The sequence below is a fragment of the Kitasatospora sp. NPDC059160 genome (assembly GCF_042755465.1).
GTDB lineage: Bacteria > Actinomycetota > Actinomycetes > Streptomycetales > Streptomycetaceae > Kitasatospora.
In genome coordinates, this window is the sequence record NZ_JBHZCN010000006.1 from 1 (window position 1) to 57,193 (window position 57,193).

Annotated in this window: 51 protein-coding genes and 1 pseudogene (1 of these 52 cut by a window edge); 38 read left to right on the forward strand and 14 right to left on the reverse strand. The window is 74.9% G+C overall.

Translation table 11 applies throughout. The features are described 5' to 3' along the window. The 3 genes and pseudogenes from ACFXOZ_RS03710 to ACFXOZ_RS03720 form a co-directional block, all read left to right on the forward strand. A pseudogene (locus ACFXOZ_RS03710) lies at nt 1–295 on the forward strand (hypothetical protein); the annotation flags it as partial. Between the two features lie 247 nt (nt 296–542). Further along, nucleotides 543–1,430 carry a hypothetical protein gene (locus ACFXOZ_RS03715; protein WP_380587107.1) on the forward strand — a complete coding sequence of 296 codons (888 nt, stop codon included), beginning with the start codon at nt 543–545 and terminating at the stop codon, nt 1,428–1,430. Next, nucleotides 1,427–1,864 carry a hypothetical protein gene (locus ACFXOZ_RS03720; protein ID WP_380587109.1) on the forward strand — a complete coding sequence of 146 codons (438 nt, stop codon included), beginning with the start codon at nt 1,427–1,429 and terminating at the stop codon, nt 1,862–1,864. The genes ACFXOZ_RS03715 and ACFXOZ_RS03720 overlap by 4 nt, the downstream gene beginning before the upstream one ends. Nucleotides 1,865–2,032: 168 nt before the next feature. On the opposite strand, the gene ACFXOZ_RS03725 is transcribed toward ACFXOZ_RS03720, so the two are convergent. From ACFXOZ_RS03725 to ACFXOZ_RS03735, 3 genes are all read right to left on the reverse strand, one after another. Beyond that, nucleotides 2,033–3,202 (reverse strand): hypothetical protein, encoded by a 1,170-nt coding sequence (locus ACFXOZ_RS03725; protein WP_380587112.1) that lies wholly within the window; start codon nt 3,200–3,202, stop codon nt 2,033–2,035. A 60-nt stretch (nt 3,203–3,262) separates the two neighbouring features. Then, nucleotides 3,263–3,490, reverse strand: a complete 228-nt coding sequence (locus ACFXOZ_RS03730; RefSeq protein WP_380587115.1) for a hypothetical protein — start codon at nt 3,488–3,490, stop codon at nt 3,263–3,265. A 208-nt stretch (nt 3,491–3,698) separates the two neighbouring features. Then, complete coding sequence (locus tag ACFXOZ_RS03735) at nt 3,699–3,833, reverse strand: hypothetical protein (protein WP_380587118.1); 135 nt, start codon at nt 3,831–3,833, stop codon at nt 3,699–3,701. 367 nt (nt 3,834–4,200) lie between these two features. Between ACFXOZ_RS03735 and ACFXOZ_RS03740 the strand changes: the two genes are divergently transcribed. From ACFXOZ_RS03740 to ACFXOZ_RS03780, 9 genes are all read left to right on the forward strand, one after another. Continuing rightward, nucleotides 4,201–5,772, forward strand: coding sequence for an alpha/beta hydrolase (locus ACFXOZ_RS03740; protein WP_380587121.1), 1,572 nt, complete (start codon nt 4,201–4,203; stop codon nt 5,770–5,772). Between the two features lie 68 nt (nt 5,773–5,840). Then, entirely contained in the window at nt 5,841–6,479 is a 639-nt protein-coding gene (locus tag ACFXOZ_RS03745; RefSeq protein ID WP_375886101.1) for a DsbA family protein, read from the forward strand. Between the two features lie 92 nt (nt 6,480–6,571). Further along, nucleotides 6,572–7,234, forward strand: a complete 663-nt coding sequence (locus tag ACFXOZ_RS03750; protein WP_380587124.1) for an NUDIX hydrolase — start codon at nt 6,572–6,574, stop codon at nt 7,232–7,234. Between the two features lie 48 nt (nt 7,235–7,282). After that, nucleotides 7,283–9,292 carry an ATP-dependent zinc metalloprotease FtsH gene (gene ftsH, locus ACFXOZ_RS03755; RefSeq protein ID WP_375886104.1) on the forward strand — a complete coding sequence of 670 codons (2,010 nt, stop codon included), beginning with the start codon at nt 7,283–7,285 and terminating at the stop codon, nt 9,290–9,292. Between the two features lie 61 nt (nt 9,293–9,353). Beyond that, complete coding sequence (gene nadE / locus ACFXOZ_RS03760; protein ID WP_375886107.1) at nt 9,354–10,193, forward strand: ammonia-dependent NAD(+) synthetase; 840 nt, start codon at nt 9,354–9,356, stop codon at nt 10,191–10,193. After that, nucleotides 10,190–11,125 carry an ADP-ribosylglycohydrolase family protein gene (locus ACFXOZ_RS03765; RefSeq protein ID WP_380587127.1) on the forward strand — a complete coding sequence of 312 codons (936 nt, stop codon included), beginning with the start codon at nt 10,190–10,192 and terminating at the stop codon, nt 11,123–11,125. The genes nadE and ACFXOZ_RS03765 overlap by 4 nt, the downstream gene beginning before the upstream one ends. 144 nt (nt 11,126–11,269) lie before the next feature. Next, nucleotides 11,270–11,737 carry an SAM-dependent methyltransferase gene (locus ACFXOZ_RS03770; protein ID WP_380587289.1) on the forward strand — a complete coding sequence of 156 codons (468 nt, stop codon included), beginning with the start codon at nt 11,270–11,272 and terminating at the stop codon, nt 11,735–11,737. A gap of 3 nt (nt 11,738–11,740) precedes the next feature. Next, entirely contained in the window at nt 11,741–12,508 is a 768-nt protein-coding gene (locus ACFXOZ_RS03775; RefSeq protein WP_380587130.1) for an SDR family NAD(P)-dependent oxidoreductase, read from the forward strand. 55 nt (nt 12,509–12,563) lie between these two features. Continuing rightward, nucleotides 12,564–13,904 carry a glycosyltransferase gene (locus tag ACFXOZ_RS03780; protein WP_380587132.1) on the forward strand — a complete coding sequence of 447 codons (1,341 nt, stop codon included), beginning with the start codon at nt 12,564–12,566 and terminating at the stop codon, nt 13,902–13,904. 33 nt (nt 13,905–13,937) lie between these two features. Here the strand turns inward: ACFXOZ_RS03780 and ACFXOZ_RS03785 are convergent, their stop codons facing one another. The 3 genes from ACFXOZ_RS03785 to ACFXOZ_RS03795 form a co-directional block, all read right to left on the reverse strand. Next, nucleotides 13,938–14,696 (reverse strand): hypothetical protein, encoded by a 759-nt coding sequence (locus ACFXOZ_RS03785; RefSeq protein ID WP_375886118.1) that lies wholly within the window; start codon nt 14,694–14,696, stop codon nt 13,938–13,940. Nucleotides 14,697–14,923: 227 nt separating this feature from the next. Next, nucleotides 14,924–16,636 carry a DUF885 domain-containing protein gene (locus ACFXOZ_RS03790; RefSeq protein ID WP_380524753.1) on the reverse strand — a complete coding sequence of 571 codons (1,713 nt, stop codon included), beginning with the start codon at nt 16,634–16,636 and terminating at the stop codon, nt 14,924–14,926. A gap of 302 nt (nt 16,637–16,938) precedes the next feature. After that, complete coding sequence (locus ACFXOZ_RS03795; protein ID WP_375886123.1) at nt 16,939–17,358, reverse strand: DUF5997 family protein; 420 nt, start codon at nt 17,356–17,358, stop codon at nt 16,939–16,941. Between the two features lie 57 nt (nt 17,359–17,415). On the opposite strand from ACFXOZ_RS03795, the gene ACFXOZ_RS03800 reads away from it, so the two are divergent. Then, entirely contained in the window at nt 17,416–18,225 is an 810-nt protein-coding gene (locus tag ACFXOZ_RS03800; RefSeq protein ID WP_380396092.1) for a LysR substrate-binding domain-containing protein, read from the forward strand. A 73-nt stretch (nt 18,226–18,298) separates the two neighbouring features. Continuing rightward, the gene (locus ACFXOZ_RS03805) at nt 18,299–18,880 is read left to right on the forward strand and encodes a DUF421 domain-containing protein (protein WP_380587135.1); all 582 of its coding nucleotides are present in this window, start codon (nt 18,299–18,301) and stop codon (nt 18,878–18,880) included. An 83-nt stretch (nt 18,881–18,963) separates the two neighbouring features. On the opposite strand, the gene ACFXOZ_RS03810 is transcribed toward ACFXOZ_RS03805, so the two are convergent. Beyond that, complete coding sequence (locus ACFXOZ_RS03810) at nt 18,964–19,683, reverse strand: rhomboid-like protein (RefSeq protein ID WP_380524751.1); 720 nt, start codon at nt 19,681–19,683, stop codon at nt 18,964–18,966. A gap of 103 nt (nt 19,684–19,786) precedes the next feature. Beyond that, nucleotides 19,787–21,136 carry a cytochrome P450 gene (locus ACFXOZ_RS03815; RefSeq protein ID WP_380587137.1) on the reverse strand — a complete coding sequence of 450 codons (1,350 nt, stop codon included), beginning with the start codon at nt 21,134–21,136 and terminating at the stop codon, nt 19,787–19,789. A gap of 366 nt (nt 21,137–21,502) precedes the next feature. On the opposite strand from ACFXOZ_RS03815, the gene ACFXOZ_RS03820 reads away from it, so the two are divergent. After that, the gene (locus tag ACFXOZ_RS03820) at nt 21,503–22,906 is read left to right on the forward strand and encodes an amidase (protein WP_380587140.1); all 1,404 of its coding nucleotides are present in this window, start codon (nt 21,503–21,505) and stop codon (nt 22,904–22,906) included. A 34-nt stretch (nt 22,907–22,940) separates the two neighbouring features. Here ACFXOZ_RS03820 and ACFXOZ_RS03825 read toward each other — a convergent pair whose 3' ends face one another. Beyond that, on the reverse strand, nt 22,941–24,872 hold the full coding sequence (locus ACFXOZ_RS03825) for an FUSC family protein (protein ID WP_380587292.1): 1,932 nt from the start codon (nt 24,870–24,872) through the stop codon (nt 22,941–22,943). Between the two features lie 523 nt (nt 24,873–25,395). Here ACFXOZ_RS03825 and ACFXOZ_RS03830 point away from each other — a divergent pair. The 6 genes from ACFXOZ_RS03830 to ACFXOZ_RS03855 all read left to right on the forward strand — a co-directional run bounded on the left by ACFXOZ_RS03830 (nt 25,396) and on the right by ACFXOZ_RS03855 (nt 32,211). Further along, nucleotides 25,396–26,487, forward strand: a complete 1,092-nt coding sequence (locus ACFXOZ_RS03830; RefSeq protein WP_375886136.1) for a phytanoyl-CoA dioxygenase family protein — start codon at nt 25,396–25,398, stop codon at nt 26,485–26,487. Beyond that, entirely contained in the window at nt 26,469–27,821 is a 1,353-nt protein-coding gene (locus ACFXOZ_RS03835; protein ID WP_380524748.1) for a DUF6271 family protein, read from the forward strand. Before ACFXOZ_RS03830 ends, ACFXOZ_RS03835 begins: the two co-directional genes overlap by 19 nt. Before the next feature lie 366 nt (nt 27,822–28,187). Then, entirely contained in the window at nt 28,188–29,408 is a 1,221-nt protein-coding gene (locus ACFXOZ_RS03840; RefSeq protein WP_380524780.1) for a type III PLP-dependent enzyme, read from the forward strand. Next, on the forward strand, nt 29,405–29,965 hold the full coding sequence (locus ACFXOZ_RS03845) for a GNAT family N-acetyltransferase (protein WP_380587143.1): 561 nt from the start codon (nt 29,405–29,407) through the stop codon (nt 29,963–29,965). Before ACFXOZ_RS03840 ends, ACFXOZ_RS03845 begins: the two co-directional genes overlap by 4 nt. Next, nucleotides 29,965–31,218: an MFS transporter gene (locus ACFXOZ_RS03850; protein ID WP_380587146.1), complete on the forward strand. Its 1,254-nt coding sequence runs from the start codon at nt 29,965–29,967 to the stop codon at nt 31,216–31,218. Before ACFXOZ_RS03845 ends, ACFXOZ_RS03850 begins: the two co-directional genes overlap by 1 nt. A gap of 252 nt (nt 31,219–31,470) precedes the next feature. After that, on the forward strand, nt 31,471–32,211 hold the full coding sequence (locus ACFXOZ_RS03855) for a PIG-L deacetylase family protein (protein ID WP_380396101.1): 741 nt from the start codon (nt 31,471–31,473) through the stop codon (nt 32,209–32,211). On the opposite strand, the gene ACFXOZ_RS03860 is transcribed toward ACFXOZ_RS03855, so the two are convergent. The 3 genes from ACFXOZ_RS03860 to ACFXOZ_RS03870 all read right to left on the reverse strand — a co-directional run bounded on the left by ACFXOZ_RS03860 (nt 32,208) and on the right by ACFXOZ_RS03870 (nt 33,913). Then, nucleotides 32,208–32,861 carry a DedA family protein gene (locus tag ACFXOZ_RS03860; RefSeq protein ID WP_380587149.1) on the reverse strand — a complete coding sequence of 218 codons (654 nt, stop codon included), beginning with the start codon at nt 32,859–32,861 and terminating at the stop codon, nt 32,208–32,210. The genes ACFXOZ_RS03855 and ACFXOZ_RS03860 overlap by 4 nt on opposite strands. Before the next feature lie 77 nt (nt 32,862–32,938). Then, nucleotides 32,939–33,133, reverse strand: a complete 195-nt coding sequence (locus ACFXOZ_RS03865; protein ID WP_375886149.1) for a DUF1918 domain-containing protein — start codon at nt 33,131–33,133, stop codon at nt 32,939–32,941. 108 nt (nt 33,134–33,241) lie between these two features. Continuing rightward, a complete protein-coding gene (locus ACFXOZ_RS03870) occupies nt 33,242–33,913 on the reverse strand; it encodes a TetR/AcrR family transcriptional regulator (protein WP_380396104.1) in 672 nt (223 codons plus the stop codon). Between the two features lie 355 nt (nt 33,914–34,268). On the opposite strand from ACFXOZ_RS03870, the gene ACFXOZ_RS03875 reads away from it, so the two are divergent. The 16 genes from ACFXOZ_RS03875 (at nt 34,269) to ACFXOZ_RS03950 (ending at nt 52,563) form a co-directional block, all read left to right on the forward strand. Continuing rightward, nucleotides 34,269–35,069: a phytanoyl-CoA dioxygenase family protein gene (locus ACFXOZ_RS03875; protein WP_380587152.1), complete on the forward strand. Its 801-nt coding sequence runs from the start codon at nt 34,269–34,271 to the stop codon at nt 35,067–35,069. 20 nt (nt 35,070–35,089) lie between these two features. Then, the gene (locus ACFXOZ_RS03880) at nt 35,090–35,740 is read left to right on the forward strand and encodes a DUF6309 family protein (RefSeq protein WP_380587155.1); all 651 of its coding nucleotides are present in this window, start codon (nt 35,090–35,092) and stop codon (nt 35,738–35,740) included. Further along, nucleotides 35,737–39,975: an AMP-binding protein gene (locus ACFXOZ_RS03885; protein WP_380587158.1), complete on the forward strand. Its 4,239-nt coding sequence runs from the start codon at nt 35,737–35,739 to the stop codon at nt 39,973–39,975. Before ACFXOZ_RS03880 ends, ACFXOZ_RS03885 begins: the two co-directional genes overlap by 4 nt. A gap of 130 nt (nt 39,976–40,105) precedes the next feature. Next, nucleotides 40,106–41,395 carry an aspartate aminotransferase family protein gene (locus ACFXOZ_RS03890; RefSeq protein ID WP_380587161.1) on the forward strand — a complete coding sequence of 430 codons (1,290 nt, stop codon included), beginning with the start codon at nt 40,106–40,108 and terminating at the stop codon, nt 41,393–41,395. Beyond that, nucleotides 41,392–42,261 carry a TauD/TfdA family dioxygenase gene (locus ACFXOZ_RS03895; protein WP_380524740.1) on the forward strand — a complete coding sequence of 290 codons (870 nt, stop codon included), beginning with the start codon at nt 41,392–41,394 and terminating at the stop codon, nt 42,259–42,261. Before ACFXOZ_RS03890 ends, ACFXOZ_RS03895 begins: the two co-directional genes overlap by 4 nt. Beyond that, nucleotides 42,249–43,028 carry an SDR family oxidoreductase gene (locus ACFXOZ_RS03900; RefSeq protein ID WP_380524739.1) on the forward strand — a complete coding sequence of 260 codons (780 nt, stop codon included), beginning with the start codon at nt 42,249–42,251 and terminating at the stop codon, nt 43,026–43,028. The genes ACFXOZ_RS03895 and ACFXOZ_RS03900 overlap by 13 nt, the downstream gene beginning before the upstream one ends. Before the next feature lie 3 nt (nt 43,029–43,031). Then, nucleotides 43,032–43,790 carry a methyltransferase domain-containing protein gene (locus ACFXOZ_RS03905; RefSeq protein WP_375886168.1) on the forward strand — a complete coding sequence of 253 codons (759 nt, stop codon included), beginning with the start codon at nt 43,032–43,034 and terminating at the stop codon, nt 43,788–43,790. A gap of 127 nt (nt 43,791–43,917) precedes the next feature. Then, complete coding sequence (locus tag ACFXOZ_RS03910) at nt 43,918–45,012, forward strand: methyltransferase (protein ID WP_380587164.1); 1,095 nt, start codon at nt 43,918–43,920, stop codon at nt 45,010–45,012. A gap of 64 nt (nt 45,013–45,076) precedes the next feature. After that, on the forward strand, nt 45,077–45,916 hold the full coding sequence (locus tag ACFXOZ_RS03915; RefSeq protein WP_380587167.1) for a hypothetical protein: 840 nt from the start codon (nt 45,077–45,079) through the stop codon (nt 45,914–45,916). Nucleotides 45,917–45,995: 79 nt separating this feature from the next. Beyond that, nucleotides 45,996–46,388, forward strand: coding sequence for a RidA family protein (locus tag ACFXOZ_RS03920; RefSeq protein WP_380524735.1), 393 nt, complete (start codon nt 45,996–45,998; stop codon nt 46,386–46,388). Nucleotides 46,389–46,455: 67 nt separating this feature from the next. Continuing rightward, the gene (locus tag ACFXOZ_RS03925) at nt 46,456–47,163 is read left to right on the forward strand and encodes an alpha/beta fold hydrolase (RefSeq protein WP_380587170.1); all 708 of its coding nucleotides are present in this window, start codon (nt 46,456–46,458) and stop codon (nt 47,161–47,163) included. 52 nt (nt 47,164–47,215) lie between these two features. Next, a complete protein-coding gene (locus tag ACFXOZ_RS03930; RefSeq protein WP_380587173.1) occupies nt 47,216–47,845 on the forward strand; it encodes an SMI1/KNR4 family protein in 630 nt (209 codons plus the stop codon). Between the two features lie 394 nt (nt 47,846–48,239). Beyond that, the gene (locus ACFXOZ_RS03935) at nt 48,240–49,250 is read left to right on the forward strand and encodes a D-alanyl-D-alanine carboxypeptidase family protein (protein WP_380524730.1); all 1,011 of its coding nucleotides are present in this window, start codon (nt 48,240–48,242) and stop codon (nt 49,248–49,250) included. Nucleotides 49,251–49,363: 113 nt separating this feature from the next. Then, a complete protein-coding gene (locus tag ACFXOZ_RS03940) occupies nt 49,364–50,260 on the forward strand; it encodes an endonuclease/exonuclease/phosphatase family protein (RefSeq protein ID WP_380587295.1) in 897 nt (298 codons plus the stop codon). A gap of 148 nt (nt 50,261–50,408) precedes the next feature. Beyond that, a complete protein-coding gene (gene cseB / locus ACFXOZ_RS03945; RefSeq protein ID WP_380587176.1) occupies nt 50,409–51,155 on the forward strand; it encodes a two-component system response regulator CseB in 747 nt (248 codons plus the stop codon). A 4-nt stretch (nt 51,156–51,159) separates the two neighbouring features. Next, on the forward strand, nt 51,160–52,563 hold the full coding sequence (locus tag ACFXOZ_RS03950) for a sensor histidine kinase (RefSeq protein ID WP_380587179.1): 1,404 nt from the start codon (nt 51,160–51,162) through the stop codon (nt 52,561–52,563). Between the two features lie 5 nt (nt 52,564–52,568). Here the strand turns inward: ACFXOZ_RS03950 and ACFXOZ_RS03955 are convergent, their stop codons facing one another. Then, on the reverse strand, nt 52,569–53,339 hold the full coding sequence (locus tag ACFXOZ_RS03955) for a LuxR C-terminal-related transcriptional regulator (RefSeq protein ID WP_380587182.1): 771 nt from the start codon (nt 53,337–53,339) through the stop codon (nt 52,569–52,571). 42 nt (nt 53,340–53,381) lie between these two features. Next, nucleotides 53,382–53,837, reverse strand: coding sequence for a hypothetical protein (locus ACFXOZ_RS03960; RefSeq protein ID WP_380587185.1), 456 nt, complete (start codon nt 53,835–53,837; stop codon nt 53,382–53,384). A 453-nt stretch (nt 53,838–54,290) separates the two neighbouring features. Here ACFXOZ_RS03960 and ACFXOZ_RS03965 point away from each other — a divergent pair, with 453 nt between their 5' ends. After that, nucleotides 54,291–57,193, forward strand: partial view of a molybdopterin-dependent oxidoreductase gene (locus ACFXOZ_RS03965; RefSeq protein ID WP_380587188.1) — the 5' portion only. 1,330 nt of this gene lie beyond the right edge of the window; only the first 2,903 of its 4,233 coding nucleotides appear in the window; it begins with the start codon at nt 54,291–54,293; its stop codon lies off the right edge, out of view.

Sequence of the window (57,193 nt, forward strand, 5' to 3'; positions counted from 1 at the left end):
GGCGCCGGGGCACCTGAGCAACTGGAAGTCCGCAGTGAGCGTCCATGAGCGGCACCGCGCGGCCGGGGTGCCGGCGTCCTGGTTCTTCCTGACAGGCGGCGGCTGCACGATGAGCTGGCACGTCTCGCTGCTTGCCGTCGATAACCCAGTGCTGCTCTACGACTGCGACGGCTGGGTCCCCGAGTGGGGCGAGAGCCCGCACGACGGCCTGTCCTACGCGACCTCGTCGTTGCGGAAGTGGCTCTGGACCTGGGCCGAAGGCGGCGATGTCTGGCGCGAGGTTCTGGACCGCTGACTGCTCGCCTCCGTTCCAGTGAGGTACCGAGGTCCTCGTCTCGGCCGCACCGAACCCGAGATCGATCGAAGGAATAGTGCATGGTCGGAATAACCCCCTCCCGCCAGTAGTACTCAACCTGCGCCGCGGCTGCCGCACCCACGATGAGGAGACAGGTGAACTGCAGGTCAACGGCTACCGCGGCAAGGGCTTCGACCGTGCACCGGACAGCCCGGACCTCACGGAGCCCCTGAGACCGTGGGTCGTGGTGGACGTCGTTCACGCGGCCATCGCACTTGCCGAGAGCCTGCACGAGCTCCCCCTGCTCTTCCCGTCCAGCCTCGTCTCCGCCCACCACGAGCGTCCGTCCAGCGCCAACGCCCGCAAGGGCACGACCATGAACGACGACATCCAGGACCTGATCTCCTGGATCAATTCCGGCTTCCGGCGAGCGGACGGTGCCGACGCCATCCCGGCCGACCCCGCCGGCCGCATCTACGCAACCCGCTTCCGCCGGACCCTGGCCCGGTTCATCGTCCGCAGACCACGAGGGCTGATCGCGGCCGCGCTGCAGTACGGACACGTGGATACGAAAGTAACGCTCAGCTATGCCGGCAACGAGGACCCCGCGTGGCTCCAGGACATCGCTGTGGAGAAACTCGAATTGATCATCGACCAGATCGAGGAGGACTCACGCCGCCTTGAGTCCGGTGAGCACGTCAGTGGGCCCTCCGCCCAGGAATACCGTGACCGCGTCGCACAATCCGCTCCCTTCGCCGGACGTGCCGTGGCGGGGGTACGCAACGCCGAGCGGCTCCTCGAACAAGCCGACCCGGCTGTTCACCACGGCCAGGGCATGACGTGTGTGTGGCGGGCCGCGACGGCTGCCTGCCGCAAGGCGAAGCTCGCCCTGGGGCTGCCCGGCGCTGACGCCCCAGATGAAGCCGACTGCCGATCAACGTGCGTGAATCTCGCGTACACCGACCGCGACATCACCGAGCTGCAACAGGAACTCGTCCAGCTGCAAGCAGACGCCGCGGACCCACTGGCGCCCCAGCCGCGTCGGGACCGGGCGGCCGCCCAGGCCGCTCAGCATCTGACCATCATCGAGCGCCACCGCGACAGTGCGACGGAAGACGGAAGGGGCATCGCATGACGAATCGACGCGTTCGAGACCGGGAAGCCGAGCGGGCAGCGTTGCGGAGTGCCGCAAACCGTCTCCTTGCCGGCACCCCACTGCGGTCGGAAACCGGGAGGCTCACGGCCACCGAGCTGCTGCGCGAGTCCAACCTGAGACGAGACGTCGCCTACGGCGACCACAGAGACCTCATCGAGGAGTTCCAAGCCCGCGTCAAAGCTCAGAACGCCACCCCGGCCGCCATGCAAGAACTCGCCGACCGGTACGGCGAGGTGAAAGAGAAGCTGGCTGCCGTCACGAAAAAGCTCGCAAACGAGCACGCCGTCAGCGCCGCGTTGCGCCGGATCGTCGCCGAGCTCGACTTGGAGCTCGCGCACGCCCGGGAGCAACTTGAACAGTCAGGGACCATCACCCGCCTTCCCGCCGCACGTCGGCGGAACCGGTCCGGATGAGGCCCGCCCCGGGAGGGCTGGCACGTGTTCCGGCCTCGGGGAACATCGGTACAGCGGGGTCGCCGCAGCCAAGGTGGTATGACCGGCCAACGCCCTCCACCACAAGCCCATGGTGGCTTCGCCGTAGCGGTGCGTCGGGTCCGGAAGGCGGCGCGCGGCGGGGCTGTCCTACTCGGCCGGCAGACGGAGCATCGGTTCGAAGGCCGCGTCCTCCTCGCCCTCGACCGAAGGGAGGAAGTCGTCCGGGACGGTGCGGGCGGCCGTGGTGAGGAGGCGGGCCAGGACCTCGGCCTCGGTGGCCGGGGGGAGGCGGAGGGCGGCGAGGAGGCGGTCGCGGACCTCGGGGTGGTCCGGGTTGTCCTCAAGGTAGTCGGCGTTGAGCGCGGGGGGACGGAAGCCGGCCAGGGCGTCGTGCCAGGAGGGGAGGACGATGGCCAGGGTCAGGGCCTCGGCGAGGGACTCCGCGATGAGGGAAGCCTGGCCCTCGGAGTCGGTGTAGAGGACGGGGCGGACGCGGTCGGAGCCAACCGGGCCGCAGAGGTAGTGGGTGCCTCCCGCGTTGCAGCCGGCCACGGGCTCCACCGGGAGACCGGCCGGCAGGGCGATCGACTCGATGGGGTCGGTCCGCGTGAGGTCGAACTCGCCGTCGCCAGCGAGGTACGCCTCGATTTCGGGCTCGGCGGCGATCCGGCGGAGCAGGGCCTCGTCGGAGAGGGCGGCCGGGTTGAGGCCGCGGGCGGCTTCAGGGGTCAGGGGGTGGCCTGCGAGGACGTGGCGGACGGTGTCGAGGGGGACGGGCCGCCCGTAGTCCTCCTCGAAGTGCGCCTGGACGGCCTCGGGGGAGCGATCGGTGAGGAGGCGGAAGAGGTGCCCGGAGCCGTCCGGGTCCGGGTTGCCCGAGGGGAACTCGATGCCCGAGCCGGTGCGCCAGGCGCTGCCGCCGGTCTCCCACCACAGGCAGGCGGTGACCCGCGGGGCGCCGAGGCCCTCGTCGACGAAAGCCGGGTCGTCCAAGAGCGGGCGCAGCGCGGCGGGCACCTCGTCGATGACACCGGGCCAGACCTCTTCGTCATCCGTGCCGTACGGGCTCATCTCCGACTCGTGGTCGAAGCCCCGGACGAGCACACCGGCCGGGGTGAAGAGGACGGAGAAGTCGTCACCCGAGCCGTTGTCCATCACGGCCGCCTCCGTCCCAGGCCCCCAGGTGCTGGAGAAGGAGTAGCGGGAGAACCGCGGGTCGCGGCAGATCGCCTGGTCCAGCACGGCCAGCGCGCGCAGGTGCGCGCGGAGCTCGGCGGGGTCCGGGAGGAGGGCGGCGGTCGTGTGCACGGTGTCCATGGGCTCATGTAAGCAGCCGGCACTGACATCCAGGGCGGCGGTTCGGTCACACCCGCTCTCTCACTCAGGGAACGAAAAGCCCAGCTCACGCAGGCGGGGCAAGCACCCTGCGAGGCATTGCTCCACAGACGCGGCATCGGTTCGCACAAGGACGTTCTCGCGCAACGGCGCTCCACTGGCGACGAAGGTCCAAGGCTTGCCCCTCTCTGTCATCCGCTCGGCGTCGGCCTTGAACAGCACCGTTACGCCCTGTTCAGCCAGTGCTTCCATAATCGCGACGACGTCCACCGGCACTCTCCTCTCCCGAGGCGCTTCGAACGCGCCATCGGACGAACATACTCACTCCAGGCCGGACCCTGGACGCCGCCCGCATGACCCAAAGTGACCGATCGGGGCGCTCTGAGCTGGAATACACGACACCTCAACATGCGAGCTCACCAGTCCCGAGGCCGTGTTCCAAGCAAGCCGACACCTCGTTGCCCGACAAGGCACTTGCCTAATGAACGCCGGGGACCACCCAGTGGGCGGGCCACGGGATGTCCGGCCGGTCGTCGCGCAGTTGGAGCAGGACCTCCTGCCGGCCGGTGGTGATGTAGACGTCCACGCTGACGAAATCGTTGTCGGTGCTCAAAGCGCCCTCCGTGTCGACGGTGCCCCGCGGTCCGCGCCGTGCCGTGCCGTGCCGTGCCGCGGCGCCGGACTCCCGGGCTGCTTGCGGCGTACCCGCGGTGTGCCCGCACCGCACCCGGGCAGCGCACCCGCCGCCCCTCACCCGGTCGGCCGATGGCAGCCCGTCCGGCGCACGCCCCCCGTCCGGAGACTCCGACGGGCGTCGCCGTACGCGGGCCCCTAGGGTCTGTGGTGCGCCGACGGTGCCGGGCACCGGGGCGCACGCCTCCCCGATGCACGCTTCCCCGACGCACCAGGCGTACGCCGTCCTGCCACGCGCCGGTGCACCCGGCAGTACCGCCCGGCCAACCCGAGAGGTGGACCGCCCCATGCACTCCGTCGTCCGCGGCGCCGGCGCGCTCGGCCTGGCCGCGCTGCTGCTCGCGCCCGTCTCCGGTTGCCAGGGCGGCGGCCCGTCCGCCGCCGAGCCCGCGCCCACCTCCCCGGTCGCCGGCGCGAGCAGCGGCGGCCCGGCCGCCCAGCGGCTGGACTGGCGGGCCTGCCCGGCCCCGAGTGCCGCGCAGGGCGGCGGCACCGCGCCCGCGAGCGACTGGGAGTGCGCCACCCTCAAGGCCCCGCTGGACCACGCCAAACCCGACGGCGGCACCATCGACCTGGCGCTGATCCGCACCAAGGCCAAGGACGAGCAGCACCGGCTCGGCTCGCTGCTGTTCAACTTCGGCGGCCCCGGCGCCTCCGGGGTGGCCACCCTGCCCGCCCTGGCCGCCGCCTACGCCTCCCTCAACACCCGCTACGACCTGGTGAGTTTCGACCCGCGCGGGGTCGGCGACAGCGCCGGGGTGAAGTGCCTGGACGACCGGGCGGCGGACGTCAACGCCGCGGTCGACAGCACCCCGGAGACCCCCGCCGAGGTCAAGGCCCTGGACGACAGCAACGCCCAGTTCGCCGCCGCCTGCGAGCACAACTCCGGCCCGGTGCTGCCCTACGTGGACACCGAGAGCGCGGCCCGGGACCTCGACCTGATGCGCCAGGTGCTCGGCGACCAGAAGCTCTCCTACTTCGGCATCAGCTACGGCACCCAGCTCGGCGGCGTCTACGCCCACCTGTTCCCCCAGGAGGTCGGCCGGGTCGTGCTGGACTCGGTGGTCGACCCGACGAAGGACCCGGAGCAGAGCGCGCTCGGCCAGGCCCAGGGCTTCCAACTCGCCCTCGACGACTTCATGAAGGCCTGCGCCACCCAGGACGCGGCCGCCTGCCCGACCGGTGGCGGCGGCGCCGAGGGCACCGCGCGGATCACCGACCTGCTGCAGAAGCTCGCCGGGTCGCCGCTGCCCACCAGCAGCGGACGGAAGCTGACCGAGGGCCTGGCCGTCACCGGCATCGCCGGCGCGCTGTACAGCCGGCAGACCTGGCCCGCGCTGGCCTCCGGGCTCACCGAGGCGATGCAGGCGGGCACCGGCGACACCCTGCTCCAGCTCGCCGACTCGCTGAACGGACGCGACCCGCAGGGCCACTACAACAACCTCAACGCGGCCAACCGGGCGATCAGTTGCGTCGACGCCCGGCAGCGCTACTCCGACCAGGACGTGGAGCAGCAACTGCCGCAGTTCCGCGCTGCCTCCCCGGTCTTCGGCGCCTTCACCGCCTGGGGCCTGACCGGCTGCACCGGCTGGCCCGTCCCGGGCAAGGCCGACCACCCGGAGGTCGCCGCCCCCGGCGCCGCCCCGATCCTGGTGGTCGGCACCACCGGGGACCCGGCCACCCCGGTCGAGGGCGCCCGGACCATGGCCCAGCAGCTGGGCGCGGGCGTCGGCGTCACCGTCACGCTCAACGGCGAGGGCCACGGCGGCTACAACACCGGAAACCCGTGCTTGAAGAAGACTGTCGACGCCTACCTGCTGGACGGTACGGTGCCTGCGGACGGGACGACCTGCAGCTGAAGTGGCCCACTGCGGCAGTATTCGATTGGCCCTGCGGAATGGTCCAATCGGCCCCTAAGATCATCCGTGTGAACACGCAAGCGAACGAGAACGCCGCCACCGCCGTCCCCAAGGTCGACTTCTACTTCGACCCCGTCTGCCCCTTCGCCTGGATCACCTCGCGCTGGATCCTGGAGGTCGCCCGCCAGCGTGAACTCGACCTCACCTTCCGGGTGATGAGCCTGTCCGTGCTCAACGAGGGCCGCACCGACCTGCCGGAGCGCTACCAGCGCCTGATGACCACCGGCTGGGGCCCGGTCCGGGTCTGCATCGCCGCCGCCGAACAGCACGGCGAGCACGTGCTGCGCGACCTGTACACCGAGCTCGGCACCCGCTTCCACGACCAGGACCGGGAGGCCGACGACACCGTCATCCGCGAGGCCCTGGTCGCCGCCGGACTGCCCGAGGAGCTCGCCGAGGCGGCCAACAGCACCGCGTACGACATCGCGCTGCGCAAGAGCCACCACGAGGGCATGGACCCGGTCGGCGAGGAGGTCGGCACCCCGACCATCCACGTGGACGGCACGGCCTTCTTCGGCCCGGTGCTGAGCGCGATCCCGCGCGGCGAGGACGCGCTGCGGGTCTTCGAGGGCGTCCGGCTGCTGGCCGGCTACCCGAAGTTCTTCGAGCTCAAGCGGACCCGGACCGGGTCGCTCGACTTCTCCTGACCGGCGCTCTCTCCTGACCGGCGCCTTCCGATGACCGGCGATCGCCGCCCCGCCACCGCCACGGGGCACGCTTCGGGACGGGGGTGGGCGGCGTGACCACGGATCCGCGCGGGCCGTTCGAGTCGGGTCGGCCGAGCAGGCAGGTCGAACAGGTCGAACAGGTCGGGCCGGTTGAGCCGGGCGAATTGGTCGAGCCGGGTGAACTGGTCGGGCCGGGCGAACTGGTCGAGCGGGTCGACGAGCACGACCGGGTGCTCGGCGTGGTCGAACGCGGCGAGGCGATCCGCCGCGGCTGGCTGCACCGGGTCGCCACCACCGTCTGCCGCGATCCGTCCGGCCGGGTGCTGGTGCACCGCCGCCCGGACGGCGCCAGCCGCTTCGGCGGGTGCCACGACGTGATGCTGGGCGGCGCACTGCGGGTGGGGGAGTCGTACGCCGCCGGGGCGCGGCGGGAGCTGGCGGAGGAGCTCGGGGTGAGCGTGCCGGTGCGCCACCGGTTCACCTTCCTCTGCCGGGGCGCGATCGCCCCGTACTGGCTGGGCGTGCACGAGGCCGTGCTGCCGCCGGACCTGATCGACCCCGACGCGGTCGATCCGGCCGCGGTCGCCCGGTACGGCTGGCTGACCCTGCCCGAGCTGGCCGGCGCCGTACGGCGGTGGCCGTTCGTGCCGGACGGGCAGGTGGCGTTCCGCCGGTACCTGCTCGGGCTCCCGTCCGGGGCCGGAGGGGTCGACCATGGAGGGGTGGGCGCCTAGCCGGGGCCCGGCTGAGGCCCGGCGGCGCCCGAGAGGCGGTGAGCGTGGATGATCGTCCGAACGCGCCCGGGTGCCGCCCGCCACGCCGCGACCCCGCCCGGCGGCGGCAAGGGCCCGGGCCCCGGCGGCTGGGGCGGCCCGGGCCGAGGCCCCGGCCCCGGCCGCGGACCGGGGCAGGGCCCCGGCGGCACCCCGCCCAAGCCGCCCCCGCCCGCGCTGCGGCGCTGGCTGCTGCCGGTCGCCGTGCTGCTGACCCTGCTGCTCCTGGTGCTGCTGGCCAAGCCCGCCCCGACCGGCCCCCGCTACGGCTACACCGACCTGCTCAACCGGGTCGACGCCGGCCAGGTGCAGACCGTGGACGTCAGCGACACCGGCGGCGTGTCCGGCACCCTCAAGGACGGCACCCGGTTCACCAGCCAGATCCCGACCGCCCTGGACACCTCCCAGCTCGGCAAGGCGCTCTCCGACCAGCACGTGAACGTCACCGGCAGCCGGTCGGGCGGCAGCTCGATCTGGTCGACCCTGCTGCTGTTCCTGCCGCTGCTGCTCTTCGGCGGGCTGTTCCTCTGGTCCGGCCGGCTGGCCGCGCGGTCGCTCGGCGGCGGGCTCAGCGCCATCGGCCGCTCCCGGGCGAAGATCATCGAGGCCGAGCGGCCCGCCACCGGCTTCGCCGACGTCGCCGGGTACGAGGGGGTGAAGCAGGAGGTCAGCGAGGTGGTCGACTACCTGCGCAGCCCGGAGCGCTACGCCGCCGCCGGGGCCAAGGGGCCGCGCGGAGTGATCATGGTCGGCCCGCCGGGCACCGGCAAGACGCTGCTCGCCCGGGCGGTCGCCGGCGAGGCCTCGGTGCCCTTCCTGTCCGTCACCGGCTCCGGTTTCGTCGAGATGTTCGTCGGCGTCGGCGCCTCCCGGGTCCGCGACCTGTTCGACGAGGCCCGCAAGCGCGCACCGTCCATCGTCTTCATCGACGAGATCGACGCCGTCGGCGGGCGCCGCGCGGGCGGCACCCGGATCGGCGGCAACGACGAACGCGAGCAGACCCTCAACCAGCTGCTCTCCGAGATGGACGGCTTCGACCAGAGCACCGGCATCGTCGTCATCGCCGCCACCAACCGGCCGGACGCCCTCGACCCCGCCCTGCTGCGCCCCGGCCGCTTCGACCGGCAGGTCGTCGTGCCGCTGCCCAACCAGGCCGAGCGGGCGGCCATCCTCGCCGTGCACACCCGCGGCAAGACCCTCGCCCCGGACACCGACCTGGACCGGATCGCCCGTGGCACCCCCGGCTTCTCCGGAGCCGACCTCGCCAACCTGGTCAACGAGGCCGCCATCAACGCCGTGCGCGCCGACCGGTCCACCCTCACCGCCGCGGACCTCGACGACGCCCGCGACCGGGTGCTGCTGGGCCGCCGGGAGTCCTCCAACGCGCTGCTGCCCGAGGAGCGGCACTCCGTCGCCGTCCACGAGTCCGGGCACGCGCTGATGGCCGCGCTGTGCGAGCACGCCGACCCGGTCGCCAAGGTGACCATCCTCCCGGCCGGGGTCGCCCTCGGCGCCACCGAGCAACTCCCCGAGGCGGAACGGCACCTGTACAGCGAGAGCTACCTGAACGACCTGCTCGCCGTGCAGCTCGGCGGGCGCGCCGCCGAACTGGTGGTCTTCGGCGAGGGCTCCACCGGCGCCGCCAACGACCTCGCCAACGCCACCTCGGTGGCCACCCGGATGGTCCGCGAGTTCGGCCTCTCCCCGGACCTCGGCCCGGTCGGCTACTCCAGCGGCTCCCCGCAGTACCTCGGCGAGCACCCCGACGACCTGCTGCGCCGCCCGTACTCCGAGCAGACCCAGCGCGCGGTGGACGAGGCGGTGGCCGGGCTGCTGCGCGGCGCCGAGCGGCGGGCCCTCGGGCTGCTGCGCGAACACCGGCACCACCTGGACGAGTTGGCGGCGCTGCTGGTCGCCCAGGAGACGGTGGACGGCACCCTGGTGCTCGACATCCTGCGGCACCCGGCGCCGGGGACGCCCGGGGCGGACGGGAGCGGGGGCGCAGGGACGGCACCCTGAGGCGGGGGGCGGTGCGGCCGGGGTGGATGATGGCGTGGTACCGATCCGAAGGAGCCCGACCATGACCGAAACCCTGCCCGCGGACGTCCAGCGCGAGATCGCCCTGGCCCTCGGAGTGGTGCCCGTCACCGACCCCGCGAAGGAGGCCGAGCGCCGGATCGCCTTCCTCGCCGACCAGCTGCGGGCCTCGGGCGCCCGCACCCTGGTGCTGGGGATCAGCGGCGGCGTGGACTCCACCACCACCGGGCGGCTCTGCCAGCTCGCCGTCGAGCGGCTGCGCGCCGAGGGGCACCAGGTGGCCTTCACGGCCATGCGACTGCCGTACGGCGTCCAGGCGGACGAGGCGGACGCCCAGCGGGCCCTCGACTTCATCCGGGCCGACGAGGTGCTGACGGTCGACGTCAAGCCCGCGACCGACGCCGCCTTCGACGCCCTGCTGACGGCGGGCGTCACCTTCCGCGACCACGCCCACGAGGACTTCGTGCGCGGCAACGTCAAGGCCCGCCAGCGGATGGTCGTCCAGTACGCGGCCGCGGGGGCGAGCGGCGGCCTGGTGGTCGGCACCGACCACGCGGCCGAGGCGGCCGTCGGCTTCTTCACCAAGTTCGGCGACGGCGCGGCCGACGTGATGCCGCTCTCCGGTCTGACGAAGCGTCAGGTCCGCGCGGTGGCGGCCCACTTGGGCGCGCCCGAGGAGCTGGTCGGCAAGGTCCCCACCGCAGACCTGGAGGACCTCGCCCCCGGCAAGGCCGACGAGGACGCCCTCGGCGTCGAGTACGGCGACCTGGACGACTTCCTGGAGGGCCGCCCGGTCAGCGAGCAGGTCTTCGACACCGTCCTCGGCCACTACCGCCGCACCGAGCACAAGCGCGCCCTGCCGATCACCCCGGGCCAGGCGTGACCGACCCGGACGCCCGCGCGGGGCGCGCGGCCGGGGCGGTCCTCGGCGCGGCCGTGGGCGACGCCCTCGGCGCACCGTACGAGTTCGGCCCGGCCGGCGCGCTGAGCGCCCGCTTCCCGCTCGGTGGTGCGGAGCTGGTCGCGGGCGGCGGCTGGGACCTCGGCGAGGCCACCGACGACACCCAGATGGCTGTCCTGGTCGCCGAATCCCTGCTCGAACGGGGTGGGTTGGACCTCCCGGACATCTTCGACCGGTTCCGCCGCTGGGCCGCCGCCGAGCCCAAGGACATCGGCATCCAGACCGAGTCCGTCCTCACCAACGGCTACGCCTGGGACCTCGCGGCCGCCGTCCACTTCAACACCACCCTGCGCGCCGCGGGCAACGGTTCGCTGATGCGGGCGGCCACCTCCGCCGTCGCCTTCGCCGGCGCCGGGCGGGAGGCCACCATGGCCGCCGCCCGGCGGATCGCCGCGCTCACCCACGGCGACCGGGCCGCCTGGGAGGGCACCGCGGTCTTCCACGAGCTGGTCCGGCTCGCCCTCGACGGCACCGACCCGCTCGCCGAACTCCCCACCGTGCTGGCCGCCGTGGACCCGGACGACCGTGAGCGCTACGCCACCGTCCTGGCCCCGGACTGGCACCCCGACCGGGCCGCCGAGCCCAACGGCGCGGTCTGGCCCTGCCTCGGCTCGGCCGTCTGGGCCCTGCGCACCACCGACGGCTTCGAGGCGGCCGTCCACGCCGCCGTCGACCTCGGCGGCGACACCGACACCGTCGCGGCCGTCACCGGCGGCCTGGCCGGGGCCCGCTACGGGCTCGCGGCCATCCCGACCCGCTGGACCGAGCCGCTGCACGTGCCCCTGCCGGGCTCCGGCGGCCGGGTGCTGCGGGCGCCCGATCTGATCGCGATGGCGGCGCGGCTGGCGGGCTGAGCCTCGGGGTGCGGGGCGGCTGCGGTGGTCGGCCGGGGTGGCGAACAGGGCTGCCTCCGGCCCCCCTTGATCGTTCCGGCGTGCGGCTCGCTACCGTACGTCGTGGAACGGTTCGACGTCGAAGGGGGAGACGGCATGGCTGACATGACGGTGCGTCCGGTGGCCCGGGTGGTGGGTGGCCGGGAGGACGTGCGGGACGACGGGTGGGGCGGTGTCGCGGCGGTGATCCGGCTGGACGCCGGGCAGTTCACCGAGGAGGCGCTGTACGGGCTGGCGGACTTCTCGCACCTGGAGGTGGTCTACCGCTTCGACCGGGTCCCGGAGGGAGAGGTCGAGACCGGCGCCCGGCACCCGCGCGGCAACACCGACTGGCCGTTGGTGGGGATCTTCGCCCAGCGCGGGAAGAACCGGCCCAACCGGCTCGGGGTCTCGCGCTGCGAGCTGGTCCGGGTGGACGGACTGGACCTGCACGTCACCGGCCTGGACGCGGTGGCGGGCACGCCGGTGCTCGACATCAAGCCGTACCTGGCCGAGTTCGGCCCGCGCGGTGGGCTCCGGCAGCCCGCGTGGTCGACCGAGCTGATGCGCGCCTACTACGACGGCGAGGTCTGAGCGGTGACGGAGCAGCGGCTCGCGGTGGTGTCCGGCGGCGGGACGGGGATCGGGCGGGCGATCGCCGCCCGGCTGGCCGGGGACGGGTGCCGGGTGGTGGTCCTGGGGCGTCGGGCGGCCGTGCTGGAGGAGGCCCGGGCGGAGATCGAGCGCACCGCCGGGCCGGGGGCCGTGGTGCCGCTGGCGGGTGACCTGGCGGATCCGGCGGCGGTCGAGCGGGTGGCCGCCCGGATCGCCGAACTCGGTCCGGTGGACGTGCTGGTGAACAACGCGGGTGCGATCATCACTCCGCCCGAGGACGACGGCCTGGCCGCGCTGGCCGCCTCCTGGCGGCGGGACCTGGACACCAATCTGCTGACCTCCGTGCTGCTGACCACCGCGCTCCAGGGGGTGCTGCGCCGGCCCGGCGGCCGCCTGGTGGTGATCAGTTCGGCGGCCGCCCAGCGCGGTGGGGCGGGCCCGCACTCGGCGGGCTCGTACGCGGCCGCGAAGGCGGCGCTGCACGGCTGGGCGTTCGGCCTGGCCCGGCAGTTGGGGCCGGACGGGATCACGGTGAACGTGCTGGCCCCGGGCTACGTGGCGGACACCGAGATCTTCGGCGTGGACCGGGACGAGGAGTTCCACGCCCGGAAGGTCGCCGACACCCTGGTCGGCCGGGCCGGCACGCCCGAGGACGTGGCCGAGGCGGTGGCCTACATCGCCTCGCCGGCGGCCGGTTACCTCACCGGGCAGGTGATCGGGCTGAACGGGGGCGCGGTGCTGGGTCGATGAGCGGCTCCGCCGGGCGGACGAGCCGTTCATCGGACGTCTACCGCCGCTGCCTACGGTGAGTGCTCGTACGAACCGGGCCCGACCACAGGAGTCTCCGCTGTCCAGGATCATCACCACCGCCCTGCCCGCGCACGGGCACGTCAGCCCGCTGCTGGCCATCTCCGCCGACCTCGCCGCGCGCGGCCACGAGGTGGTCTTCCTGGGCGGCTCGCGCTTCGCGGAGGCGGCCGGGCGGGCCGGGGTGCGCTTCGCCGCGCTGCCCGCCGAGGCCGACTGGGACGACCGCGACCTCGACGGCTCCTTCCCGGGTCGGGCGGAGCTGGCGCCCGGCCCGGAGCGGATCGCCTTCGACGTGCGGCACGTCTTCCTGGACCCGGTGCCCCACCAGTACCGGGCCCTGCTCGCGCTGTTGGCGCAGTTCCCGGCCGACGCCGTCGTCGCGGACGCCTTCGTCCAGGGCGTGCTGCCGCTGGCGCTCGCCCGTCCGAGGGCGCAGCGCCCGGCGCTGATCGGGGTCGGGACCACCCCGGCGATGCTGCCGAGCGCGGACACCGCGCCGTTCGGGCTGGCGCTGCCGCCGCTGCCGGGGGAGGAGGGCCGGATCCGCAACCGCTCCCTGCGGGAGGAGGTGGACCGGCGCGGCGAGCCCTTGCAGCGGTACGCGGAGAAGGTGTTCGCGGAGGCGGGCGTCCAGCTGCCGGAGGGGCCGCGCGGGCTGGCCCAGGTGACGGTGCCGGACGCGTACCTCCAGCTGACCGTGCCGGGCTTCGAGTACCCGCGCTCCGACGCGCCCGCCTCGTACCGGCTGATCGGCGCGCTGCCGGGCAACGTCGGCGAGGAGCAGCCGCTGCCCGGGTGGTGGGCGGAGCTGACCGGTGAGCGGCCGGTCGTGGTGGTGACCCAGGGGACGCTGGCCAACGACGACCTGGGCGAGCTGGTCGTCCCGACGGTCCGCGCGCTGGCGGACCGGGACGTGCTGGTGGTGGCCGCCACCGTCCGCCCGGACGGGCCGGCGGAGCTGGCCGAACTGCTGGGCGGCCGGCTGCCGGAGAACGTCCGGGCCGCCGGGTACGTGCCGTTCGACCGGCTGCTGCCGCACACCGACGTGCTGGTGAGCAACGGCGGCTACGGCGGGGTGCAGACCGCGCTGCGGTACGGGGTGCCGGTGGTGGTGGCCGGGGCGAGCGAGGACAAGCCGGAGGTCGCGGCCCGGGTGCAGTGGGCCGGTGTGGGGCTGGACCTGCGCACCGGCCGCCCGGCCCCGGAGGCGGTCGGCCGGGCGGTGGAGCAGGTGCTCGCCGAGGGCCGGTTCCGCGAACGGGCCCGCGCGCTGGGCGCGGAGTTCGCGGAGTACCGGCCGTTCGACACCATCGCCGAGCTGGTCGACTCGCTCTGAGCCGGTCGGCTCGCGCCGGGCCGGCCGGGCCGGTCAGTCCCCGTCGGCGTCCGGCTCCGTGGTGGGCGTGGCGGCGGCCCCGCCCTTGCTGATGCCGAGCTTGGCCTCGGCCGTCGTCCAGTCGGTGGCGATCGCCTGCTGGGCGGCGGCCAGGGTGACCTGGCCCTTGCAGATCGCGGTGTGGAGGTGGGTCTCCACCGAGTCCTTGGGGTTGTTCGGACCCTTGCCCGGGACGTGGCCGGGGGAGGGCGGCTGGACCCACAGGTTGCGCGGGTCGTTGGGGTCGCCGCCGAGCTGGAGGCTGATCAGGTGGTCGTACTCGGCGTCGCCCATCGGGCCGGTGTAGCCGTAGGACTTGGCGTTCTCGGCCTTCTCCTTGCCGGTGACGTTCACCGGCGGGCGGATGGTCGAGGTGTAGCCGCCCGGCTTGCAGATGGTGTCGTTGATGGTGCCCTGGTTGACCGCGGGGCTGATCGCGCCCGGGGTGCAGTTCGGGTCGGGCAGCGGCTGCTTGTCCGCCGTGTAGCGGTAGTGGCAGCTGCCCGCCGCGGGCTGCGGCTGGGCGTCGTAGGAGCTCTTCGGTCCGGGGCCGGTCACGATCGCGGCCGGGACGGGCTGGGCGGCGTCCCCGGCGGCCGCCGGGGCGGAGCCGTGGGCGCTGCTGCTGTGGGCGGAGGCCTTGCCGCCGGAGCCGTCCTTGGCGGTGTGGCCGCCGCCGGACGAGCAGCCTGCGGCGGCGGCGAGCAGGACGGCCGCGGCTATGGCGAGGGCGCCTCGGGCGGGTGCCGGCACGGAGTTCCTCCAGGTCGTTGCGGTGGCACGGGCGGCCGGCCGACGAAGGTGCCGGGGGCCGCGCCAGCGGACACTACCGTGTGGAGGGGGCCGAAGGGGTGACGCCACGTCCGGCGCGGGAGGACGGCGGCGGGCGCGCGGAATCGTTTTCGCACTCCTGACGCGTCGACGGGCCTGCCACCGCCCGGCCCCGGTCCCGGCGACGGCACCCGGGGCCGGCGGGACCGTCAGACCGACCGCAGCGCCGTGATCCAGTCGCTGATCAGGTCCTCCAGCACGCCCAGCGGCAGGCTGCCGTGCCCGATCACCTCGTGGTGGAACTCCCGCACGTCGAAGAGCCCGCCGAGCTCGGCCCGGGCCCGCTCGCGGTGCCGGACGATCTCCCGACGCCCGATCAGGTACGCGGTGGCCTGGCCCGGCCAGGCGATGTAGCGGTCGATCTCGTTGCGGACGTTGGCCTCCGGGGTGGCCGTGTTGTCCCGCAGGTAGGCCATCGCCCGCTCCCGGGACCAGCCGTAGTGGTGCAGCCCGGTGTCCACCACCAGGCGCACCGCGCGCAGCGCGTCCATCGACAGCATGCCGAAGCGGGACAGCTCCGAGCCGTACAGGCCCATCTCGTCGGCCAGCCGCTCGGTGTACAGGCCCCAGCCCTCGACGTGCGCGGTCAGCTGGCCGTTCGGCCGCTGCCGGAACTCCGGCAGGTGGTGCAGGGTGCGGGCGAGCGCGAGCTGCAGGTGGTGGCCGGGCACGCTCTCGTGGAAGGCGATCGCCTCGTACTCGTAGCTGAACCGGCTCCCGGGGTTCAGCGTGTTGATCCAGTGGGTGCCGGGCAGTCCGCCCGGGCCCGGCGGCTGGTAGTAGGCCAGCGGCGCGGTCTCCGCCTCCAGCGGGTCGATCTCCCGGGTCACGCAGTCGGCGATCGGGTACGGGCGGAACCAGTCGGTGGAGGCGCGCCGGGCCCGGTCCAGGGCGCCGTCCACCAGGGCGACCATCTCGGCCGCGCTGGTGAAGCGCAGCGAGCGGTCCTCGCGCAGTGCGGTCAGCACCTCGTCGGTGCCGCTGATGCCGAGCACCCGGGCGCCCAGCTCGCCGAACTCCTCGCGCAGCGCCGCCACCGTCTCCAGGCCGATCCGGTGCACCTCCTCCGGGCCCAGCCCCGGCCGGGTGAAGCGGCCGACGGCGTCCGCGTAGCCCTCGTCGCCGCCGGGCACGTAGCAGACCCCGGCCTCGGCGTCCGGGCGGGCGGCCGGTGCCAGCCGCTGGGCCAGCCCGGCCCGGTAGCGGGCCACGGCCGGGCGCACGCCCTCGCGGACGATGGCCCGGGCCCGCTCGAACTCCCGGCGGCCCTGGAGCGGGCGCAGCAGCTGGTCGGCGGTCGGGTCGGCGGCCAGGTAGCCGTCCAGCTGGGTGATGGCGGCGTCCACGCCGCTGCGCAGCGGGTGGCGGCCCTCGGCGGCGGCGTCCAGGCTGCGGCGCAGGACGGCGTCGAAGTAGCCGGGCAGGCCGGCCAGCCGCTCCAGGTAGGCGTCGGTGCCCTCGTGGTCGACGGCGGTCATGGCGAGCGAGGTGAAGACCGTGTTGTGCGGGGCGACTATGGTCGCGGAGACGCTGACCTCGGCGAGTCCGTGGGTGATCCGGCCGTCGTTGTCGTCGATCAGCCGGGCGAGCACCCGGTGGGTGGTGCGGTCCTCGCCGGCCAGTCCGTCCAGCGGGACGGCGGCCAGCCGGGCGGCCAGGCCGCGGAGCACCTCGCGGTGGCGCAGGGCGGCCGCGCGGGACGGGTCGGGCACCTCGTGGGCGTAGCCCTCGGTGCCGGAGAGGGTGGCCTCGAAGGGGTCGTGGCCGTTCTCGGCGGCGAAGAACTCGTCCGCGAGGGCGGCCAGTTCGGTGTGGTGGGCGGGGACGGCTCGGTGGGACGTGTCGTTCGGCTGCTCGGTCATGGTCGCTCCCGGGTCCGGTGGGGGCAGTGCGACACGGGTTCCCTGAGGGCCCGATCGGGCCGATTATTCGGAGTCGGCCACGGCGCGGTCAATACGCACCGGGGGAGAGCAGTTCGGGCCGCCGACGGCGAACGCGCCCACCGGGGACGGCGTCTTCGGCAGGCCCGCAGGTACCGGGCGGGCAGCGGGCACAGGGCGCCAGGTGCCGGACACCGGGCATGACGGTGCCGGCGTCCGTCCTCCCTGGACGAACGCCGGCACCGGTGGAGCGAGGGGGTCCGGTGGCCGGCCCCCGGAGGGGCTCAGCTGCCCTGGGCCTCCTTGGCGGCCTTCTCGGCGGCCTCCTTCTCGTGCTTCGCCTTGATCCGGGCGGTCTCCTTGCGGACGTCCACCTGGTTGGCGCGCTCGTGCTGGAGCCACAGCGGGTTCTCGGCCTTGAGGGCGTCGACCTCGGCGGTGGTCAGCGCCTCGGTCACGCCGCCGCGGGCCAGGCCCGCGATGGAGATGCCGAGCTTGCCGGCGATCACCGGGCGCGGGTGCGGGCCGTTCTTGCGCAGCTCCTGGAGCCACTGCGGCGGCTCGGCCTGCAGCGCGCTGAGCTCCTCGCGGGAGACCACGCCCTCCTGGAAGTCGGTCGGCGCGGCCGCGAGGTAGATCCCCAGCTTCTTGGCCGCCGTGGCCGGCTTCATGGTCTGGCTGGTCTTCTGCTTGAGCGATGTCATGGAACAAGGGTAAGGGAGTGCGCGGGCGCTTCCGGTCACGGTCGGTAGCCTTGCCCTGTGACAGACATGCAGGTGAACCAGCCCTTCCGGCTCGCGTACGTCCCGGGCGTGACCCCCGGCAAATGGGCCCGGGTGTGGATCGAACGGCTTCCGGACGTCCGGCTCGACCTCGTCGCGGTGCCCTCCACCGACGGTGAGCGGATCCTGCGCGAGGGCGCGGTGGACGCCGGACTGGTCCGGCTGCCGGTCGACAAGGACGTGCTGAGCGCGATCCCGCTGTACACGGAGACCACCGTGGTGGTCTTCCCCAAGGACCACTGGCTGGCCGCCGCGGAGGAGGTCGCCCTCGACGAGCTCGCCGACGAGGTGGTGTTCCACCCGCTGGACGACACCCTCGGCTTCACGGCCGGGACCCTGCCCGGGCGCCCGGCGATCGCCCGCCCGGACACCACGGCGGACGCGGTCGAGCTGGTGGCGGCCAACGTCGGCGTGCTGCTGGTGCCCCAGTCGCTGGCCCGGCTGCACCACCGGCGGGACCTCACCTACCGGACGGTGCCGGAGGCGCCGCAGTCGCAGGTCGCGCTGTCCTGGCCGCAGGAGCGGACCACGGACCTGGTGGAGGAGTTCATCGGGATCGTCCGGGGGCGCACCGTCAACAGCTCGCGCGGCCGCGGGGCCGGACAGCCGGCCGACGCCCCGGCGGAGAGCCGGCCGAAGAAGGCGGCGGCGCCGCGGAAGCCGCAGCAGCAGAAGGCCGGCGGCCAGAAGGCGGGTGCGCAGAAGGCGGGCGGCCAGCGGACCGGCGCGCAGAAGGGCCGGGGCGGTCCGGCCGCGGCCCGGCGCGGTAAGCCGAAGCGGCGCTCCTGACCGCCGCGCGGGAGTAGCGTCGGCCCCGTTCCGGACGGCCGTTCCGGAGCGTCCTGGTGGGAGGAGCGGGGCCGTGTGGCATGACCTGGTGGTCGTCCAGATTCCGATCGTGGAGAAGGTCCTCCGGACGATCGCCGTCTACGTGCTGATCCTGGTGCTGTTCCGGCTGGCCGGGAAGCGCGGGCTGGCGGGGCTGAACACCTTCGACATGGTGGTCGTGTTCCTGCTCTCCAACGTGGTGCAGAACGCGATCATCGGCAACGACAACAGCCTGCTGGGCGGCGCGATCGGCGCCGTCACCCTGATCGCGGTGAACGCCGGGGTGACCCGCTGGCTGGCCCGCGATCCGCGGGCCGCGCGGATCCTGGAGGGGGCGCCCACCACGGTGGTCCGCGACGGCGCGCTGGTGCCCGGCGCGCTGCGCGAGCTGGCGCTGCGCCCGTCCGAGCTGGAGCACGCGATCCGGGTGCAGAACGGCGACGACGTGAGCGACGTGGCGCGGGCCCGGCTGGAGCCGGACGGGCAGTTGCTGGTCACCCTGCGGGAGGCCGAGCGGAGCGCGACCAAGGGCGACGTCGACGAGCTGCGGGAGCGGCTGGCGACGATCGAGCGGCTGCTGGCCACGCTCGCCGAGGAGCGCCGCCCGCCGCGCTGACCGCCTGCCTGCTGCCTGCCGCCTGCGGGCCGCAGGCTTCGGGCCGACGGACCCGGGCCGCCCCCGGCCCCGCCCAGGGGTGGTCAGCCGCCGGTGCGGGCGGCGGCCGGGGCGGTGGCACGGCGTCGGCCGCGGGCGGTGGCGGCGGCCAGGGCGAAGCCGAGCGCGGCGGCGAGGAGGTGGCCGACGGTGGTGAACTCGGGCAGGGGGCCCGGCCACTCCTCGTCGCCGGTGAGCGGCCAGGCGAGCACGAAGGCGGCCCAGGGCAGTCGGGCCCAGCGGGGCAGGGCGAGGGTGGCGAAGGCGAGGGCGCCCTGGGCGCCGTAGCTGATGCCGTAGTCGGAGGCCGCCCGGACGCTCTCCGGGTACCAGCCCTGGTGCAGGGCGAAGAGGATCACCAGGGCGGTGACCAGGGTCGCCCCGACGTGCCCGGCGAGGAAGACGGCGGCGGCGCGGGGCGTGCCGAAGCGGCGTTCGGCCCAGGCCAGGCCGACGACGATGCCGAGGCCCAGGGTGATCAGGGTGCCGCCGAAGCCGGTGGAGGTGATGTCGGTGAGCGTGCCGTCGTACAGCAGGGCGCTGCCGGCCAGGGCGCGGACGGGGTGGTCGTGCAGGTTGTCCAGGTTGGTGCTGATGTAGGCCCGGAGGTCGTCGGCCTGCTCCTCGGTCAGCCCGTACTCGACCCAGGCGTGCCCGAGGAGCAGCAGCGCGACGTAGACGAAGGTCAGCGGTGAGCGCCGCGGGTACGTGCGGACGGCGCGCAGCAGCGTGCTGAGGAGCCCCAACGGGGGTCGAGCGTTCATGTTCTGATGGTGTCCCGGTCGAGCGGCTGGTCCCGGCCGGCCCGGATGCGGCCGGCCTCCTCGGGACAGTACCGAACCGCGCTGCCGGATGCTCGCGGGGCCCTCAGCGGATCCGGCGGGCGAGCGTGGCGGTGAACGGGCGGGGGGAGAGCGAGGCGCTGCGCTGGGGGCGGACGGACCTGCCGGGGGTGGGGGTGACGGTCCAGTGGGCGGCGATGCCGGCCAGCGCGAGGGCGGCCTCGGTGCTGCCGAAGGCCTCGCCGATGCAGCGGCGGGCGCCGAGGCCGAAGGGGGTGTAGATGCCGGGGGCCGGGCGGGCGGTGGTGAGCCAGCGGTCGGGGTCGAAGCGGTCGGGGCAGGGGAAGAGGTCGGCCCGGCGGTGCAGCAGGTACGGGCTGTACAGGACGGTGGCGCCGGCCGGGAGGGGGTGGCCGCCGAGCTCGGTGGCGGTGGTGGTGGTGCGGCTGAGGATCCAGGCCGGCGGGTGGAGCCGCAGGGTCTCGCTGACGATCCGGGCGGTGAGCGGCAGGGCGGGCAGGTCCTGGTGGCGGGCGGGGCGGCCGTCGAGGACGGTGTCGAGCTCGGTGTGCAGGCGCTCGCGGACGGCGGGGTTGGCGGCGAGCAGGGTCCAGGCCCAGGAGAGGGTGGCGGCGGTGGTCTCCATGCCGGCTAGCAGGAAGGTGACCACCTGGTCGTGGACCTCGTCGTCGGACAGGCCCCGCCCGTCCTCGTCGCGGGCGCCGAGCAGCATCGAGAGCAGGTCGTGGTGGTCGGTGCCGGCGGCGCGGTAGTCGGCGATCAGGCGGTCGGTGATCTCCCGGAGGTCCCGCCGGGCGCGGGCGAAGCGGCGGTTGCCGGGGGTGGGGACGCGGTCGGCGCCGGGCAGCGGCAGCACCATCCGCCGGGCGACCCCGCGGGCGACCTGGTCCATGGCGGCGTGGACGGGCAGCGAGCCGGCCCGTTCGTGGGCGGCGAACAGGCAGCGGGCGGTGACGGCGGTGGAGAGGCGGTACATCGCGGCGGGCACGTCGACCACGTCGCCGTCGCGCCAGCCGCCGGTGGTGGCGGCGATCTCCTCGGCCATCAGGGCGGCGTAGCCGGGCAGCCGGTCGCGGTGGAACGCGGGCTGGAGCATCCGGCGCTGGCGCCGGTGGTCGGCGGCGGGGCAGGTGGCGAGGCCGTTGCCGAAGGCCTCGCGGGCCTTCTCGACGACGATGCCGCCCTTGTCGTAGGTGCGGTCCTCGGTGAGCAGGCGGCGCACCAGGTCGGGGTGGCAGACGACGTACGCGGTGAGCGGGCCGAGCCGGATCCGGACGAGGTCGCCGTGGGCGGCCAGGCCGGCCACGAAGTCGGGCGGGTTGCGGAGCAGGGCGGGGGCGTGGCCGAGCAGGGGGAGCGCGCCGGGGGCGGTGGCCGAGGTGTAGCGGGCGGTGGGACGGTACTGGGTGGGCACGGGCGTCACCTAGGGGAGGGCGGGTCGGTCGGGCGTCGGTGATCTTTCCCGGCGGCCGCCGGTGAAACGGTCCGCGAACGGCGGGTGGGGTGAACGCGGGGGCGCAGGCCGAACGCCCGTGCGCCGGGGCGGCCTTGACACCCCGGCACCGAACCCGGACCGGAGCCCGGTGCGGAGCCTGGCACGGCCGGTCGGCGCTCGGGGCGGGGCGGGAGCGCCGGAGGCCCGGACGGCGGTTCCGGGGGCGGGCGCAGGGGGTTTCCGCGCGTGGTGCCGCGCGCCTACACTGCGAGCTCCGCACTATTACCGGCTGGTACTACCGGCTGGTACCGCCAGTCAGTTCGGTACTACCGGTAGGGAGTTGGGATGGCCGACGAGCGGGCCCACGCGTTCACCGACGACGCCCTCGGCGCACACGACGCCGTGGCACTGGCCGCCCTGGTCCGGGCCGGTGCGACCCACCCCCGGGAGCTGGTCGCGGCCGCCGTCGCCCGCGCCGGGCGGATCGACGCCGCGCTGCTGCCCGTCGCCCACTCCGCCCACGACCGGCCCCGGATCAGCCGGGCGGGCATCGACGGCCCGCTCTGGGGCGTGCCGACCTACCTCAAGGACAACGTCGACCTGCGCGGCCTGCCGACCGGCATGGGCAGCGAGGCCTTCCGCGCCCGCCCGGCCCGCCGCAACGCGCCCTTCGCCGACCAGCTGCTGTCCACCGGCCTGGCCGTGCTCGGCAAGACCCGGCTGCCCGAGTTCGGCCTGAACGCCTCCACCGAGTTCGCCACCGCCCAGCCGGTGCGCAACCCCTGGAAGACCTCCCACTCGCCCGGCGCCTCCTCCGGCGGCGCGGCCGCGCTGGTCGCCGCCGGAGTGGTGCCGATCGCCCACGCCAACGACGGCGGCGGCTCGATCCGCATCCCGGCGGCCTGCTGCGGCCTGGTCGGCCTCAAGCCCACCCGCGGCCGGCTGGTCACCAACGCCCAGGGCGGCAAACTGCCGATCGACCTGGTCACCGACGGGGTGCTGACCCGTACGGTGCGCGACACCGCCGCCTTCTTCGCCGCCGCCGAACGCCACCACCGCAACCCCCGGCTGCCCCCGCTCGGCCTGGTCGAGGGCCCCGGCGGGCGCCGGCTGCGGATCGGGCTGGTGGTCGACTCGCCCACCGCCAAGACCGACGAGGCGACCCGCCGGGTGGTCGAGGAGACCGCCGCCCGACTGGAGGCGATGGGGCACCGGGTGGTGCCCACCACCCTGCCCTTCGGCGAGGAGTTCTCCCGCGACTTCCTGGCGTACTGGGGCTACATCGCCTGGGTGATCGCGCTCACCGGCCGGGTGCTGCTCGACCCGAGCTTCCGGGCCGGGAAGCTGGACGGGCTCACCACCGGGCTGCGCAACGGCTTCCGGGCGGAGTTCCGGCGCACCCCGGGCGTACTGCGCCGACTGCGCCGGGCCGAGGCCGTGTACGCGGGGATCTTCCGCGAGCACGACGCGATCCTCTCCCCGGTGCTCGCCCACACCGCCCCGCCGATCGGCCACCTCAGCCCCAACGTGGCCTTCGACGAGCTGGTCGACCGGCTGCTGCGCTACGTCGCCTTCACCCCGGTCAACAACGTGACCGGCGGCCCGGGCATCGCGCTGCCCGCCGGGGCGGCGCCGGGCGGCCTGCCGATCGGGGTGCACCTGTCGGCCGCGCACGGGCAGGAGCGGCTGCTGCTGGAGCTGGCCTACGAGCTGGAGGCGGACCGGCCCTGGCGGCGGATCCAGGACTGACCGGCGCGGGCCCCGGCCCGCCGCGGCGGGCCGGTCAGGAGGCCGCGACCGCCCGGGCCGCGTGCACCTCGTGGTGCAGCCGGGCCAGCGCGCAGTCCGGCGCCGGCGGGTCCGGGTCGCCCGGGGGCAGCGGCGCGCCGGTGCGCAGCGCCTCGGCGAGGTCGGTCAGCTCCCGGGCGACGGCGCCCACCTCGGCCGGGGTCGGCGCCGGGGCCCCGTGCTCGACCCGCACCCGGGTGGCGGTGGTGGTGTCCACGATCCGCTCCACCGCGATCACCAGCGGCCACCAGGCCTCCGCCCGGGCGCCGACCGGCGGCGGCTCGGTCAGCGCCCGCTGGAACTCGCTGCGCACCGCGGAGAGGTCCCGGTAGAGCCGGCGCCGGTAGCGGGCCCGGGCCGGCTCGTCGTGGCCCGGCGCGGTGGTGAAGGCCAGCGAGACGTACGAGGCGGTGTCCTGGACGGCGTCGGCCAGCCGGTCGCCGATCCGGGTGTGCCAGGACTCCGGCCAGAGCAGGTAGCCGGCCAGCAGGGCGATGCCGCAGCCGATCAGCGAGTCGTAGAGCCGGGGCAGCACCAGGTGGAAGCCCTGGTGGTTGAGCAGGTCGGAGAGCATCAGGATGACCGGGGTGATCGCGGCGGTCTGGAACGCGTACCCCTTCGCGGACAGCACCGGGATCAGCGTGGCGAGCGCCGCCATCACCGGGACGTCCCACCAGCCGTGCGGCACCTCGGCGAGCACCGGCACGGCGACCAGCAGCCCGGCGGCCGTCCCGAGCGCGCGCAGCACCGCGCGGGAGAACACCGAGCCGAAGTCCGGTTTCAGCACGAAGGTCACCGTCAGCGAGACCCAGTACGAACGTGGCACGGCGATCACCGACACCAGCACCTGGGCGAGCCCGATGCACAGGGCCAGCCGCAGCCCGTACCGCCAGGACGCGCCGGAGAGCAGCAGTGCCCGGGCCGTCCGGCGGGCCCGTACCCGCAGCCCGGCGGGCCGGCCGAGCCGGTCGTCGGCGGCGTACGGGTCGGGGTCGGCCTCGTGCACGACGGTGGCGGCGTGCCCGATGGCCTCGGCCAGTGCCCGGGTGGACGGGCCGCGCGGCTCGGGCAGTTCGGGCAGCCCGAGGACTCCGGGTGGCCCGGGCGGCGGGGACGGGCCGCCGGGGCGCCGCTCGACGGCGGCGGCCAGCGCGCGCACCGCCGCCGGGTAGGCGGGCGGCAGCGGACCCTCGGCGGGCGGGCGCAGCTGGGCCGCGGACGCGCCCTCGACCACCGGGATCAGCGCGTTGAGCTGGGCGAGCAGGCGCACCAGGGTGGGCGAGCGGCCGTGCCGGCGGGCGCGGCGGGCCAGCAGCAGGTCGTAGGAGTGGTCGAGCGCCCGGGTGAGCTCCCGGCGCCGGTCCTCGTAGCCGGGTGAGCCGGCCGCCTCCAGCAGTCCGGCGACCGCCCGGTAGGTGTCGGCCACCGTCGCGCGCTCGGGCGTGCCGCCGCGGAAGGGCCAGGCGAGCAGGGTCAGCGCGAGCACCAGCAGGCCGCCGAGCAGCAGCAGGGCGGGCGGGAGCCACCACGGGGAGGGCATCGGCAGGCCGGCCCCGACCACGGCGTTCAGCAGCAGGAGCAGGCCGGAGACGGAGGCGACCGCGCCGATCGAGGAGATCATGCCGGACACCAGCGCGACCACCGTCAGCACCACCACGGCCGTCCAGCCGGTGCCGAACACCTGGGTGCCGACCAGCACCCCGAGGGCGCCGAACAGCTGCGGCACGGCGATGTTGAACACCCGCATCCGGTAGGCGTCGGCGGTGTCCCCGATCACCCCGGACAGCGCGCCCATCGACACCAGCGCGCCGTAGCCGGTCCGGCCGGTGGCGGTGCCGACGGCGAGCGGGGCGGCGAGCGCCACCGAGGCGCGGGCCGCCGCGGCCCAGGGGACCGGCGCGGCCCGGGGCCGCAGGCTCGCGGTCAGCCAGCCGGGCGGGGCCGGCCGGGGCCGTGCCGGTCGGCGACGGGTCCGTCGGGGAGGTGCCGGCCGGGTGCGTGCCACAGACCCAACGTACGTGCGCAACGGATGTGGGGCGCGTGGGGTTCACCTCCGCGCGATTATGTCAATTCTCGAAACATACCCGGCCTTATGTCAGTCTCCGAAACATAAAGCGAACCTCCAGAACCGCCGTGAACTGCGCTGATTCCCAATCGGTAACCTGCGGGAAAGGGTTGACACCATTAGTTGGTCTAGTCCAACGTATGGGGAAGCGCGGTCCGGCGCAGGCTGATGTGGGGTGAGTGCCCTTGCCGGACGGGTGAGTTGGCCCCCTGACGTGGCGTTGTGCGCCGCTCGGGGGCCGAGGCGAGAAGGAGCGCATGCGGACGGGGAACCGGTCCGCGCACCGAATTCCCCTTCCGGCCGACGACCGGCCACCGGCTCGCCGCGCCCGCACCGGGCGCCCGGGAACGCGCTGCATCGACCACGAACCACGGAGTGACCGCCCATGCCGAGCCCTGACGAACACCCCGAGGAATATCTGTACCGGGCCGCCTCCGCGCGCCCCTACTTCAGTGCCGACACCGAGAGCTACCTCGCCTCCGACGCCCTGCGCGAACTGCGCAAGAAGCACCCGCTGCGGGTGCTCTCCGAGGAGGACTTCGCGCACTGGCAGACCTACGGCCACGTCGTGGTCCGGCAGGCGATCCCGGCCGCGGCCGCGCAGCGACTGCTCGACTTCGCCTGGGAGTTCCAGGGCCTGTCGCCCGACCGCCCCGAGGACTGGTACCGCGAGCGCGACCACCGCGACGAACTCGACCGGCACCTGCACATCTACGGCTTCGTCGAGGCCTACCACCACCAACTCATCTGGGACAGCCGCCAGTCGCAGCGCGTCTACGACGCCTTCGTGGACGTCTGGGACTGCGAGGAGCTCTGGGTCACCCTCGACCGGCTCAACCTCAACCCGCCGAACGTCCGCAACCGCGACCGCGCCCTGATCGAACCCACCGACAAGGGCTTCGACATCGAACTGCACTGGGACGTCGACACCACCCGCGCCATGCTGCCCCAGCGCGTCCAGGGCATCATCGCGCTCAACGACACCGCCCCCGACCACGGCGGCTTCCAGTGCGACCCGGAACTGTTCCGCCGCCACAACGAGTGGCAGGCCGCCCAGCCCGCCGACCGCGACCCGATCCGCCCCGACATCGACCGCGCCGAGTTCCCGGTCGTCCGGCCCGAGTTGAAGGCCGGCGACCTGCTGATCTGGAACGGCCTGCTCGCCCACGGCGTCGCCCCCAACACCTCCGCGAACGGCGTGCGCTCGGTGCAGTACCTGTCCATGATGCCCGCCCTGGAGGAGGCCGAGCCGCTGCGCCGCTCCCGGGTCGAGTCCTGGCGCACCCTCGCCACCCCGGACTGGAACCGCACCCTGGTCGGGGACGCCGAGCGGCCCGAGGCCCTGCGCTACGGACCGGCCGAACTCACCGAACTGGGGGAGAAGTTGCTCGGCCTGCGGTCCTGGACCGGCCGGACCTTCGAGGACTCGGCCGCCGAGCAGCCCACGGGGGAGCGGGAATGCACGCCGTCTGCCTGACCCTGCCCACCAACCGCGCCTGCGCGGACACCATCACCACCGTCGGCGCCGAAGCCGCGCACGCCGCCCGGACCTTCGGCGTCCGGGTGCACCTCCTGGTGCTCGACTCCGCCGACCCGGCGGACCGCGCCCGGCACGCCGCCGCCGTCGCCGCACTGCCGCCCACCGAAGGCGTGGTCACCCACCACCTCGACGAGGACGCCCAACGCGCCTTCCTGCGCGAGGTGATCGAGCGCACCGCCCACCCCGACCCGGACCGGCTGCTCGACCTGATGCTGCCCGACGCCGTCTCCTACGGCGCCTGCACCAACCGGGCCTTCCTGCTGGCCGCGGCCCTCGGCTGCGCCTCCGTGCACCGCCGCGACTCCGACAGCCGCTACCAGTGGCACGACGGCGCCCCCGTCTTCCCGATCGACCACGAACTCTCCACCATCGGCCTCAAGGCCGCCGACGCGGCCGCCGCCGTCACCGAGCACACCCTCGACCCGGCCGACGCCGACAAGCCCGTCGCCCTGGTCGGCGCCTCCTTCATCGGCGAACTCTCCGTCGACCTCGGCGAGATCCGCGCCCTCGACCCGGACGTCTACCACGACCTGGTCGCGCTCTGGGCGCCCACCGGAGCCACCGAGCAGGAGCGGCGCGAACTCGTCGCCGACTCCTTCACCGGCGCCGGAACCGACCCGTTCACCGTCGACCGCGCCGTGCTCGGCCGGCCCGACATCTGGCGGATCGACATGTGCAACATCGCCCTCGACCACGAGGTCTACGAACGCGTCCCGCTGCCGCCCGCCACCGACACCATCGGCAGCGACTACTTCCTGCACCACCTGGTGCACGACGCCACCCTGCCCGGGGTGACCCACAACCGGCACATCGTCAACTACTACACCCCGGAACGGCGCACCGACTCCGGCTTCACCGCCTACCAGGAGCGCTACGCCAAGTTCCTGCTCTCCATGCTCTACCTCCACCCCGTCTACTCCGAGATGGAACGGGCCGGCGACGCCCTGCTGGACGAGCACCACCACGTCCGCCCCGGGGTGATCGCCGACTCCGCCCGCCGCAGCGCCACGACCGACCGCGCCGAGAACCACCGGCGGCTCGCCGAGCTCGACCGCTGCTACCGGCAACTCGGCGGAAAGTACGCCGAGTTCGCCGACCACCTGGCGCCCCGACGGGCGCAGCTGCTCGACCGGGCGCAGGCCGACATCGAGGACTTCGCCCTGCTGATCGACGCGTGGGGCCCGCTCGTGCGAGCGAGCCGGACCGCCCCCGCCGACCGGCTGCAGGGTCAGGGCCTGTCCGGCGGATCCGGCCGGGCCCGCGACGCCTGAGCACGCACCTCGCTGCGTTGTCGTCAGTCGCCGGTGCTCCGCATGGACTCCATCCTCCGCCTTGCGATGCACGCACTCAGACGCCGCGGTCTGGTCCGACCAGATCCGCCGGACAGGCCCAGCCGCACCGGGAGTTCACACGTGATATCTCAGACCACCGAACCGCGCCCTGCCACCGAGCCGCACCGCTCCGCCGGGCCGCACCGCTCCACCGAACCGCACCGCTCCGCCGAGCCCCGGCGCTCGGCCGAGCCGCGCCACATCCCCGAGCAGCGTCACGCCGCCGGGGCGCAGCACGCCGCCGAACCGCGCGAGCGGGCCGACCGGGGGAGGGCCAACCACCGCGCCCCGACCGCCTCCGCCGCCGTGCACGCCGACCGGGCGCCCCGGCCCGACCAGCACGACCACACCGCCCTCCGGGCCGCGCTCGCCGCCGCCACCGAGGACACCGTCATCTACGACCTCGACGGCATCGGCCGCCAGTACGCCGCCCTGGGCACCGAACTGCCCGGCGTCGCCGTCCGGTTCGCGATGAAGGCCTGCCCCGTCGACGAGGTGCTCGGCCACCTCGCCCGGCTCGGCTCCGGCTTCGACGCCGCCAGTCCGCAGGAGATCGCCCAGGCGCTGCGCACCGGGGTGGCCCCCGGGCTGATCCACTACGGCAACACCATCAAGTCCGACCGCAACATCGCCGAGGCCTACCGGCTGGGCGTGCGCGAGTTCGCCACCGACAGCCTGGAGGACGTCGCCGCGATCGCCGAACACGCCCCCGGGTCACGGGTGTTCTGCCGGATCGCGACCACCGGCGAGGGCGCCCTGTGGGGCCTCAGTCACAAGTTCGGCTGCTCGCCCGAGGACGCCCTGCGGGTGCTCGGCGCCGCCCGTACGGCCGGGCTGGTGCCCTCCGGGCTGTCCGTGCACGTCGGCTCCCAGCAGATGACCGCCGAGGCCTGGACCGCGGCGATCGACTCGCTGGCCGCCGTCCTGGAGGCGCTCAACTGGCGCGGCATCACCCCGGACCGGATCAACCTCGGCGGCGGACTGCCCGCCCTCGGCGTCCTCGACCGGGGCGGCCGCCCGCTCGAACCGCCGCTGGACAAGATGTTCACGGTGATCCGCGAGGGCATGGACCGGCTGCGCGCCGTCAACGCCGCCCCGCTGGACTTCGTCCTGGAACCCGGCCGCCACCTGGTCGCCGACCACGGCGCGATCCGCGCCCACGTCGCCCGGCTCTCCTCCCGCCACCGGCTCGACGGCACCCGCGAGGACTGGCTCTACCTGAGCTGCGGGAAGTTCAACGGCCTGTACGAGATGGACCAGTTGCAGTACCGGCTGGAGTTCCCCACCCACCCCGGCGGGCAGTTCGTCAACGCCGTGGTGGCCGGCCCGACCTGCGACAGCGACGACGCGTACGCCCAGGAGGACGGCGCGGTGCGCGTCCCGCACGCGCTCGCCTCCGGCGATCCGGTCTGGATCCACTCCTGCGGCGCCTACGCCACCGCCTACGCCACCCGCGGCTTCAACGGCTTCCCGCCGCTGCCGTACACCTGCGTCGGCGGCGACCACCCCGAGGAGGGGCGCGGATGAGCGACACCCGGATCCGGCTGCTCCGCGAGGAGGACTGGCCGGACGTGATCGCCGCCGAGGAGCGCGCCTACGCCGCCAGCGGCCTCTCCGAGGGCGGTGCGGCGCTGCGCTCCCGGCACCGCGCCTCGCCGTCGACCTGCTTCGTGCTGGAGGACGCGGACGGCTTCGCCGGCTACCTGCTCGCCCTGCCGTACCCGCTGTTCCGCTGCCCGGACCTCAGCCTGGCGTCCGCGGGCGCCGTGGTGCGGACCACGGAGAGCAACCTGCACGCCCACGACCTGGTGATCGCCGCGCGGGCGCGCGGCCGGGGCCTGGCCCCGCGGCTGCTGCGGCACCTGGAGGAGTGCGGCCGGGCGGCCGGCCACCGCACCCTCTCGCTGGTCGCCGTGCGCGGCTCCGAGGTGCTGTGGACCGGCCTGGGCTACCGCGCCCGGCCGGAGATCGGGCTGCCCGCGAGCTACGGCGCCGCGGCCGTCTACATGGCCAAGCCGCTGGACCGCGCCCCGAACCCCGCGGACCCGACCCCCGGATCCGCACCCAGAGCCGAAGTGGGCTGATGCACATGACCTCCCCCGCGCGCGACGAGTTCCGCCGCTCCCAACTGGCCATCGGCGCACTGTTCTTCGCGCTCGGCTTCCAGTACGCGACCTGGGTGTCCCGGGTGCCCGCGCTCAAGGCGCGGCTCGACCTGGGCGAGGCCCAGATCGGCCTGCTGCTGATGACCTGCGGGATCGGCGCGGCGGTGTCGTTCCCGCTGGTGGCGGTGCTGATGCGGCGGTTCGGCTCCCGGCTGCTCTCGGTGCTGTCGGCGCTCGCCCTGGGCGTGGTCCTGCTCGCCCTGTCGGTGGTGCCGAACTACCCGGTCACCCTGCTGGTGCTGTTCTTCGACGGCGTCGCCGTCGGCTGCCTGAACGTGGCGATGAACGCCCAGGGCGCCGCCCTGGAGGCCCGCTTCGAGCGCACCACGATGTCCAGGCTGCACGCCACGTTCAGCGCCGGCTCGCTGCTGGCCGCCCTGCTGGCCTCCGGCGTCAACGCCTTCACCGGCAGCCTCGCCGTCCACTTCGGGCTGGCCGCCGCCCTGCTGGCGGTGCTGGCGCTGGCCGCCCGGCCGGGCCTGCTGGCCGAACGTCCGGACGGGGCCGGGAACCCGGACGGGGCCGAGCACCCGGACGGGGCCGCCGCCCCCGCGGAGCAGGCCGGGAGGAAGACCCGTCGCGGCTTCGCCCTGCCGGCCGCGGCCACCCTCTGGATGGGCCTGGCGATGGTCTTCGGCACCGTCACCGAGGGCGCGATGAACGACTGGTCGGCGCTCTACCTCAAGGACGTGGTGGACGCCGGTGCCGGACTCGCCCCGCTGGGCATCGCCGTCGTCTCGGTGATGATGGTCTGCGCCCGGATCTTCGCCGACGGCTGGCGCACCCGCTTCGGCGACGGCCGGATCGTCCGCACCGGCAGCCTGCTGGCCGGCCTCGGCCTCGCCCTCGCCCTGCTGACCGGCGGCGTGGTGCCGACCCTGCTCGGCTTCGCCTGCGTGGGCCTCGGCGTCGCCGCCGTCACCCCCTGCGTCTACGTCGCCGCCGCCCGCCAGGGCTCCGACGCGCTCTCCCTGGTGGCGGCGATGGGCACCACCGGCCTGCTGGCCGGCCCCGCCGTGATCGGCTTCATCGCCGGCGGCACCAGCCTGGTCTGGGGCATGGCCGCCGTCGCCGCCTCCGCCGCGGTGGTCTCGCTCTGCGCCACCCGGATCACCTGGCCGCAGCCCGCCGCGCCCGCGCCGGAACCCCGGCTCGCCGCCGAGGCCGGCTGACCGACCGGCGGTCCACCCCCCCAGCCCTCGCCCGGCACGCCCGTACCCCCCGTTGCGGCGTGCCGGGCGAGCCCTTTCCCGCCGCGGGCCGACCGGACGCCGACCCCTGACGCGCGGGGTCGGGGTCAAGTCCCGGCGAGGGAGGGGTGTCTGACGGGGTGTGGGGAGGGCGGTCTTCTAGAGTCGCCTGCGGTACGACCGTACGACGGTGTGACCGAGAGCCGTACGAGCCGCGAGTGAAGGAAGAGCAGCATGACCGAGCAGGCGCCCGAGCCCTACCAGCCCGTCGACGAGGACTGGCGGACCGCCGTGGCGATCGTCGCCCACCCCGACGACATGGAGTACGGCGGCGCGTCGGCCGTCGCCCGCTGGACCGCCCAGGGCAAGCAGGTGGTCTACGTGATGGTCACCAGCGGCGAGGCCGGGATCGACTCGATGGACCCGGAGCGGTGCGGCCCGCTGCGCGAGGCAGAGCAGCGCGCCTCCGCGCGGGTGGTCGGGGTGGAGACCGTCGAGTTCCTCGGGCACCCGGACGGGGTGGTCGAGTACGGGCTGCCGCTGCGCCGCGACATCGCCCGGGTGGTCCGCCGGCACCGGCCGGACATCGTGATCACCAGCAACTTCCGGGAGACCTACGGCGGCACGTTCCTCAACCAGGCCGACCACATCGCGGTCGGCCGGGCCACCCTGGACGGCGTGCGCGACGCCGGCAACCGCTGGGTGTTCCGCGAACTGCTGGACGAGGGCCACCAGCCCTGGAACGGCGTCCGGCAGATCTGGGCGGCCGCCTCGCCCGAGGCCCGGCACGCGGTGGACACCACCGACACCTTCGACCTGGGCGTCGCCTCGCTGGAGGAGCACAAGGCGTACCTGGCCGGGCTGGGCGGGGCGATGGCGGACGCCCGGGAGTTCCTGGAGGGCTTCGGCCGGGGCGCGGGCACCCGGCTGGGGACGCGCTTCGCGGTGCCGTTCGAGGTGTTCCCGCTGGGCTAACCGCCCTCGAGCCGGTCGGAGTCCTCGGGCCGGTCGGGGTCCTCGGGCCGGTCGGGGTCCTCGGGCCGGTCGGACGGCCTGCCCGCGTCGGCGTCCTCGCGGCGCCGGCGCCGGTAGCGCAGCACCTGCCGCAGCAGGAACGCCGCGACCAGGACGCCGAGTCCGATCGCGAACCAGAGCTGGTAGCGGAGCGCCGTCCGGTAGACCGCACCGATGTTGGCCCCGGCGACGTACCCGAAGGTGCCCCAGACGGCCGTCCACAGCACCGCGCCCAGCAGGTTGAAGACGGCGAAGCGGCGCCAGGGCATCTCGGTGGTCCCGGCGATGATGCCGTTGTACTGGCGCAGCCCGTCCACGAAGCGGGCGACCGTGACGACCTTGCCGCCCTGCCGGGCGAAGAAGCCGTCGGCGCGTTCCATCCGGGCCGGGGTGAGCAGCACGTAGCGGCCCCAGCGGTGGACGAAGGCGCGCCCGCTGGTGTGGCCGATCAGGTAGCCGAGCATGTTGCCGAGGGTGGCGGCGGCCGCCCCGATCAGCAGGACGGCGGCGAGGTCCAGGTGCCCGGTGCCCGCGTACACCGCGGCGAGCACCAGAACGGTCTGCCCGGGTACCGGGACGCCGCAGTTGTCCAGCAGCACGAGCAGCGCCACCGCCAGGTACCCGTAGTGGTCCAGCAGTGGCGCGAGCCCGGCGAGCGCTCCGGGCAGCGGGGTCGTGGGGGAGTGGGTCAGTGTTCCGCCAGGCGCGGTTCGACCAGGCAGTCCGGTCCCGGGTAGACCAGGCCCTGGTGGCCGTCCTCGAAGCGGACCACGTACGGCGGCTCCCCGTCGGCGCCGCGCACCTCGACGATCTCGCCCTTCCGGTCCGTCATGCCGATCGACCGGCTGAACATGTGGATGTGGTCACCAACCGTTGCGTGCATGACTGCTCCTCGGGTCGTGCGGCCGTTGCGCTATCCACTGTGCTGCGCCGGGGACGGCCTCGCAACGGCTCGGGCGGCCGGGGCGGAGGCGGGCCGGAGGGACGGGGGTCAGTGGGCGGGCAGTTGTTGCGCGAGGTAGCCGCGCACCAGCCGCTTGCACTCGGCGATCAGCGCCGGATCCCCGTGCGGGTCCCCCCGGAAGGCCAGCTTGAGCACCGCGTCGGCCGCCTCCAGGGCGACCCGCAGGGCGAGCGTGGTGGCCGCCGGGTCGCCGGCCTCGAACAGTTCGCCGCCGAGCGCCTGGAGCCGCAGGGCGACGGCGGTGTTGTTGTCCATACCGGAGTCCAGCAGGTGCTTGTCGTTCCGCACCCCGGAGGGCACGGCCGTACCGGCGAGCCCGAAGTCGACCTGGCCGAAGCCGGGCACCGCGCGCTTCATCGCGACGAACTCCTCCACCGCGAGGTCGGTGAACCCGGCCGGGCCGACCGGGGCGGAGCCGGCCAGCCGGTCGTCCAGGCGCTGGAGGTAGTGGTCGAGGTTGCGGGTGGCGAGGGCGGCCAGCAGGTCCTCCTTGCCGGCGAAGAACTGGTACAGGGTGCCGATCGGCACCTGGGCGCGCTGGGCGACCTCCTTGGTGGTCAGAGCGGTCGCGCCGACCTCGTCCAGCAGCCGGGCGCAGGCGTCCAGGATGCGGCCGTACCGCTCCTGGCTGCGCTGCTGGACCGGCCGCCGCCTGGCCGGTCCGGGGCTGTGCTGGAGACTCCGGGCGTCAACGCTCATGCCGCCAACTCTGCCGCATCCGCTGTTCCGACGGCGAATCATCGGGGCGGGGGAGCGCCGGAGTTTCCGTTGGGGTGCGAATCGACTGGTGGCCGGAGCTGAACGGCACGGTGGCGGGAAGGTAACCACGGGTTGGCTTTGGTCTTGTCGTGGACGCGAAGGCCGGTTCATACTCCTGGGGCGGATCACTTTGAGTGATCATCGCATTCCTCTTCGTGGTGACCACGAATTCGGCAGTCCGTGGCGACGACGGGCGACACCGCCGCCACCCGAGGTCTGGACCGATCCATGAGCTTCCCAGCCCGCACCACGCCCCGCTGTGCGTCCCGTCGAACGGAAGGAGGGGGTCGGTACGGTGACAGTCTTCTCCACCGGGCGTGAGGCCCTCGACGCCGAGCACCGCCGTCAGTTCCTGGAGTCCGGGTACCTGGTCCTGCCCGGGCTGCTCCCGGAAGCGCTGCGCGAACGCCTCGCCCCCGAGGTGGACCGCTGGGTGGACGAGGGCCTGCGGGCCCGCTCGATCGCCGCCTGCACCGACCCGCGCCGCAACGGGCCGCCCCCGGTGCTGGAGCTGGAGCTCCCCGCGCACGGCGAACTGCTCACCCACCCGCCGCTGCTGCGGGCGCTGACCGGACTGATCGGCCGGTCCTTCGTCTTCCACCACCTGCACAGCGACCGCCAGGCCCCCGACCTCCCCGGCAAGCCGTGGCACCACGACTGCGAGCCCAACGACGGCTCCGACCCGTCGCTGCTGATGGTCCACGCGCTGCACTACCTCACCGGGCTGGACGAGCGGGTCGGCAGCCTGGCCGTGCTGCCCGGCTCGCACCGCCGCACCGCGGACAAGGGCGCCTACGCCCACCACGGCACCGGCGAACTGCCCGGCGAGGTGGTCCTCGACCGGCTGCCGCCCGGCACCACCGTGCTGCTCAACTCGGCCCTCTTCCACGCCCGCAGACCGGCGCCCGACGGCGGACCGGGCCGGCCGCGCTACTTCATCGACGCCTCCTACTGCCAGGTCGGAGCGCGCTGGCGCCCGGTGAAGCCGCACTGGCGGCAGATGCTCGCCCGGGCCCGCGAACTCGACCTGGCCGACGGCCAGTGGCCCGACCTGTTCGCGGAACACCACTTCACCGAGTACACCGGAACCGTCTGAACCTCCTGAGGAGCACCGCCGTGGAGATCGTCAGCGCCGTCGCCTACTCCGAGGTCCACCGGGCCTACCTGCGGGACCATCCGGTGGAACGCGCCCACGAGGGCAACACCAACCTGTACGGCGAGGAGAACCTGGAACGCGCCGACGAGGAGGTCCCCGGCGGCTGGTGGCGGGTCCGGCTGACCCGGGCCGACGTGCTCGGCGTGGTCCTGCCCTGGCACCTCAGCGAGGGCGGCGAGCGCGAACTCGTCCCGCGCACCGGGCTGACCGTCGCCCGCGCGGTCGAACGCGTCCGCTCCGGCGGCGCCGACTGGGCGGCGGCCAACCCGGTCTGCTCGGGGAAGCTCCGGCTGCTCGGCCGGGCACCGTTCACCGCGCTCTACCTCGCCACCGCGCCGGTCGACCACCCCGACTACGAGCGGCTGGCGGTCCGGCACGGGCTGATCCACGTCGACGGCCTGCACCGCATGCTGGCCTGGGAACTGGCCGGACGCCTGCGCGACGGCACCGTGCTGGACGGGTACCTGGCGGGGGACCCGGCCGGCCTCGACCCGCCCGGGCCGGGCCGTACGGTCCGTTCGCACCGCGCGGCCGGCACAGCCCGTACGGCCGACCCGGCGCGTACGGCCCGTACAGCCCGCGTGGTCCGGACGGGGGACGAGCCGGCGTGACCTCCGCGACCCAGCACCTCCGGGCCACCGCGCCCGACACCGGCTCGCTCACCGCCCTGCTGTCCGAGCGCGCCCGCACCCACCCCGACCGGCCCGCCGTCAGCGACGGCCGCCGCACCGTCGACCACCGCACCCTGGACGCCGCCGCCGGGCGGATCGCCGCCCGGCTGGCCGCCGGCGGCACCGGGCGCGGCGACCGGGTCGCCCTGCTCGGCCCCCGGGACGCCCGGATGCTGGTGCTGCTGCACGGGGTGCTGCGCTCCGGCGCGGCCGCCGTGCTGACCGACCCGGACTGGACGGCCGCCGACCTGGCCCGGCGGCTGGCCGCCGTCGGGGTGGGGCGGGTGCTCGCCACCGAGGGCGGGGCCGCCGGCCCGGGCGTCGAGGTCGTCGACGTGCTGGCGGGCGGGCCGGAGGACGGGCCGGCGGGCGGGCCCGCCGAGGAGGGCGGCGGGCCCGGCGGGGAGGACCCGGCGTACCTGTCCTTCACCTCCGGATCCGGCGGCGAGCCCAAGGCCGTGACCGTCACCCACGCCAACGCCGTCCACTACGCCCACGCCCTGGCCGACCGGCTCGGGCTCACCGAGGCCGACGCCCCCCGGCTCGCCCACGTCACCACCCTCGCCGCCGACCTCGGCCACACCGCCTGGCTGCTCGCCCTGGCCACCGGCGGCTCGGTGCACGTGGTCCCCGACCGGGAGGTGCGCGACCCCACGGCGTTCTGGACCACGCTGCGCCGCGCCGGGGTCGACACCCTGAAGACCACCCCCTCCCACCTGGCCGCGCTGCTGGAGGGCCGCCCGGCGGGCACCCCGCCGCTGCGCACCCTGCTGCTCGGCGGCGAGGCGCTGCCCCGCCCGCTCGCGGCCGCCCTGCTCGACGACGGCGTCACCGAACGGCTGGTCAACCACTACGGACCGACCGAGACGACCGTCGGCGCGACCTGCTTCCTGGCCACCAGCGCCCGCCAACTCCCGGACGGGGAAGCGACCGTGCCGATCGGCAGCGGCATCGGCGAGGTGCTGCTCACCGTGGTGGACGGCGCCGGGCGGCCGGTGGCCGACGGCACGGTGGGGGAACTGCTGATCGGCGGGCGGGGTGTCAGCGCCGGGTACTTCGGACGGCCCGAGGAGACCGCCCGGGGCTTCCTCCGGCTGGACGGCCGACGGACCTACCGGACCGGCGACCTGTGCCGGCGACGGGCCGACGGCGACCTGGTGTTCCTCGGCCGGGTGGACCGGCAGGTCAAGGTCCGCGGGTACCGGGTCGACCTCGCCGAGGTCGAGCGGGCGATGGACGGGTACCCGGGCGTGGCGGGCTCGGCGGCACTGCTGCGGGAGACCTCCCCCGGGAGCCAACTGATCGGCGTGGTACGGCTGCTGGATCCCGCCGTCGACCTGTCGGGACTGGTCGACCGGCTGCGCGACCGGCTGCCCGGCTACTCCGTGCCGCAGCCGCTCCTGGTGCTGCCCGACTTCCCGTTCGGGCCGAACGGCAAACTGGACCGGGCCCGGTTGGCCGAGCTGGTGGACCGACTGGTCGAGGCCCGCGCCGAGCCGACCGGTGCGGAGGGCCCGGCGGGTTCGGACGGTACGGCGGCTGCGACGGCTGCGACGGACGTGGCGGATGCGGCCGGGGACAGGGACGGTCCGGCCGGGGAGATCGCCCGGTTCTGGGCCGGCGCGCTCGGCCTGCCCCGGATCGGACCGCGGACGGACGTGATCGACCTCGGCGGGGACTCCATCCTCGCCATGCGCACCATCGCCCTGCTCCGCCGCTCCGGGCTGCGGGTCACCCACGAGGACTTCTACCGGTACCCGACGGCGGCCGGGCTGGCGTCGGCGGCCGTGCCCGTGGGCGTCCCCGCACCGGCGCCGCAGCACCCGGGCACCGGTCAACTCGCGCCCGCCCAGCGCTGGTTGTACCGGCAGCGGGCGGTCGACGACCTGCGGCACTGGAACCAGTCGGTACTGCTGCGCTGCCGCGCCGACGTCGACCCGGCCGCGCTCTCGGCGGCACTCGCGGCCGTCCTGGAAGGCCACCCGGCGCTGCGCCGACCCGTCGGCCCGGACGGCCCCGGCGAACCGCTCGCCGTCGCGGACCTCGACCCGCTCTCCCACTCCCGCATCCCGGGCGCCGCGCGGGCGATCGCCGACACCGTCGCCGGGGTCTGCACCGAACTCCACCGCAGCCTGGACCCCTTGGCCGGCCGGCTGCTGCGCGCCCACCTGTTCACCGGCCCGCCCGGCACCGACCAGCGGCTCGCGCTGATCGCCCACCACCTGGTGGTCGACGGGCTGTCCTGGCGGATCGTGCTGGACGACCTCGCCCGGGCCTACCGGGCGGTGCTGGACGGCGAGCCGGTCGGACTGCCGCCGACGGCCGACTTCTACCGGTGGGCGGCCGCAGCCGCGCCCGCCGCGCCCGCTGCCCCCGCCCCCGCCGCCGACCCCGGTCCGCCCGGGCGACCGGCCGCGCTCAGCTGGGCGTTGGACGCCGACGCCACCGCCCGGCTGGTCGCCCGGCACGGCGGCGGCGCCGGGCTGGAGGCCGTCCTGCTGGACGCCTTCGCCGAGGCCGTCGTGCGGGCCGAAGCCGCCCTCGGCACGGACGGCCGCGGGCCCCGGCTCGCCGTGGAGGTCGAGACCCACGGCCGGGACGCGGTCGGCGACCCGGGCGAATTCCTGGACACCGTCGGCTGGTTCACCGCCGTCAAGCACGTCGAGCTGGACCCTGCGGGCGGCGCCGGACCGGCGGAGACGGCCCGCCGGCTGAGCGAGGCGCCCGTCCGGCCGATGGACGCCCCCGGTGCGCGGCCGGACCTCGGGTTCAACTTCCTCGGCACCTTCCGGCTGCCCGAGGAACCCGCGCTGGACTGGACCGTCGCCGACGAGCAGGCCGGTACGGCCCGCTGCACCGGCGGCGACCCGCTGTACCGGCTGCGGCTCACCGCCCGGGTGGTGGAGCGGCGCCTGGTCGCCGACCTGGTGTACGGATGGCCGGCGGTGGGGCACCCGGCCGCCCGGCGGGTCCTCGACCGCTTCGCCGCGGTGCTCGGCGGGCCGACCGCCGACGAGCCCGTCCGCTCGCCGCTGTCCACCTCCGGGCAGCTGCTGCACAGCGGGGTGGCACCCACCGCCCGGGCGGTCGTCCGGGAACCCGCCCGGGTGCTGCTCACCGGCGCCACCGGCTACCTCGGGCGGCACCTGCTGGAGGCCTTCGGGCGGCGCGGCGCCGTGGTCACCTGCCTGGTGCGGGCCGCCGACGACGCCGCGGCGGTCCGGCGGCTGTCCGGTGGGCTGAACGGCGGGCGGGCCGGTGGGACGGCCGCCCACGTCGTCGCCGGGGACCTCGAACGGGACGGTCTGGGCCTGTCCCCGGCCGGGCTGGAACGGGCCCGGGAGGCCCGGATCGTGGTGCACGCGGCGGCGGACGTCCGGCTGGTCGCGGCGCCCGAGGAACTGGAGCGGGCCAACCACGCGGCGGTGCGCCGACTGCTCGGCTGGGTCGGCGAGCACACCCCGCAGGCCCGGCTCCACCACGTCTCCACGCTGACCGTGTCCGGCGGCGTGGACGGCCCCCCGCGCCGGTTCGGCGAGGCGGACCTGTGGATCGGTCAGCGGTTCCGCACCCCGTACGAGCGCAGCAAGTACCGGGCCGAGCAGGCCGTCCGGGCCTGGGCGGCCGGCGGGCACCCCGCCTACCTGTACCGCAGCGGCCACATCGCCGCGCACAGCCTGACCGGCGCCTTCCAGGCCAACTCCGGCGACAACCGGGTCTACCAGCTGGTGCGCGGCTACCTGCTGGCCGGCGCCGCCCCCCGCCGCCCGGACACGGCCTTCGCGTTCTCGTACGTGGACACGGTGGCCGCCGGGATCGCCGCGATCGCCCTCGACCCGTACGCGGCGCCCGGCGCGTACCACGTCGAGAACCCGCACCGGACGCCGCACGACGAACTGGTGGGCTGGCTCGCCGCGCACGGCCGCCCCGTCCGGCTCACCGACGAGGCGGGCTTCGCGGCCGCCATCGCCCGGGCCGAGCGGCGGCACCCGACGGCCGCCCGGCTGGCCGCTGCCTGGGCCCAGCAGGAGGAGCGCAACGTCCGGGTGGACTGCGGGTACACCACCGCCGTGCTGGACCGGCTGGGCGTCCGCTTCGCCGCGCCGACGGCGCAGTGGTGGGCGGCCGCGCAGACCTGGGCCGCCGAGGCCGGCCACCTGCCGCCACCCCGCTGAACCGTTTCGCCTCGCCGTCCGGACCGACCTGTTCTGCCCCTACCGACCTGTCCCGTCCCGTACCTGCCGACCCTTCGCCCCGCCGATCCGACCCGCCGATCCGTCCCGCCTCGAGAGAAGGCAGACTCCGTTGTCCCAGCTCTCCCCCGTGCTCAAGCAGGCCACCCCCGTCGTCGCCGTACGCGGCGAGGGCCTCCACCTCTACGACGCCGCCGGCCGCCGCTACCTCGACTTCACCTCCGGCGTCGGCGTGACCAGCACCGGCCACTGCCACCCGAGGGTGGTCGAGGCCGTCCGCGAACAGGCCGGCCGGCTGCTGCACGGCCAGTACACCACCGTGCTGCACGACCAACTGCTCACCCTCGCGGACCGGTTGGGCGACGTCCTGCCGCCCGGCCTGGACTCGCTCTGCTTCGCCACCGCCGGGACGGAGGCGGTGGAGACGGCGCTGCGGCTGGTCCGGCACGCCACCGGGCGGCAGAACGTGATCGTCTTCGAGGGCTCCTTCCACGGCCGCACCATGGGCGCCGCCTCGCTCACCACCGCCGGGACCCGCTTCCGGGCGGGCATCGGCCCGCTGCCGCCCGGGGTCGCGGTGGCGCCCTTCCCGGCCGCCTTCCGGCTCGGACTGTCCGAGGAGGAGGCGGTGGCGCACGCCCTGCGCGGGCTGGACGAGGTGCTGGCCACCGTCTCCGCCCCCGCCGAGACCGCCGCCCTGTTCGTCGAACCGGTGCTCGGCGAGGGCGGTTACGTCCCCGCCCCGGCCGGGTTTCTGGCCGGGCTGCGCGAGCGCGCCGACCGGCACGGCCTGCTGCTGGTGCTGGACGAGGTGCAGACCGGCTTCGGCCGCACCGGCCGGTTCTGGGCCCACCAGCACGAGGCGGCCCACCCGTACGGGGAGGGCTTCCGGCCCGACGTGCTGATCACCGCCAAGGGCCTGGCCAGCGGCTTCCCGCTGTCCGCCGTCGCCGCGCCGACCGATCTGATGCGGCGCGCCTGGCCCGGCTCCCAGGGCGGCACCTACGGCGGGAACCCGGTGGCCTGCGCCGCCGCCCTGGCCACCCTGGACGTGCTGCGCGAGGAACGGCTGGTGGAGAACGCGGCCGAGCAGGGCGAACGGCTGCTGGACGGCCTGCGGACGGTCGCCGCCGGGGTGCCCGGCATCGGCGACGTCCGGGGCCTCGGGCTGATGGCGGCCAGTGAGTTCTGCCGCCCGGACGGCTCGCCGGACCCGGAGACGGCCCGGCGGGTCCAGCAGGCGGCGGCCGAGCTCGGACTGCTCCTGCTGCTCTGCGGGATCCACCTCAACGTGGTCCGGATGATCCCCGCGCTGGTCGTCACGGCCGCGCAGGTCGACGAGGCACTGGCGCTCTGGTCCAAGGCCGTCGCGGCCGGGACGGGGCAGGAGGAGGCGCTGTGAACGAGCACACCGTGACCGAGATCGGCTGGAGCAGCCTGGAGTTGGAGGCCCGGCGGCAGATGTGGTCGCTGCCGCTGAGCGACGGTGAGCGGAACCTGCTGTGGGCCGACGCCCGGGCCCGGCGCTGGGGCTCGGCCGGGCCGGTGCGCGAGCGGCTGCGGTCCTTCGTCCGGGAGGCCGTCGACTCGGTCGGGATCACCCACGTCGCCAACCTGGTCGACCCGGAGCAGCCGGAGCGCGAGATCACCGAGGTGCTCTCCTTCCTGCTGCGGGACCACGGCCGGATCGTCCCGCAGAACGGCCGCGGCGACCTCACCTCGGTGCTGCGCGACCACGACGGGGACGGCAACACCGAACTCGGATTCCACTGCGACACCTGCGACCTGCTCGTCCTGCTCTGCCTCCAACCCGCCTACCATGGCGGGGGGCTGACCAAGCTGGCGAGCGCCCGGCACGTCCACGACCTGATCGGCCGGGAACGGCCGGACGCCCTGGCCACGCTCTGCGAGGACTGGACCTTTGACCGGACCGGCCGGGCGGGCCCGCAGCGGGTCGTCACCCCGATCCTGTACCCGAGGAAGGACGGCACGACCGGCTGCTACTACCAGACCCGTACCGTCCGCTCCTCACCCGACCGCGGCGGACCGGAGCTGACGGACCGTCAGTGGGACGCGCTCGGCGTGCTGGACGAGGTGCTGTACCGCCCGGAGATCGCCTTCGGCCTGCCGATGGCCGCCGGCGACCTGCTGATCATCCGCAACAGCCGTGTCCTGCACGGACGTTCGGCGTACGTCGACGAACCCGGCCGGTACGCCCGGCGGATGCTGCGGATCTGGCTCAACGAGGGGGAGACATGGACGCCGTGAACCGACCGGACGGAAAGGTCGCCGTGGTCACCGGCGGCGGCAGCGGGCTCGGCCGGGCCTCCGCGCTGGCCCTGGCCGGCGCCGGCTGGACGCTGGTGCTCGCGGGCCGCCGCAAGGACGCGCTGGAGGAGACCGCCGCGCTCGCCGTCGACACCGGGGCCGTCGACCCGGAACGGGTGCTGGCCGTGCCCACCGACATCCGCAACCCCGAGGAGGTCTCCCGGCTGTTCGACGCCGTCCGCGACCGCTACGGCCGGCTCGACCTGCTCTTCAACAACGCGGGCGCCGCCGCCCCGCGCCGGCCCATCACCGAGACGACCTTCCAGGACTGGAACCGCGTCCTGGACACCATCGTCACCGGCAGCTTCCTGTGCGCCCGGGAGGCCTTCCGGCTGATGAGCACCCAGCAGCCGCAGGGCGGCCGGATCATCAACAACGGCGCGCCCTCCGCGCACGTGCCGCGCCCCCACTCCCACGCCTACACGGCCGCCAAGCACGCCGTCCTCGGCCTCACCAAGGTGCTCGCCCTGGACGGCCGGCCCTACGGCATCACCTGCGGGCAGATCGACGTCGGCAACGTCAGCCCGCCGGACGGCGCCCCGCAGCCCGCCGCCACCCAGGCCGACGGGACCTCGGCGGTGGAGGCGACCATCCCGGTCGACCGCTTCACCGACGCCCTGCTGCTGATGGCCGCGCAGCCGCCGGACACCACCATCCAGTCCCTGGTGGTGCTGCCGGCCACCATGCCGTTCGTCGGAAGGGGTTGACCCGTGCTGGTCAGCGCACGCTCCTTCGCCGAGTACCGGGCGATGTTCGCGCTCACCGACCGCGACCTCGACCCCGGCCGGCGCATCCTGGACTGCCCGGCCGGGGCGGCGAGCTTCGTCGCCGAGGCCGGGCGGCGCGGGATCGACGCGGTCGCCGTCGACCGCGAGTACGCCGTCCACCGGGAGGAGTTGGGCCTGCTGGTCGAGCGGGAGACCGGCTTCAAACGGGAGCTGCTGGCGCGCGAGACGGCGGGCTTCACCCCGTCCTGGTACACCGACACGGACGACCTGATCCGGCAGTGGACCGCCAACTCCCGGCTGTTCCGGGCCGACATCACCGCCCGCCCGGAGCGCTACGTCGCCGGGGCGCTGCCCGAACTCCCCTTCCCGGACGCCTCCTTCGACCTGGTGCTCAGCTCGCACCTGGTCTTCTCCTACGGCAACCGGCTGGGCGAGGAGTTCCACCGGGCCGCACTGCTGGACCTCGCCCGGGTGGCCCGGCGCGAGGTCCGGCTGTTCCCGCTGACGGTGTACGACACCGGCGAGCGGTACCGGGGGCTGGAACGGCTGCGGGAGGAACTGGCCGGAGCCGGGATCGGCAGCCGGGTGGAGCGGGTGTCGTACGAGTTCCAGCCGGGGGATGGCGAGATGCTGGTGCTCTCCTGCGCCGGGTACCGCGCGCCCACCGGGGCGCGGCCCCGGGCCGTCGCCGACGACCCGGTGCGGTGGCGGCACCGGGAGGGGGCACGGCCGCAGGCGTAGGACACCCGAGGACCACTCGGGCAGGGCTCGGGCAGGGCTCGGGCACGGCGCGGACATGACTCGGGCACGGCTCGGACACGGCTCGGACATGGCTCGGACATGGCTCGGACGCGAGGAGGAGGACGGCATGCGGCAGGACGACGGTGACAGGCCCGGTGCGGAGCAGACGGAGGGAGGGGCGCCGGAGGCGGGTGGCGCCGCCGGTGACGGGGCGGAGGACGGCTTCCGGCGCTCCGCCGCCCACCTCATCGACGAGGCCCTCGGCTTCCTCTTCCCGGCCGCCCTCCGCGCCGCCGCCGACATCGGGGTCGCCGACCACCTCGCGGACGGCCCCCGCGCCCCCGCCGAACTCGCCGCCGCGACCGGCACCGACGCCGACGGCCTCCACCGCGTCCTGCGGCTGCTCGCCACCCGGGGCGTGGTGCGGGAGGACGACCGGGGCCGCTTCGCCCTGACCGAGACCGGGCAGGCCCTGCGCGGCGACGTCCCGTACTCCGCGCGGACGGCCGTCCTGATGCTGACCGACCGCACCATGTGGCGCCCGGCCGGTGAACTGACGCGCTGTCTCACCGACGGCACCTCGGCCTTCGAGGCGCTGTTCGGCATGCCCTTCTTCGACCACTTCGCCCAGGACGAGCGGACGGCCGCCGTCTTCCACGTGGGCATGGCGGCGATGTCCGACCCGGAGAACGCGCTGATCGCGGCCGCCTGCGACTTCCCGAAGGCCGGCACCGTGGTGGACGTGGCCGGCGGCCACGGCGGCCTGCTGCTGGAGGTGCTGCGCCGCAACCCGGGCCTGGACGGGGTGCTCTTCGACCGCGCCCACGTCCTCGCCGGGCACCGGCTCGGCCCGGCCGCGGAGGTCGCGGGCCGCTGGACGACGGTTGAGGGCGACTTCTTCGAGGCCGTGCCGCCCGGCGACGTCCACGTGCTCAAGCGGATCACCCACGACTGGGACGACGACCGCTGTGTGACCCTCCTCGGGCACTGCCGCCGCGCCCTGCGCCCGGACGGCCGGGTCCTGGTCGTGGACGCCGTCGTCCCCCCGGGGAACGCCCCGCACCAGTCGAAGGCCCTGGACCTGATGATGATGGCGTCCCTCGCGGGCCGCGAGCGCACCGAGGAGGACTTCGCGGAGCTCTTCCGGCGGGCCGGCCTGCGGCTCTCCCGGGTCCTGCCCACGCCGACGGTCCTGTCGGTGGTCGAGGCGGTCGCGGCCTGACCGGTTCGCTCGGAGCGGAACGGTCGCGGGAACGGGGCCGCAACGGGCCGCGTTCGTGGACGGTATGAACACCCATCAGCACCACGACCACGAGCAGCACCAGCACGAGCACCAGCACGAGCAGCACGCCGGTCACGGTGACCACCACGCCGGTCACGGTGACCACCACGGCGGCCACGGCGGCCACCACGCCGGGCACGGCGCCCCGCAGGGGCTGGCGGCCTCCGACCAGGGCTACACCCTGATACCGGAGACCGTCGGCCCCGAGGGCGAGTTCACCTTCCGGATCACCGGGCCGGACGGCGCGCCCGTCACCGCGTACGAGCCCCAGCACGAGGCCCTGCTGCACCTGATCGTGGTCCGCCGCGACCTCTCCGGCTACCGGCACGTCCACCCCACGCTGGACGCGGACGGCACCTGGCGGGTGGCCAACCCCTTCGACGGGCCCGCCGCCTACCACGCCTACGCCGACTTCAAGGCCGTCGGCGCCGCCCCGCTCACCCTCGGCGTGGACCTCACCCTCCCCGGCGGGAGCGCCGCGCACCCACTGCCGGAGGCCTCGGCCACCGCCACGGTCGACGGCTACACCGTCACTCTGGCCGGGCAGTTGACGGCCGGCGCGGCCGCGCCGCTCACCTTCACCGTGACCCGCGACGGCGCCCCCGTCGCCGACCTCCAGCCCTACCTGGCCGCCTACGGCCACCTGGTCGCCCTGCGCGCCGCCGACCTCGCCTACCTGCACGTCCACCCGAACGGCGAGCCCGGCGACGGGGTCACCGCACCCGGCCCGGAGATCACCTTCCACGCGGTCGCGCCGACGGCCGGCCCGTACCGGCTCTACCTCGACTTCAAGCACGGGGACGCCGTCCGCACCGCCGAGTTCACGGCCCTGGCCGGGGCCTGACGACGCCCCGGCGGGCCGCGCCCGTCCGCACCTCGGGACGGTGTGGCCGGGCCGCCCGCCGCTCTGCCAGCATGGCGCGATGGACAACACGCGCCGGCTGGTCAGTTCGGGTTCGCCCCTGGAACCGCGCATCGGGTTCTCCCGGGCGGTCCGCAAGGGGCCGTTCGTCGCGGTGGCGGGCACCGCGCCGATCGGCGCGGACGGCAGGACGGTCGGGCCCGGTGACGTGCACGCCCAGACGGTCCGGTGCCTGGACATCGTCGAGGCCGCGCTGGCGGAGGCGGGCGCCTCGCTGGCGGACGTGGTGCGGACCAGGATCATGCTCACCGACGTGACGGCCTGGGAGGAGGCCGCCCGGGCGCACGGGGAACGCTTCGGGGCGGTCCGCCCGGTCACCACCGTCGTCGAGGTCTCCCGCTTCATCGACCCGGACTGGCTGGTCGAGGTGGAGGTCGACGCCGTCCTCGGCTGACCGGACCCGGCCGCCGCTCCCGGATATCCGCGCGACGCCCTCCGGGCCGCTCCACTACGGTGCGGTCATGCTGAACTTCGTACTGGTCGCCGGTGCCCGGCTCGGCGCCTGGGCCTGGGTCGACGTGACCCCGGCGCTGCGCGCGGCCGGGCACGCCGTCCACCCGCTGACGCTGTCCGGACTGGCCGAGAAGCGGGACGTCCCGGCCGGGCAGCGGACCCACGTCGAGGACGTCGTGGCCGAGGTCGAACGCCACGACCTGCGCCGGGTCGTGCTGGTCGGCCACAGCTACGCGGGCGTCCCGGTCGGCCAGGCCGCCCAGCGGATCGGCGACCGGCTGGCCCGGCTGGTCCTCGTCGACGCGGCCGTCCCCGTCGACGGCCGCTCCTTCGCCGACGGCTGGCCGGACGGCGGCACCTCGCTCCGGGCCGCCCTCGCCGCCAACGGCGGCTCCTGGCCCTGCGCCCGGCCCGAGCACTTCGCCGGCCACGGCCTCACCGCGGAGCAGACCGCCCGCATCGTCGCCGGCGCGACCCCGCACCCGGGCGCCACCCTCACCGAGCCCGCCACCCTGACCGGCCCCCTCACCACCCTGCCCACGACCTACGTCAAGTGCCTCCTCGCGGGCGAGGAACCCGACGAGGACGTGGCCGACCTGCTCACCGCCGAGCCCTGGCAGCTGGCCGAACTGGCCACCGGCCACTGGCCGATGTTCTCCCGCCCGGCCGACCTCGCCCACCTGCTCCTCACCGCCGCGGCACCCGCGACGCAGTGACGGCCCCGGCGGGGCCCGGCGATTGTCGGACCCGGCTGGTATCCCTGGCTCCATGACAGTGGACCAGCCCGCGCCGAGCGGCCGGGAACTCGACGCCCTGCGGTCCGCCCTGGCCGGGGCCCGCGCCGAACCGCCGCTGGGCAGAGCCGGGTTGGCAGCCGGGGAGGCCCGGCACGGCATCGTGCTGCCCGAGCCGTACCGCACGTTCGTCGCCGACATCGCCAACGGACTCACCGCCGGGGCCACCGAGCACGCCGGGGCCGACCGGCCGTCGACGGAGTACGGCCTGCTGCCGCTGGGCCGGCTCCCGGACGGCTGGCGCACCTGGAACTCGGTCAACTGGCTCTGCCCGGTGCCGTTCGACGGTTCGGCCCCGCGCGATCCGGCGGCACCGTTCCCGCTCACCGAGGAATGGCAGTGGGAGTACGACTACGACCCGGACGAGGACCTCGCCCGGATGACCGTGCTCCACCGGCACGGTTCCGTCGTCCTCGGTACCGAGAGCCCCGGCTCCTTCTGGGTCCTGGTGACCGCCGGCCCGAGGCGCGGCACCGTCTGGCTCCTCGCCGACGGCGGCGCCTTCCCCCGCCCCGACCCGGACGAGACCCCCGCCGGCCCGCCCGGCTTCGCCGGGTGGCTCGCCGAGTGGAGCACCTGCCGAGGCCGCTGGGAGGCCCGTTGACCCGCCGCCGACCCCCTGGACCTCCGCCTTCCACGAGGTGGCTGCGAAGCTGCTCCGGCCGTTCCGGCCGTTCCCCGCACCGGGGACTCGTACGCCTCCGCACGGGTGTGCTCCCGCACGGAGGTGCGCCCCGACGGCACCGGTAGGGCCGGTAGGGGCCGAGGTGCGTCGGCGGCGGCCGGTACACGGCTGATACACGACTGCGCGCCGGTGGAAGCCCCGCTCCGACCGGGCGGAAGCGCTGGTCGCGGAGGCTGTGGGCACACCCGGTGGCCGTCGGCGGCACCGGGCCCGTGTCCCTCTGCTCCGGGAGGCAGCCGTCGTGTCCGTCGTTACGAAAGTCCTCACCAATCATGAAGGCCGAGACCCTCGTCCCGGGTCCGGCCGGGGCCGGGTGCCCCGCCGTGGGGTGCTGTGGGCGCTGGCCGGGGTGCTGGTCGCCGGTGCCGGCGGGGGTGCGCTGGCCGCCCTGCCGGACGGCGGCCCGGGCGCGGGCCCCGGTGCGGGCGGGGACGCCCGGGCGGACGGGGCGCTGGTGCTCCCGGCGCCCGAGGCCGTCGCCGACCTCGACCTCCCGTGGCCGACGGACGGGCAGGCGGCCGTCGCCGTGGCGAAGGCCGGCGTCCTCGGGGTCAAGGGACCGCAGCAGCAGCCGGTGCCGATCGCGAGCGTCACCAAGGTGATGACGGCGTACGTCGTCCTGCGGGACCACCCGCTCAAGGACGGCGAGGACGGGCCGACGATCACGGTCGACGCGCAGGCCGCGGCCGAGTCGGTCTCGGCGAGCGAGTCCACGGCTCCCGTCACCGAGGGGCAGCGGCTCACCCAGCGCAAGCTGCTGGAGGTGATGCTGCTCCCGTCCGCCAACAACGTGGCCCGGCTGCTGGCCCGTTGGGACGCGGGCAGCCAGGAGGCGTTCGTGAAACGGATGAACGCGGAGGCGGCCCGGCTGGGGATGACCGGCACGACCTACACCGGGGCCAGCGGCTTCGAGGCCACGACCGTGTCCACCGCCGCCGACCAGCTCAAGCTGGCCCGCGAGGCGATGAAGGAGCCGGCGCTGCGGGCCACCGTGGCGCTGCGCAGCACCACGCTCCCGGGGCGGGCCGAACCGCTGCGGAACACCAACACGCTGCTCGACCGTCCCGGGGTGGTCGGCTTGAAGACCGGGTCGAGCACACCGGCGGGCGGCAACCTGATGTGGGCCCTGGAGGTCCCGGACGGCAAGGGCGGCCCGGGTCGCCGGCTCGTCTACGGCGTGGTGCTCGGGCAGCGCGCGGGCACCACGCCCACCGAGGGCCTGCGGGCGGCGCTGGAGAACAGCGGTCGGCTCGTCGACGCCCTGCGGCAGAAGCTGCCGGGTGCCCTGGCGGCGCTCGACGGCGGTCAGCGGGAGTGGGCGTGAGCGCGGGCAGCGGGGCGGCTCCGGTGGTGGTGGCGGCCTCCGGGCCCGGCCACCGCGGTCCGGCCCGTCGTCCGGGCCGTCGTCCGGCGCGGCAGGGGCGGCCGCGCGGGCGGCTGATCGTGGTGGCGGCCCTGTTCTGCGCCGCCCTGATGGCCCTGAACGCCCAACTGCCCAACGGCGTCGGCCATCTCGGCAGCCTCTGGCAGACGGTGCTGCCCTGGTCGGGCGTGGCCGTCGCGCTGCTGCTGCTCCTGGCGGCGGTCCGGCGGTCCGTCCTGGCGGCGGCCGCCGTCCTCGTCCCCGCCCTCGTCTGGACCGTGCTCTTCGCTCCCGCCCTCGTCGACAAGCGCGCCGGCGGCGGGGACTTCACCGTGGTCAGCCACAACGTCAACGAGGAGAACCCCGACCCGCGCCGGACGGCCCGCGCGCTGGCCGCCTCGGGCGCCGACGTGCTGGCGGTGGAGGAGCTGGCGAGCCGGGCGCAGGAGACCTACCGGCACGAACTGGCCGCCGCCTACCCCTACTCCGAGGTGCGGGGCGGCGTCGGGCTGTGGAGCAGGTACCCGCTGGAGGCGGTGGAGCCGGTGGAGATCATGCCCTGGACCAGGGCCCTGCGCGCCACCGTCCGGACCCCGAAGGGCCCGGTGGCCGTCTACGCGGCGCACCTCGCCTCGGTCCGGGTGCACCCGGCCGCCGGCTTCACCACGGCCCGCCGCAACGAGGCGGCCGCCAAGCTGGCCGAGGCCGTACGGGCCGAACGGCTCCCGCGGGTCGTCGTCCTGGGCGACTTCAACGGCTCGGTCGACGACTCCGCGCTGGACGCGCTCACCGGGCCGCTGCGGTCGGCGCAGCAGGAGGCGGGTGACGGCTTCGGCTTCACCTGGCCGGCGTCGTTCCCGGTGGTCCGGATCGACCAGATCCTGGTGAAGGGCATCACCCCGCGCTCGGCGTGGACCCTGCCCGACACCGGCAGCGACCACCGGCCGGTCGCCGCGACCCTGCGGCTGTGACCGGCCGCCGCCCGACCCCCGGCAAGCCGTCCGGCCGCCGCCCCGGTGGCGCCCCGGGCATCCTCGGTGCCCCGCCCCGTGCGGCTACGATCGGTCACCAGTGAGCTCGAACGAGCGCGAATCCCCAGGCCACGACACGGGAGAACTCTTGTCCGGAACCCGCGTACCCGACCCGGTCAGCGTGCTGGTCGTCGAAGACGACGCGGTCATCCGCCGCTCGGTCCAGCTGGCCCTGGAGCGCTACGGGTACCGGGTCGAGGTCACCGGGGACGGGCTCGACGGCCTGGAGGCCTTCCGGGCCGGGGCGCACGACGTGCTGATCCTGGACGTGATGCTGCCCGGCCTCGACGGCATCGGCCTGTGCCGGCGGATCCGCGAGGAGGGCCTCACCCCGATCCTGATGATGTCCGCCCGCGGCGACGCCCTCGACGTCGTGGCCGGACTGGAGGCCGGCGCCGACGACTACGTGGTCAAGCCCGTGGACATCCCCGTCCTGGTCGCCCGCATCCGTTCCCTGCTGCGCCGCGCCACCTTCCACCGGGAGCCGGCCGGGGAGCGCGTCCAGGAGCCCGCGCCGGAGCGCCCGCAGGACACCCGGCCCGGGCCGGACCTCCTCGTCCTCGGCGACCTGACCATCGACCTGCGCGGCCTGGACGTCCGGCTGGACGGTCGGGCCGTCCCCCTCACGCCCACCGAACTGCGCCTGCTGCTGGCCTTCGCCGAGAACCCCGGTACGGTCCTGGACCGCCGCCGACTGCTGCGCGACGTCTGGGACTACGGCTGGGAGGGCGACACCCGGGTCGTCGACCTCTGCGTGGTGCGGCTGCGCAAGAAGATCGGCGCCGACCGCATCGAGACCGTCCGGGGCTTCGGCTACAAGCTCGTCCGGAGCTGACCGGATGACCGGGCGAACCCGCGACCCGCGCCGCCGTGAGCCGCGAACCCGCGACCCGCGCCGCCGTGAGCCGCGAACCCCCGACCCGCGCCGCCGCCGAGACCTGTGGCGCCTCAACCCGCGCTCCCTGCGCTGGAAGATCGCCGCCCTGGTCGCACTCGCCTGCTGCACGGTCGCCGCGACGATCGGCCTGCTCGTCCACCGGGCGACCGCGGAGCGCGGCGACCGGACCGGACGCGACCGCGCGATCGCCCAACTGAGCGCCGCCGAGAAGGAGTTCACCCGCACCGGCCGCCGCCCCGACCCCGCCGACCTCCAGCCCCCGGCCGACCTGCCCGGGCCGCTGGCGCACGCCGTCGCGAACCTGCGGACACCGGGGGAGTACGCGCTCTGGTACGACGTCAAAGCGCCCAACTGGTACTGGATGTGGGCGGCCGTACCCGTCGGCGACAACCAGGTCCTCACCGTCCGCACCGACATGAGCGCCGAGGTGCGCAACCTCCAGCTGCTGGACCGGAACATGGTCAAGGCCGCCCTCGTCGCCCTGGCCGTGATCGTGCCCGTCACCGCGCTCGCGGCCGAGCAGATGAACCGGCGGCTGCGCCACGGCTCCCGGACGGCCCGCCGGATCGCCGACGGCGAGCTCGACGCCCGGATCGGCCGCCGGGGCCGCGCCCGTGACGAGATCACCGAGATGTCGGCGGCCGTGGACGAGATGGCCGGGACCCTGCAAGGGCGGCTGGCCGCGGAGAAGCGCTTCACCGCCGACGTCGCCCACGAACTGCGCACCCCGCTGATGGGCCTGGTCACGGCGGCCGGACTGCTGCCCGAGGACGACGAGGCGGCGGACCTGGTCCGGACCCAGGTCCGCACCCTGCGCGGCCTGGTCGAGGACCTGCTGGAGGTCTCCCGGCTCGACGCCGGGGCCGAGCGGGCCAAGCTCGACGAGGTCCCCCTCGGCGACCTCGTCGCCCACGCGATCGGGCAGGCGGGCGGCGACACCCGGTTCCGGCCGGCGGCCCCCGCCGTCGTCCGGACCGACCCGCGCCGGGTGGAGCGCATCGTCACCAACCTGGTGGCCAACGCCCACCGGCACGGCGCCGCCCCGGTCGAGGTCGCCGTCACGGGCAGCCGCGTCACGGTGCGCGACCACGGCCCCGGCTTCCCGGCCGACCTCCTCGCCCACGGGCCGCAGCGCTTCCGCACCGGCGCCGCCGAACGCGGCCAGGGCCACGGCCTCGGCCTCACCATCGCCGTCGGCCAGGCCGCCGTCCTCGGCGCCCGCCTGACCTTCACCAACCCCCCGGACGGCGGAGCCCTCGCCACCCTCGACCTCGCCACCCTCGACCTCGGCCACCCGGAGGGTCCGGACGCCCCGGAGGAGAGGGAACGCCCGGACGGCGTCTGAGGAGGTCAGGCCGGCTGCCAGGCCGCGTCGCCGAGGTGCGACAGCTCGTACGAGAAGATCGCCGCCTGGGTGCGGTGGTCGAGTTGCAGCTTCGTGAGCAGCCGGGACATGTACGTCCGCACCGAGGAGCCGGTGATCCGGAGGCGGTCGGAGATCTCGGCGTCGGTCAGCCCCCGCCCGAGCAGGCGCAGCACGTCCTTCTCCCGGGCGGTCAGTGCGCCGAGGAGCGGGATCCGGGACCAGTAGAGCGGCGGCTGGCGGTCACCGGCGCCGCCGGCCACGTCCCGCAGGGTCGACGGGGAGACGGCCGCGCCACCGGAGGCGACGAGCCGGATCGCGTTGCGCAGTTGGCCGGGAGGTGTCGACTTGAGCAGCCAGCCGCGGATGCCGGCGGTCAGCACCCCACGGGCCGGTCGGCCGTCGGAGGCGGGCGTCAGCACGATGACCGGCGGTGGCTTGAGCGAGCCCTGCACCAGCCGGGCGGTGTGGTCGAGGGCCGAACCGGGCGACTCCACCCCGATCAGGACGACGTCGGGTCGGAAGTGGTGCACGCACGCGATGAGGTCGACGTCCGGCTTCCCCTCGAACACGACCACGAGGTCGCCGCGCTCGCCGAGCGCCTGGCGCAGGCCCGTTCGGAAGTCCGCCCGGTCGTCGACCAGGGCGACGCGGATCGGGCGCCGGCCGGGGGTCTCCCGGGCGACCGGGGGCCTGCGCCCGGCGAGTGCGGGCGGGGTGCCAGCCGGGCGGCGGGTCGTGCTGCGGTCGGTGGTCATGGGGCGACTGTCACTCCTTCGGACAGGGCGCGGCGCGGGCGGTCAGCCGCGTGCGTCGGGCCGGGAGGGGGCGGGGAGGTACTCCGGGATCCCCCGGCGCAGGTGGCGGTGGTCGGTGAAGAGGCGCCGGATCTCACGGTCCCCGTCGCGCAGGGCCCGGGCGGCGCGCTCGTTCCGGTACCAGGCCTTCCGGGTCCGTTCCCAGCGGACGCCGTCGTGGAGGACGCGGTCGCCGGGCGCGAAGGCGGCGGGTACGGCGGGGTAGGGGACCGGCGGCAGGTCGTCCGGATCGTGGCGTCGGTACGCGAGGACCGGGACACGGTGGCTGCCGCTGAGGCGGTGGGTCCGGGGGAACTGCCAGAAGGCGTCCGGCAGTTCGACGGCGTCGCCGCGGGTGGGGCCGGTGACGGTGCGGACGGTCTGCCGGACGTGGCTGCTGCCGATCCGGAAGACCTCCGTCACGACGGCCTCGCTGCCGGAGGCGGTGTGGACCGTCACGTCACCCTGGGACAGCCTGCGCGCGGGGAGGTTCATCACGCCGGACGGGCCCACCGGGAGGTCCGGGTGGCGTGCGGCGGGTGTCAGCCGCCAGCCGGCCAGGTATCCGGCGAGCGCCCGGGCGGCCGCCGCCAGGGTGGAGGGCAGCGGGACGACGTCCCGGAGGACGGTCCCGGTGGTTCCGGTGGTCCCGAGGTGGTGATCGGCGCGGGGCCGGGTCGGGCCGTCCGGGCCTTCACCGGGCGGCTGCGGACCCCGCCCGCTCCCGGGCCCTCCTCACAGCCCGGACCAGGGGCGGTGCGGGGCCCGTAACGCGACCGAAGCGATCACCGTCGCCGGTTGCAACACCCGGTTCCTACGGTGACTTCCGGCCGGAGTACGGTATCCGGCTGCTGGTTGCCGGCGGATGCGACCGGCGGTGCCACGGCACTCGTACGGGTGAGGGGGGCAACGATGGCGGGGACGGACAGGAGCCGGGTGCGGACGGTCTGCTCGTACTGCGGGGTCGGCTGCGGGATCGTGCTGGACCTGGAGCAGGACGCGGGCGGCCGCCGGACCGTCGCGAAGGTGTCCGGCGACAAGGCGCACCCCGCCAACGGCGGTCGACTGTGCACCAAGGGAGCGACGCACGCCGACCTGCTCGCCGCGCCCGGGCGACTGGAGACGGCCCTGATGCGCACCGCCCGCGGCCGGCCGCGGGAGCCCGTCGACGTGGAAGCGGCGGTGGCGGCGGTGGCCGACGGGCTGCGGGCGGTCCTGGACGAGCACGGCCCCGACGCGCTGTCCTTCTACGTCTCCGGGCAGATGAGCCTGGAGGCCCAGTACCTGGCGAACAAGCTGGCCAAGGGGTTCGTCCGGACCACCGGGATCGAGTCCAACTCCCGCCTGTGCATGGCCAGTGCGGGCAGCGGCTACAAGCTCTCGCTCGGCGCGGACGCCCCGCCCGGCTCGTACGCCGACTTCGACAGCGCGAACGCGTTCCTCGTCATCGGCGCCAACATGGCGGACTGCCACCCGATCCTCTTCCTGCGGATGGCGGACCGGATCAGGTCCGCCGGTGCGAAGCTCATCGTCGTCGACCCGCGCCGCAACGCCACCGCCGACCGGGCCGACCTGTTCCTGCAGATCAGGCCCGGCACCGACCTCGCCCTGCTGAACGGCCTGTTGCACCTGCTGGTCGAGAACGGGCACACCGACGAGGAGTTCATCGCCGAGCACACCGACGGCTGGGACGGCATGCCGGGTTTCCTGGCCGACTACCCGCCGGCCACCGTCGCCGGGATCACCGGCATCCCGGAGGAGGACATCCGCACCGCCGCCCGGTGGATCGGCGAGGCCGGCGACTGGATGAGCTGCTGGACCATGGGCCTCAACCAGTCCACCCACGGCACCTGGAACACCAACGCCCTGGTCAACCTGCACCTGGCCACCGGCGCGATCTGCCGGCCGGGAGCCGGCCCGCTCTCCCTGACCGGACAGCCCAATGCCATGGGCGGCCGCGAGATGGGGTACATGGGACCCGGCCTGCCCGGCCAGCGCTCCGTCCTCGTCGACGCCGACCGCGCCTTCGTCGAGGACCTCTGGGGCATCGCGGCGGGCACGCTGCGCGCCGAGACCGGGCGCGGCACGGTGGAGATGTTCGAGCGGATGGCCGCCGGGGAGATCAAGGCCTGCTGGATCATCTGCACCAACCCGGTCGCCTCGGTGGCCAACCGCAGGACCGTCATCGCCGGCCTGGAGGCCGCCGAACTCGTCATCACCCAGGACGTCTTCGCCGAGACCGAGACCAACGCGTACGCGGACGTGATCCTGCCCGGCACGCTGTGGGCGGAGTCCGACGGCGTGATGATCAACTCCGAACGCGGCCTGACCCTCGTGCCCGGCGTCGTCACCCCGCCCGGCCAGGCCACCGCGGACTGGCAGCTGATCGCCCGCGTCGCCTGCGCGATGGGCTTCGCCGACGCCTTCACCTACGCGAACTCCGAAGAGGTCTTCGAGGAGATCAAACAGGCCTGGAACCCGCACACCGGATGGGACGTGCGGGGCGTCACCTACGAGCGGCTGCGCCGGACGCCGGTGCAGTGGCCCGCCGCACCGGGCGGGCCCGACCGCAACCCGATCCGCTACCTCAACGACGGGATCAGCCAGGCCCTCCTGGAGCGGGAGGACGGCACCCGGCCGAGACTGAACTTCCCGACCGCGAACGGCCGCGCGCAGTTCTTCCCCCGACCGCACCTGCCGGCCGCCGAACTCCCCGACGACGACTACCCGTTCGTCCTCAACACCGGCCGGTTGCCACACCAGTGGCACACCCTCACCAAGACCGGCAAGGTCGCCAGGCTGAACAGGCTCGATCCGGGCCCGTTCGTCGAGATCCACCCCGAGGACGCCGCCGCGCTGGACGCCCGGGACGGGGACCGCATCGAGATCGCCTCCCGCCGCGGCCGGGCGGTGCTGCCCGCCGTCATCACCGACCGCGTCCGGCCGGGCAGCTGCTTCGCCCCGTTCCACTGGAACGACCTCTTCGGCGAGTACCTCGCCGTCAACGCCGTCACCAACGACGCCGTCGACCCGGTGTCCTTCCAGCCGGAGTTGAAGGCCTGCGCGGTGTCGATGCGGGTGGTTGCCGCTCCTGTTGCCGTTCCTGCTCCTGCTGCTGCTCCTGTTGCCGCTCCGGCCCCGGCTCCGGCTCCGGCTCCGGCGGTGGCCGGCAGCCCGGCCGCTGCCGTGCCGGCCCTCGCCGCGCTGCTCGGAATCGGCGACCTCACCCCGCCCGCCCTCACCGAACCGGAGCGCCGCTACCTGTCCGGCTACCTGTCCGGAATCGAACTCGCCCCGCCCGGCGGGGTTCCGGTGCTTCCCGGGGACGCCCCCCTCGGCCCGGCGACGGCACAGTGGGTCAACGGTCTGACGGCCGGGATGTTCTCGCGGACCGCTGCCCCGGTCGCGCCCGTCCCCGGGCCTGCCGCGCCGGTGCCCGAGACGTCGGTGCCCGAGGCGTCCGTGCCCGTCCCCGGCACGACCGCCGATCCGGCCCGGAGCCTCCTCGTCCTGTGGGCCTCGCAGACCGGCACCGCCGAGGAGTACGCCGCCACCGCCACCGCCGCCCTGGCCGAGGCCGGCCGCACCCCGGCCCTGCACGCCATGGCCGACGCCACCCCACGGCAACTCACCTCCGACACGGACCTGCTGATCATCACCAGCACGTTCGGCGACGGCGAGGCCCCGGACAACGGTGCCCGCTTCTGGCAGGACCTCGTCGCTCCGGGCGCTCCGCGCCTGGAGGGCGTGCGCTACTCCGTGCTGGCGTTCGGCGACTCCAGCTACGCCGACTTCTGCGGCCACGGCCGCCGACT

Coding starts and splice junctions, on each gene's coding strand:
- ACFXOZ_RS03720 (WP_380587109.1), top strand. CDS start 1,427: ATGACGAATCGACGCGTTCGAGACCGGGAAGCCGAGCGGGCAGCGTTG.
- ACFXOZ_RS03725 (WP_380587112.1), bottom strand. CDS start 3,202: ATGGACACCGTGCACACGACCGCCGCCCTCCTCCCGGACCCCGCCGAG.
- ACFXOZ_RS03740 (WP_380587121.1), top strand. CDS start 4,201: ATGCACTCCGTCGTCCGCGGCGCCGGCGCGCTCGGCCTGGCCGCGCTG.
- ftsH (WP_375886104.1), top strand. CDS start 7,283: ATGATCGTCCGAACGCGCCCGGGTGCCGCCCGCCACGCCGCGACCCCG.
- nadE (WP_375886107.1), top strand. CDS start 9,354: ATGACCGAAACCCTGCCCGCGGACGTCCAGCGCGAGATCGCCCTGGCC.
- ACFXOZ_RS03770 (WP_380587289.1), top strand. CDS start 11,270: ATGACGGTGCGTCCGGTGGCCCGGGTGGTGGGTGGCCGGGAGGACGTG.
- ACFXOZ_RS03790 (WP_380524753.1), bottom strand. CDS start 16,636: ATGACCGAGCAGCCGAACGACACGTCCCACCGAGCCGTCCCCGCCCAC.
- ACFXOZ_RS03795 (WP_375886123.1), bottom strand. CDS start 17,358: ATGACATCGCTCAAGCAGAAGACCAGCCAGACCATGAAGCCGGCCACG.
- ACFXOZ_RS03810 (WP_380524751.1), bottom strand. CDS start 19,683: ATGAACGCTCGACCCCCGTTGGGGCTCCTCAGCACGCTGCTGCGCGCC.
- ACFXOZ_RS03820 (WP_380587140.1), top strand. CDS start 21,503: ATGGCCGACGAGCGGGCCCACGCGTTCACCGACGACGCCCTCGGCGCA.
- ACFXOZ_RS03830 (WP_375886136.1), top strand. CDS start 25,396: ATGCCGAGCCCTGACGAACACCCCGAGGAATATCTGTACCGGGCCGCC.
- ACFXOZ_RS03835 (WP_380524748.1), top strand. CDS start 26,469: ATGCACGCCGTCTGCCTGACCCTGCCCACCAACCGCGCCTGCGCGGAC.
- ACFXOZ_RS03845 (WP_380587143.1), top strand. CDS start 29,405: ATGAGCGACACCCGGATCCGGCTGCTCCGCGAGGAGGACTGGCCGGAC.
- ACFXOZ_RS03850 (WP_380587146.1), top strand. CDS start 29,965: ATGCACATGACCTCCCCCGCGCGCGACGAGTTCCGCCGCTCCCAACTG.
- ACFXOZ_RS03855 (WP_380396101.1), top strand. CDS start 31,471: ATGACCGAGCAGGCGCCCGAGCCCTACCAGCCCGTCGACGAGGACTGG.
- ACFXOZ_RS03865 (WP_375886149.1), bottom strand. CDS start 33,133: ATGCACGCAACGGTTGGTGACCACATCCACATGTTCAGCCGGTCGATC.
- ACFXOZ_RS03870 (WP_380396104.1), bottom strand. CDS start 33,913: ATGAGCGTTGACGCCCGGAGTCTCCAGCACAGCCCCGGACCGGCCAGG.
- ACFXOZ_RS03900 (WP_380524739.1), top strand. CDS start 42,249: ATGGACGCCGTGAACCGACCGGACGGAAAGGTCGCCGTGGTCACCGGC.
- ACFXOZ_RS03910 (WP_380587164.1), top strand. CDS start 43,918: ATGCGGCAGGACGACGGTGACAGGCCCGGTGCGGAGCAGACGGAGGGA.
- ACFXOZ_RS03915 (WP_380587167.1), top strand. CDS start 45,077: ATGAACACCCATCAGCACCACGACCACGAGCAGCACCAGCACGAGCAC.
- ACFXOZ_RS03920 (WP_380524735.1), top strand. CDS start 45,996: ATGGACAACACGCGCCGGCTGGTCAGTTCGGGTTCGCCCCTGGAACCG.
- ACFXOZ_RS03925 (WP_380587170.1), top strand. CDS start 46,456: ATGCTGAACTTCGTACTGGTCGCCGGTGCCCGGCTCGGCGCCTGGGCC.
- ACFXOZ_RS03930 (WP_380587173.1), top strand. CDS start 47,216: ATGACAGTGGACCAGCCCGCGCCGAGCGGCCGGGAACTCGACGCCCTG.
- ACFXOZ_RS03950 (WP_380587179.1), top strand. CDS start 51,160: ATGACCGGGCGAACCCGCGACCCGCGCCGCCGTGAGCCGCGAACCCGC.
- ACFXOZ_RS03955 (WP_380587182.1), bottom strand. CDS start 53,339: ATGACCACCGACCGCAGCACGACCCGCCGCCCGGCTGGCACCCCGCCC.